Annotated in this window: 65 protein-coding genes (2 of these 65 running past the window's edge); 64 read left to right on the forward strand and 1 reads right to left on the reverse strand. The window is 46.5% G+C overall.

Features of this window, described 5'->3' with window-relative positions:
• The 11 genes from rpsP to AC6ESP_RS04265 all read left to right on the forward strand — a co-directional run.
• Positions 1-57, forward strand: the 3' end of a protein-coding gene (gene rpsP, locus AC6ESP_RS04215; protein WP_387751333.1) for a 30S ribosomal protein S16. The gene continues 216 nt to the left of window position 1, outside the view; the window shows 57 of its 273 coding nt (coding positions 217-273); its start codon lies beyond the left edge, outside the window; its stop codon occupies positions 55-57.
• A gap of 25 nt (positions 58-82) precedes the next feature.
• Positions 83-313, forward strand: coding sequence for a KH domain-containing protein (locus AC6ESP_RS04220; protein ID WP_497095436.1), 231 nt, complete (start codon positions 83-85; stop codon positions 311-313).
• Positions 314-389: 76 nt separating this feature from the next.
• Positions 390-914 (forward strand): ribosome maturation factor RimM, encoded by a 525-nt coding sequence (rimM, locus tag AC6ESP_RS04225; RefSeq protein WP_497095437.1) that lies wholly within the window; start codon positions 390-392, stop codon positions 912-914.
• Between the two features lie 4 nt (positions 915-918).
• Positions 919-1,659 carry a tRNA (guanosine(37)-N1)-methyltransferase TrmD gene (trmD, locus tag AC6ESP_RS04230; RefSeq protein WP_497095438.1) on the forward strand — a complete coding sequence of 247 codons (741 nt, stop codon included), beginning with the start codon at positions 919-921 and terminating at the stop codon, positions 1,657-1,659.
• A 289-nt stretch (positions 1,660-1,948) separates the two neighbouring features.
• A complete protein-coding gene (rplS, locus tag AC6ESP_RS04235; protein WP_497095439.1) occupies positions 1,949-2,290 on the forward strand; it encodes a 50S ribosomal protein L19 in 342 nt (113 codons plus the stop codon).
• Positions 2,291-2,390: 100 nt separating this feature from the next.
• Positions 2,391-3,065, forward strand: a complete 675-nt coding sequence (gene lepB / locus AC6ESP_RS04240; protein WP_497095440.1) for a signal peptidase I — start codon at positions 2,391-2,393, stop codon at positions 3,063-3,065.
• A gap of 24 nt (positions 3,066-3,089) precedes the next feature.
• A complete protein-coding gene (ylqF, locus tag AC6ESP_RS04245) occupies positions 3,090-3,986 on the forward strand; it encodes a ribosome biogenesis GTPase YlqF (RefSeq protein WP_497095441.1) in 897 nt (298 codons plus the stop codon).
• Positions 3,987-3,991: 5 nt separating this feature from the next.
• Positions 3,992-4,609: a ribonuclease HII gene (gene rnhB / locus AC6ESP_RS04250; RefSeq protein ID WP_497095442.1), complete on the forward strand. Its 618-nt coding sequence runs from the start codon at positions 3,992-3,994 to the stop codon at positions 4,607-4,609.
• 191 nt (positions 4,610-4,800) lie between these two features.
• Positions 4,801-6,702, forward strand: coding sequence for a TP0910 N-terminal domain-containing protein (locus AC6ESP_RS04255; protein ID WP_497095443.1), 1,902 nt, complete (start codon positions 4,801-4,803; stop codon positions 6,700-6,702).
• Positions 6,699-7,001 (forward strand): EscU/YscU/HrcU family type III secretion system export apparatus switch protein, encoded by a 303-nt coding sequence (locus AC6ESP_RS04260; RefSeq protein WP_497095444.1) that lies wholly within the window; start codon positions 6,699-6,701, stop codon positions 6,999-7,001. Before AC6ESP_RS04255 ends, AC6ESP_RS04260 begins: the two co-directional genes overlap by 4 nt.
• Positions 6,991-7,401 (forward strand): YraN family protein, encoded by a 411-nt coding sequence (locus AC6ESP_RS04265; RefSeq protein ID WP_497095445.1) that lies wholly within the window; start codon positions 6,991-6,993, stop codon positions 7,399-7,401. The genes AC6ESP_RS04260 and AC6ESP_RS04265 overlap by 11 nt, the downstream gene beginning before the upstream one ends.
• 123 nt (positions 7,402-7,524) lie before the next feature.
• On the opposite strand, the gene AC6ESP_RS04270 is transcribed toward AC6ESP_RS04265, so the two are convergent.
• Positions 7,525-9,102 (reverse strand): YifB family Mg chelatase-like AAA ATPase, encoded by a 1,578-nt coding sequence (locus AC6ESP_RS04270; RefSeq protein ID WP_497095446.1) that lies wholly within the window; start codon positions 9,100-9,102, stop codon positions 7,525-7,527.
• Positions 9,103-9,412: 310 nt separating this feature from the next.
• Here AC6ESP_RS04270 and sucC point away from each other — a divergent pair, with 310 nt between their 5' ends.
• From sucC to rseP, 53 genes are all read left to right on the forward strand, one after another.
• Positions 9,413-10,573: an ADP-forming succinate--CoA ligase subunit beta gene (gene sucC / locus AC6ESP_RS04275; RefSeq protein ID WP_497095447.1), complete on the forward strand. Its 1,161-nt coding sequence runs from the start codon at positions 9,413-9,415 to the stop codon at positions 10,571-10,573.
• Between the two features lie 38 nt (positions 10,574-10,611).
• Positions 10,612-11,550: a succinate--CoA ligase subunit alpha gene (gene sucD / locus AC6ESP_RS04280; RefSeq protein ID WP_497095448.1), complete on the forward strand. Its 939-nt coding sequence runs from the start codon at positions 10,612-10,614 to the stop codon at positions 11,548-11,550.
• A 159-nt stretch (positions 11,551-11,709) separates the two neighbouring features.
• Positions 11,710-12,840 (forward strand): DNA-processing protein DprA, encoded by a 1,131-nt coding sequence (gene dprA, locus AC6ESP_RS04285; protein WP_497095449.1) that lies wholly within the window; start codon positions 11,710-11,712, stop codon positions 12,838-12,840.
• A gap of 28 nt (positions 12,841-12,868) precedes the next feature.
• Positions 12,869-14,965, forward strand: a complete 2,097-nt coding sequence (gene topA, locus AC6ESP_RS04290) for a type I DNA topoisomerase (protein ID WP_497095450.1) — start codon at positions 12,869-12,871, stop codon at positions 14,963-14,965.
• 93 nt (positions 14,966-15,058) lie between these two features.
• The gene (gene trmFO, locus AC6ESP_RS04295; protein ID WP_497095451.1) at positions 15,059-16,402 is read left to right on the forward strand and encodes an FADH(2)-oxidizing methylenetetrahydrofolate--tRNA-(uracil(54)-C(5))-methyltransferase TrmFO; all 1,344 of its coding nucleotides are present in this window, start codon (positions 15,059-15,061) and stop codon (positions 16,400-16,402) included.
• A 44-nt stretch (positions 16,403-16,446) separates the two neighbouring features.
• Positions 16,447-16,995 carry an ATP-dependent protease subunit HslV gene (gene hslV / locus AC6ESP_RS04300; RefSeq protein ID WP_497095452.1) on the forward strand — a complete coding sequence of 183 codons (549 nt, stop codon included), beginning with the start codon at positions 16,447-16,449 and terminating at the stop codon, positions 16,993-16,995.
• Positions 16,996-17,013: 18 nt separating this feature from the next.
• A complete protein-coding gene (hslU, locus tag AC6ESP_RS04305; RefSeq protein WP_497095453.1) occupies positions 17,014-18,417 on the forward strand; it encodes an ATP-dependent protease ATPase subunit HslU in 1,404 nt (467 codons plus the stop codon).
• Positions 18,418-18,444: 27 nt separating this feature from the next.
• Positions 18,445-19,215, forward strand: coding sequence for a GTP-sensing pleiotropic transcriptional regulator CodY (gene codY, locus AC6ESP_RS04310; RefSeq protein ID WP_497095454.1), 771 nt, complete (start codon positions 18,445-18,447; stop codon positions 19,213-19,215).
• Positions 19,216-19,430: 215 nt separating this feature from the next.
• Entirely contained in the window at positions 19,431-19,844 is a 414-nt protein-coding gene (flgB, locus tag AC6ESP_RS04315; RefSeq protein ID WP_497095619.1) for a flagellar basal body rod protein FlgB, read from the forward strand.
• A 2-nt stretch (positions 19,845-19,846) separates the two neighbouring features.
• Positions 19,847-20,296 carry a flagellar basal body rod protein FlgC gene (gene flgC / locus AC6ESP_RS04320; RefSeq protein WP_497095455.1) on the forward strand — a complete coding sequence of 150 codons (450 nt, stop codon included), beginning with the start codon at positions 19,847-19,849 and terminating at the stop codon, positions 20,294-20,296.
• 22 nt (positions 20,297-20,318) lie between these two features.
• Entirely contained in the window at positions 20,319-20,627 is a 309-nt protein-coding gene (fliE, locus tag AC6ESP_RS04325) for a flagellar hook-basal body complex protein FliE (RefSeq protein ID WP_497095456.1), read from the forward strand.
• A 42-nt stretch (positions 20,628-20,669) separates the two neighbouring features.
• On the forward strand, positions 20,670-22,241 hold the full coding sequence (gene fliF, locus AC6ESP_RS04330) for a flagellar basal-body MS-ring/collar protein FliF (protein ID WP_497095457.1): 1,572 nt from the start codon (positions 20,670-20,672) through the stop codon (positions 22,239-22,241).
• A gap of 11 nt (positions 22,242-22,252) precedes the next feature.
• Positions 22,253-23,266, forward strand: a complete 1,014-nt coding sequence (gene fliG, locus AC6ESP_RS04335) for a flagellar motor switch protein FliG (protein WP_497095458.1) — start codon at positions 22,253-22,255, stop codon at positions 23,264-23,266.
• Positions 23,250-24,098 (forward strand): FliH/SctL family protein, encoded by an 849-nt coding sequence (locus tag AC6ESP_RS04340; protein WP_497095459.1) that lies wholly within the window; start codon positions 23,250-23,252, stop codon positions 24,096-24,098. The genes fliG and AC6ESP_RS04340 overlap by 17 nt, the downstream gene beginning before the upstream one ends.
• Positions 24,085-25,410, forward strand: coding sequence for a flagellar protein export ATPase FliI (gene fliI, locus AC6ESP_RS04345; protein ID WP_497095460.1), 1,326 nt, complete (start codon positions 24,085-24,087; stop codon positions 25,408-25,410). The genes AC6ESP_RS04340 and fliI overlap by 14 nt, the downstream gene beginning before the upstream one ends.
• A gap of 8 nt (positions 25,411-25,418) precedes the next feature.
• Positions 25,419-25,865 carry a flagellar export protein FliJ gene (fliJ, locus tag AC6ESP_RS04350; RefSeq protein WP_497095461.1) on the forward strand — a complete coding sequence of 149 codons (447 nt, stop codon included), beginning with the start codon at positions 25,419-25,421 and terminating at the stop codon, positions 25,863-25,865.
• Positions 25,866-25,892: 27 nt separating this feature from the next.
• Entirely contained in the window at positions 25,893-26,807 is a 915-nt protein-coding gene (locus tag AC6ESP_RS04355; protein ID WP_497095462.1) for a MotE family protein, read from the forward strand.
• A gap of 58 nt (positions 26,808-26,865) precedes the next feature.
• A complete protein-coding gene (locus AC6ESP_RS04360; RefSeq protein ID WP_497095463.1) occupies positions 26,866-28,245 on the forward strand; it encodes a flagellar hook-length control protein FliK in 1,380 nt (459 codons plus the stop codon).
• A gap of 46 nt (positions 28,246-28,291) precedes the next feature.
• On the forward strand, positions 28,292-28,804 hold the full coding sequence (locus AC6ESP_RS04365; protein ID WP_497095464.1) for a flagellar hook capping FlgD N-terminal domain-containing protein: 513 nt from the start codon (positions 28,292-28,294) through the stop codon (positions 28,802-28,804).
• An 8-nt stretch (positions 28,805-28,812) separates the two neighbouring features.
• Positions 28,813-29,178, forward strand: coding sequence for a TIGR02530 family flagellar biosynthesis protein (locus AC6ESP_RS04370; RefSeq protein WP_497095465.1), 366 nt, complete (start codon positions 28,813-28,815; stop codon positions 29,176-29,178).
• Between the two features lie 81 nt (positions 29,179-29,259).
• A complete protein-coding gene (locus AC6ESP_RS04375; RefSeq protein ID WP_497095466.1) occupies positions 29,260-30,075 on the forward strand; it encodes a flagellar hook-basal body complex protein in 816 nt (271 codons plus the stop codon).
• Between the two features lie 59 nt (positions 30,076-30,134).
• Positions 30,135-30,356, forward strand: coding sequence for a flagellar FlbD family protein (locus AC6ESP_RS04380; RefSeq protein ID WP_497095467.1), 222 nt, complete (start codon positions 30,135-30,137; stop codon positions 30,354-30,356).
• Position 30,357: 1 nt separating this feature from the next.
• A complete protein-coding gene (locus tag AC6ESP_RS04385; protein ID WP_497095468.1) occupies positions 30,358-30,822 on the forward strand; it encodes a flagellar basal body-associated FliL family protein in 465 nt (154 codons plus the stop codon).
• A 36-nt stretch (positions 30,823-30,858) separates the two neighbouring features.
• Positions 30,859-31,857, forward strand: coding sequence for a flagellar motor switch protein FliM (gene fliM, locus AC6ESP_RS04390; protein WP_497095469.1), 999 nt, complete (start codon positions 30,859-30,861; stop codon positions 31,855-31,857).
• Positions 31,847-33,100 carry a flagellar motor switch phosphatase FliY gene (gene fliY / locus AC6ESP_RS04395; RefSeq protein WP_497095470.1) on the forward strand — a complete coding sequence of 418 codons (1,254 nt, stop codon included), beginning with the start codon at positions 31,847-31,849 and terminating at the stop codon, positions 33,098-33,100. The genes fliM and fliY overlap by 11 nt, the downstream gene beginning before the upstream one ends.
• Positions 33,101-33,121: 21 nt before the next feature.
• Positions 33,122-33,484, forward strand: a complete 363-nt coding sequence (locus AC6ESP_RS04400; protein WP_497095471.1) for a response regulator — start codon at positions 33,122-33,124, stop codon at positions 33,482-33,484.
• 11 nt (positions 33,485-33,495) lie between these two features.
• Positions 33,496-34,125 carry a flagellar biosynthetic protein FliO gene (locus AC6ESP_RS04405; protein ID WP_497095620.1) on the forward strand — a complete coding sequence of 210 codons (630 nt, stop codon included), beginning with the start codon at positions 33,496-33,498 and terminating at the stop codon, positions 34,123-34,125.
• 37 nt (positions 34,126-34,162) lie between these two features.
• Positions 34,163-34,867, forward strand: coding sequence for a flagellar type III secretion system pore protein FliP (gene fliP / locus AC6ESP_RS04410; protein ID WP_497095621.1), 705 nt, complete (start codon positions 34,163-34,165; stop codon positions 34,865-34,867).
• Positions 34,868-34,889: 22 nt separating this feature from the next.
• Entirely contained in the window at positions 34,890-35,159 is a 270-nt protein-coding gene (gene fliQ / locus AC6ESP_RS04415; protein ID WP_497095472.1) for a flagellar biosynthesis protein FliQ, read from the forward strand.
• A gap of 17 nt (positions 35,160-35,176) precedes the next feature.
• Entirely contained in the window at positions 35,177-35,968 is a 792-nt protein-coding gene (fliR, locus tag AC6ESP_RS04420) for a flagellar biosynthetic protein FliR (RefSeq protein ID WP_497095473.1), read from the forward strand.
• A gap of 13 nt (positions 35,969-35,981) precedes the next feature.
• Positions 35,982-37,079: a flagellar biosynthesis protein FlhB gene (gene flhB, locus AC6ESP_RS04425; protein WP_497095474.1), complete on the forward strand. Its 1,098-nt coding sequence runs from the start codon at positions 35,982-35,984 to the stop codon at positions 37,077-37,079.
• 22 nt (positions 37,080-37,101) lie between these two features.
• Complete coding sequence (gene flhA, locus AC6ESP_RS04430; protein ID WP_497095475.1) at positions 37,102-39,135, forward strand: flagellar biosynthesis protein FlhA; 2,034 nt, start codon at positions 37,102-37,104, stop codon at positions 39,133-39,135.
• Positions 39,132-40,316 carry a flagellar biosynthesis GTPase FlhF gene (gene flhF / locus AC6ESP_RS04435; RefSeq protein WP_497095476.1) on the forward strand — a complete coding sequence of 395 codons (1,185 nt, stop codon included), beginning with the start codon at positions 39,132-39,134 and terminating at the stop codon, positions 40,314-40,316. Before flhA ends, flhF begins: the two co-directional genes overlap by 4 nt.
• The gene (locus tag AC6ESP_RS04440) at positions 40,309-41,184 is read left to right on the forward strand and encodes a MinD/ParA family protein (protein ID WP_497095477.1); all 876 of its coding nucleotides are present in this window, start codon (positions 40,309-40,311) and stop codon (positions 41,182-41,184) included. The genes flhF and AC6ESP_RS04440 overlap by 8 nt, the downstream gene beginning before the upstream one ends.
• A gap of 25 nt (positions 41,185-41,209) precedes the next feature.
• Positions 41,210-42,520, forward strand: a complete 1,311-nt coding sequence (locus AC6ESP_RS04445; RefSeq protein WP_497095478.1) for a protein-glutamate methylesterase/protein-glutamine glutaminase — start codon at positions 41,210-41,212, stop codon at positions 42,518-42,520.
• Positions 42,521-42,560: 40 nt separating this feature from the next.
• Positions 42,561-44,648: a chemotaxis protein CheW gene (locus tag AC6ESP_RS04450; RefSeq protein ID WP_497095479.1), complete on the forward strand. Its 2,088-nt coding sequence runs from the start codon at positions 42,561-42,563 to the stop codon at positions 44,646-44,648.
• Between the two features lie 13 nt (positions 44,649-44,661).
• Positions 44,662-45,123, forward strand: a complete 462-nt coding sequence (locus tag AC6ESP_RS04455; protein WP_497095480.1) for a chemotaxis protein CheW — start codon at positions 44,662-44,664, stop codon at positions 45,121-45,123.
• Between the two features lie 2 nt (positions 45,124-45,125).
• Positions 45,126-45,770, forward strand: a complete 645-nt coding sequence (locus AC6ESP_RS04460; RefSeq protein ID WP_497095481.1) for a chemotaxis protein CheC — start codon at positions 45,126-45,128, stop codon at positions 45,768-45,770.
• Positions 45,748-46,242: a chemotaxis protein CheD gene (locus tag AC6ESP_RS04465; protein ID WP_497095482.1), complete on the forward strand. Its 495-nt coding sequence runs from the start codon at positions 45,748-45,750 to the stop codon at positions 46,240-46,242. Before AC6ESP_RS04460 ends, AC6ESP_RS04465 begins: the two co-directional genes overlap by 23 nt.
• A 4-nt stretch (positions 46,243-46,246) precedes the next feature.
• The gene (locus AC6ESP_RS04470) at positions 46,247-46,681 is read left to right on the forward strand and encodes a hypothetical protein (RefSeq protein ID WP_497095483.1); all 435 of its coding nucleotides are present in this window, start codon (positions 46,247-46,249) and stop codon (positions 46,679-46,681) included.
• A 4-nt stretch (positions 46,682-46,685) separates the two neighbouring features.
• Entirely contained in the window at positions 46,686-47,456 is a 771-nt protein-coding gene (locus tag AC6ESP_RS04475; RefSeq protein ID WP_497095484.1) for a FliA/WhiG family RNA polymerase sigma factor, read from the forward strand.
• A 15-nt stretch (positions 47,457-47,471) separates the two neighbouring features.
• A complete protein-coding gene (locus AC6ESP_RS04480) occupies positions 47,472-48,878 on the forward strand; it encodes a flagellar assembly protein A (RefSeq protein WP_497095485.1) in 1,407 nt (468 codons plus the stop codon).
• A 40-nt stretch (positions 48,879-48,918) separates the two neighbouring features.
• Positions 48,919-49,239, forward strand: a complete 321-nt coding sequence (locus AC6ESP_RS04485) for a hypothetical protein (protein WP_497095486.1) — start codon at positions 48,919-48,921, stop codon at positions 49,237-49,239.
• A gap of 48 nt (positions 49,240-49,287) precedes the next feature.
• Positions 49,288-49,830: a hypothetical protein gene (locus AC6ESP_RS04490; protein WP_497095487.1), complete on the forward strand. Its 543-nt coding sequence runs from the start codon at positions 49,288-49,290 to the stop codon at positions 49,828-49,830.
• A complete protein-coding gene (locus AC6ESP_RS04495; RefSeq protein ID WP_497095488.1) occupies positions 49,823-50,392 on the forward strand; it encodes a hypothetical protein in 570 nt (189 codons plus the stop codon). The genes AC6ESP_RS04490 and AC6ESP_RS04495 overlap by 8 nt, the downstream gene beginning before the upstream one ends.
• Positions 50,393-50,583: 191 nt before the next feature.
• On the forward strand, positions 50,584-51,282 hold the full coding sequence (gene rpsB / locus AC6ESP_RS04500) for a 30S ribosomal protein S2 (protein WP_497095489.1): 699 nt from the start codon (positions 50,584-50,586) through the stop codon (positions 51,280-51,282).
• Positions 51,283-51,397: 115 nt separating this feature from the next.
• Positions 51,398-52,048, forward strand: coding sequence for a translation elongation factor Ts (gene tsf / locus AC6ESP_RS04505; protein WP_497095490.1), 651 nt, complete (start codon positions 51,398-51,400; stop codon positions 52,046-52,048).
• A 120-nt stretch (positions 52,049-52,168) separates the two neighbouring features.
• On the forward strand, positions 52,169-52,897 hold the full coding sequence (gene pyrH, locus AC6ESP_RS04510; RefSeq protein ID WP_497095622.1) for a UMP kinase: 729 nt from the start codon (positions 52,169-52,171) through the stop codon (positions 52,895-52,897).
• Positions 52,897-53,451, forward strand: a complete 555-nt coding sequence (gene frr, locus AC6ESP_RS04515; RefSeq protein ID WP_497095491.1) for a ribosome recycling factor — start codon at positions 52,897-52,899, stop codon at positions 53,449-53,451. The genes pyrH and frr overlap by 1 nt, the downstream gene beginning before the upstream one ends.
• Positions 53,452-53,514: 63 nt before the next feature.
• Positions 53,515-54,279, forward strand: a complete 765-nt coding sequence (gene uppS / locus AC6ESP_RS04520; protein ID WP_497095492.1) for an undecaprenyl pyrophosphate synthase — start codon at positions 53,515-53,517, stop codon at positions 54,277-54,279.
• A gap of 28 nt (positions 54,280-54,307) precedes the next feature.
• On the forward strand, positions 54,308-55,102 hold the full coding sequence (locus tag AC6ESP_RS04525; RefSeq protein WP_497095493.1) for a phosphatidate cytidylyltransferase: 795 nt from the start codon (positions 54,308-54,310) through the stop codon (positions 55,100-55,102).
• A gap of 33 nt (positions 55,103-55,135) precedes the next feature.
• A complete protein-coding gene (locus AC6ESP_RS04530; RefSeq protein ID WP_497095494.1) occupies positions 55,136-56,275 on the forward strand; it encodes a 1-deoxy-D-xylulose-5-phosphate reductoisomerase in 1,140 nt (379 codons plus the stop codon).
• Positions 56,276-56,361: 86 nt separating this feature from the next.
• Positions 56,362-57,311, forward strand: the 5' portion of a protein-coding gene (rseP, locus tag AC6ESP_RS04535; RefSeq protein WP_497095495.1) for an RIP metalloprotease RseP. Its footprint extends 328 nt past the window's final position; only the first 950 of its 1,278 coding nucleotides appear in the window; it begins with the start codon at positions 56,362-56,364; the stop codon falls past the right edge of the window.

Genomic DNA, 57,311 nt, shown 5'->3' on the forward strand with positions numbered 1-57,311 from the left:
TTGCTTTCCAAAGCAGGTGTCCTGAAAAAGTTCCATGAGCTTAAGCAACAGAAATAACTGTTGAACAGCGGAGGGCCTTGAAATGAAAGATTTAATTCTTGTCATCGCAAAGGCGTTAGTGGATCATCCAGAGGATGTGCACGTGAATGTGAAGACAGACGATCGCGGCACGGTTTACGAGCTTTCGGTTCATACTGATGATATCGGTAAAATAATCGGCAAGCAGGGACGCATCGCGAAAGCGATGCGGACAGTCGTAACATCCGCTTCCGTCAAGTCGCAAGAGCGTGTCATCGTAGACATCATATCTTAAAAAATGCATACGAAGTAGGGTTAGGATGAATGTCCTAGCCCTTTTTCGTACATATAAGCAAAGGGTTGATACATAAATGAGCAACAAATGGTTCACTGTCGGCAAGGTTGTGAATACGCACGGTTTGCGCGGAGACTTGAAAATATTGCCCCAGACAGACTTCTCTGATGTGAGATTTGCTGTAGGTAATACCCTCTCCTTGCAGAGTGAGGATGGCAAACAGCAATTATCGGTTGTAATTGTCGCCACCCGCGAGCAAAAGGGGCTATTTTATGTGAAATTCAAAGGCTTCAATGATATTAATGAGGTTGAGAAGTATAAAGGGTGGCTGCTGAAGGTATCCGAAGCTGATCTGGCTGATCTGGATGAAGGTGAATACTACTATCATGAGATTATCGGCTGCTTGGCTGTTACCGAGGATGGTGAAGAGCTTGGGACGATATCAGAAATATTGAGCCCAGGAGCGAATCATGTATGGGTAGTAGAACGTGTGAAGCCGAAGGGCAAGCAAATTCTGCTGCCTGTCATTGATGATGTCATCCTTAATGTGGATGTTGAGAGCAAGAAGGTAACGGTACGGTTAATGGAAGGGCTGATCTAGCACGATGAGAATCGACGTATTGACGTTATTCCCCGAGATGTTCGATGGCGTATTCGGAGCGAGCATACTGGGAAAAGCGAAGGATAAAGGCATTGTATCGTTAGAAGCGATTAACTTCCGCGCTTACTCGAACAATAAGCACAACACAGTTGATGATTACCCCTATGGCGGCGGTGGCGGCATGGTATTGAAGGCCGAGCCGGTATTCTCTGCTGTGGAGGATCTCATGGCAAAGACTTCTGAAGGAAGCCGACCACGCATCGTTCTCATGTGTCCACAAGGGGAATCGTTCACTCAGCGTAAAGCTGAGGAGCTATCCAAAGAGGAGCATTTGATTCTGATCTGCGGCCATTACGAAGGCTATGATGAGCGTATCCGCGAGCATCTAGTGACGGATGAGCTGTCGATCGGGGATTATGTACTGACTGGCGGAGAGATTCCAGCTATGACGGTTATTGATAGTGTTGTGCGGCTGCTGCCGGGCGTACTTGGCAATGAAACCTCTGCCGTAACGGATTCTTATAGTACGGGCTTGCTCGAATATCCACACTATACTAGGCCTCAAGTGTTTCGGGATTGGGAAGTGCCAGAGGTGCTTATGTCAGGCCATCACAGCAACATTGAAGCATGGCGTCGTGAGCAATCTCTGCTGCGTACGCTGCAGCGCCGCCCAGATATGCTGGAGAAGGCTGAGCTTACCGATAAAGAGCGCAAATGGCTGGCAGCGAGGCGTAAGCAGACATAAAGAAAGGGACTCCTATACGCCGACTGTGTGGCCGGTGAGAGGAGATCCCTTTTTTGTTAGGGATATAAGAGGTAAGTTTATTCGTATAAAGGGTTATACTATGTGGTATATGGGTATAGAATGCAAATCCAGTGAGAGATTGATAAAAATAGGTTGTATTATACGGTGTGATATGTTAAAATTTCTAATGTTGTACGTATTAGTCGGATGGTCCGCTAATAGCAATGACCCGGCTCAGAGGAGCATGGAGAGCTATTAAGAACATCTATGTGGAAGGAGTGATACCCAGATGAATCTTTTACAAACGATTGCTCAAGAACAACTTCGTCAAGACCTTCCTAACTTCCGTCCAGGTGACACGTTGAAAGTCTACGTTAAAGTTATCGAGGGAACACGTGAGCGGATCCAGCTTTTCGAAGGCGTTGTAATCAAACGTCGCGGCGGCGGCATCAGCGAAACGTTTACGGTACGTAAAATTTCTTACGGTGTTGGTGTGGAAAGAACTTTCCCGCTTAACTCGCCTAAAATCGACAAAATCGATGTGGCTCGCCGTGGTAAAGTACGTCGCGCGAAACTGTACTACCTTCGCGAACTACGCGGTAAAGCTGCAAGAATTAAAGAAATTCGTTAAGATCAAACGACAAGAGGGGCTTGCGCAAACAAGCTCCTTTTCGTTATTTTCGCAAGTAAGCTAACGAACATGCACAACAGATAGAAAGTAGGCGTAATGGATGGACGCTCAACAGCGAAATGATGAATTGGCAAGCGAGCTTCATTCGGAGGAGTCCGAGAAGTCTCTGCCTACGCCACCGAGTAAGAACAACAATGGCGGACGAGCATATAAGGAAATAGTAGAATGGATCAAGGCGCTTGCAATAGCGGTGCTTCTCGTATTCGTTATCCGAACGTTCCTGTTCTCTCCATTTATTGTAGAAGGACCCTCCATGGAGCCGAATTTCGAAACCGCTGAGCGGCTTATCGTGAATAAAATTTTGTACAAAATCCGTGAACCAGAGCGTGGAGAGGTTGTTGTGTTCCACGTACCAGATCAAGGCAGAGATTTCATTAAACGAGTGATTGGCCTTCCTGGGGACACAATAAAGGTTGATGGCGATGATGTCTATGTGAACGGTGAGAAGATCGACGAGCCTTATATTAAGGAAGCAGTCGAAGCGGCTCATGCCGAAGGCATCCTGTACAATGCTAATAATACGCCAACGTCCAATTTCCCTAACGACAAGGTGACGGAAACGACGGTGCCAGAAGGTAAAATATTCGCAATGGGCGATCATCGGGACAACAGCCAAGACAGCCGTGATATCGGGTACGTATCTGAGGATGAGCTGATCGGACGGGCTGACGTTATTTTTTGGCCGCTGAACAAATTGAGTTTTATTAAGCATTAGCTTGGTAATGAATGAGGTGAGGAAATGACCATTCAATGGTTTCCCGGTCATATGACCCGGGCAAGACGGCAAATACAAGACAAGCTGAAACTAATCGATATTGCCATTGAGCTGTTGGATGCGCGTATTCCGCTATCGAGTCGTAATCCTATGGTGGATGAAGTATTAGGCGGTAAGCCAAGGCTAATCGTATTGAATAAATCAGATTTGGCAGATCCGCGTGTAACAGAGCAGTGGATGGAGTTTTTCAAGTACGAGGGTCATGAATGCGTTGCAGTTGATTCCTACACGGGAACGAAGATTAATGAAATTCCTATGAAAGCAAAAGAGCTGCTGCATGAGAAGATCAATCGTCAAATTTCCAAAGGTATTAACCCTCGCGCGGTTCGTGGACTCATTGTGGGCATCCCGAACGTCGGCAAGTCAACCCTTATTAATCGGCTAGCAGGTCGAAGTATTGCTATTACTGGTGATCGCCCGGGTGTGACGAAGGGTCAACAGTGGATCAAGATCGGTACAGAAATGGATCTGCTTGATACTCCTGGTATTCTCTGGCCGAAGTTCGATGATGAGCTTGTCGGTTATCGTCTGGCTATGACGGGTGCGATTAAGGAGCAGGTTCTGAACATTGAAGATATTGCATTCTTCGCTGTACGTGAGCTTGCTGAGCGCTATTGGCCTTCTGTGAAGGAGCGCTTCGAGCTGGATTTTGATCCGAAGGATATATCAGATTCAGATGAAATCGTTCGAATTATGGAAGAAATCGGGCGTAAAAGAGGCTGTCTCGTAAGTGGAGGTCATGTTAATCTAGAGAAGGCATCCGGCATTATTCTTAGAGAAATGCGTGCAGGTAAGCTTGGGCGGATTTCTTTGGAAGCTCCTTTTCCAGCAGCGGCTGGCAGCCATAAGCCGAAGGAGTAGCAGACATGCTTGCATATGAGGAAAGCTTGTGGGGCGAAGGCTATAAGTCGATCGCTGGTGTTGATGAGGTAGGAAGAGGCTGTCTGTTCGGGGATGTCGTTGCAGGAGCGGTAATTCTGCCTCCGCAGCTCATTCTCGAAGGGGTTAATGATTCCAAGAAGCTATCTGAGAAAAAGCGGAATGAGCTCTATGATGTCATTGCCGAGCAAAGTGTTGCTTGGGCAGTAGCAAGGGTTGATGCGGAGACAATTGATCGAATCAATATTAAGCAGGCTTCTAGGCTGGCGATGAAGCTGGCGATTGCTGCTCTTGATGTGCCTCCGGATTATTTGCTCGTGGACGCGGAGAAGGTAGATCTACCGCTTCCGCAGGCAGCCATCATTAAAGGGGATGCGACAAGCCAATCGATTGCTGCTGCCTCCATCATGGCGAAGGTTACGCGAGACAGGCTCTGCGCGAACGAATGGGAGCTGCTGTATCCTGCTTACGGCATTGCAATACATAAGGGCTATGCAACGAAGCTGCACCGGGAAAGGCTGCTAGAATATGGGCCTAGCCCGCTGCATCGTCGTTCTTTTCTCGGTAAGCTGTTTGCAGAACAACAGGAACTTTTACTATTTTAAATAGGATAGATGAGAAAGAAGGTCCACGCTCTGTAGGTGGATCTTTTTTTGATGCTTCAATTGATGCTGAACGCGACTGAGATTCAATGGTTATCCTAGCAGCAGATTAAAAAACTGCAAAGCGTTCTTAAATGCCGGGAACTTGCAACCGATAAATAGGATAACGATTAACGTGGGAATTTATCGGATGTATGAGGGAAGCGGGTGATCAGGTGAATATTGGACAAATGGTAAGAAGCCTGCTTGGCGAATCCACGAGCAGTGATACGCGCGTCATGGAGCTGAAGGCTGGACAGGTTGTCCGTGGCGTCATCCTGCAGATGATGGATAATAATGAAGCAGTTGTTCAAATAAATGGTGTTCAGGTAAGGGCTCAGCTGGAATTGCCATTGCAAGTAGGACAATCTGCTATACTGCAGGTGCAGCCGCAATCGAACGGGAGTCTTATTATTTTGAAGCAAATGGATCCTAATGCAGCTGGCGCTCTGCCAGATGATATGGTGAAGGAATGGATGAAGCTGCTTGGTTTGCCGGATCAGAAATGGGCAGGAGAGCTCGTTAAGGATTTGCGCAAGGAGGGCTTCAGCTTCACTCGTGAAGCTGCGCAGAGCTTCAAGCAGGCAGCGAGCGTAATGCCTCAGGGCGCGGATGCTGAGCAATGGATGCAGGCGGCCGCCGCTGGTGTTAAGCGGGGGCTGCCGATGACTGGCGCTACGGTAGGCGCGCTGCAGCAGGTTATGTTTGGGCGCGCTGCGCACGAACTGCTTGATACGCTGCAGCAGCAGCTTGCGGCTGTTAGCGCCAGCGGCGCCGATGCGCCTGAAGCGGGCGACAGCGCTGCGAAGGCGCTGCCACAGCTGGCAGCAAGGCTGCAGGTGCTGCTTGCCGAAGGCGCGGCGCTGCTGCGCTCGGCAGCCGAGGGCGGCGAGCCTGGGGCGCGAGCGGCTGGCGGAGCCGCCAGCGCGGCGGCGGCTCCACAGGCAGCTGCGCAAGCGCAGGCTCTGCCCGCAGGCGCTAGCGGTGAGGCGGCTGCCGCGGGCAAGGCAGCTGCAATGCCAGCAGCAGCGACTGTTGCCGCAGCAGCGGACGCATCGGAGCAGACGGCAGCAGCTGGCGCCCGTCCACCAGCTGCTGCGGGAGGTTCACCGAACTGGCTAGGCCAGTTCATGAAATGGCTCGGTGTCGACTATGAGAATCAATTGTCGAAGCAGTTCACGGCAGCGAACGCGGCTAAGCCTGTTCCGCCAACCGTACAGCCTCAACAGCCTCAACCGCTGCAGGACTTGTCATTAGTAAAAGATGGCGAAGCGCGTGTGGAGGGCTCGGTAGGACGTGCTCCTAATCAAGGAGAGAATCGCGTAGGCAATCAGCCCGTTCTGCCTGCTCACACTGCGGCTGCTCCAACAACGAATGGTCTGGGTGATGTGAGGCAATCGTTAGAGCGGGTTCAACAGGATTCGCAAGCTGTCATGCAGCATGCGCTTGAGCACTCCCCCATTCTGGATGACGGTAAGCCAGTCGTTCAGGAATCGCTCAAAAGTCTGTTACTAAGTCTTACAACATCTAATGATGCATCCCCAGCGCTGCGAGAGACTGCACAGCAGCTTATTCAACAAATTACAGGACAACAGCTATTGCTGACACCCGAACGGAACGGGGCTATGTTCACGCATCTGACGATGTATGTTCCGCTTAATGGACCTGATGGCAATCAGACGGCTTCTATTCACATTCAGACAAGAAGAGGCCGCCGAGGAGAGCTAGATGCTGACAACTGCAGGCTATTATTTAATTTATCGATGAAAACCTTAGGCGAGACGATCGTTGATGTGAATGTGATGGACAAAATCGTTAGTCTGACTTTATGGAATAATCATCCTGCAATAGGGACACTTACGGATTCCTCAAGAGTTGAGATTGCCGAGAGCTTGAATCAAGCCGGTTATCAGCTATTGTCGCTTCGGTCAACACCGATTATGAAAGGGGAGGAGAGCGTACAAGCAAGTGAATCTCAAGGTGAAGACAAGCCCAAGCTTCCGAGTCCTGTGCCATTCTCATCGACCCGTTACAAAGGAGTCGATTATCGGATATGAATCAGAACAATGGAAAGCAGCCCTCAGTGGTTCGCAAAGCAGTGGCTCTCAAATATGAACCCGGTGAGAACACCTCCCCGGTCGTTGTTGCCAAGGGCAAAGGGCATGTTGCTGATCTAATATTGGAGAAAGCCTCGGAGCATGACATCCCAGTCCAAGAGGACTCATCATTAGTTGAGGTGCTGTCTAAGCTCGATATTGATCAATCTATTCCTCCTGAGCTGTATACACTAGTAGCCGAAATATTAAGCTTCGTCTATCGTTCTGATCGTAAAGCGAGGGACTGGGATGAAGAATGAAGAAGAGAATAAGTCAGCCTCTATACAGCAGTTGAGAGTAGATGGAAGGCGGCAGACAGGGCAGCTCGGGGAGTCAGCAGCTTTCAGCTATTTGGAACAGGCAGGCTATATCATTGTCGAGCGCAATTGGCGCTGCCGAACGGGCGAACTTGATATTATTGCTGAATACGATGGCTTGTTAGTATTTGTAGAGGTAAGGGCTAGACGTGCTGGTGGAAGGTTCGGGACGGCAGTTGAATCGGTTGACCGTCGCAAGCAGCAGCAGGTGGCGGCTACGGCACAAGTGTATTTGCGTATGCGTCAATCGTCTGAACGGCCATTGAGATTCGATGTGATTGCGATAACAATAGACCGCAAGGGAACCATCGAAGAGCTGAAGCATATAGAAGCGGCATTCTAGTATGAGGTTGCTGCGGGGCAGTAAGCCCGAAGTATTTTTTGGCAACAAAAAAGAAGTCAATCCAATTGCGGATTGGCTTCTTTCTCTATAGGCGATCGGTGCAACAGATCTGACTTTGGACATCTATAAATCCAACCTGCGATATTGAATAGCTTCTGCAACATGCTCGGCTTCCACGGTTTCGCTGCCTTCTACATCGGCGATGGTGCGTGATAGTCTTAGAATCCGGTCATAGGCTCGCATGCTGATGTTGAACACTTGGAGAGCATTCTCGAGCAGCAAAAGGGCATCCTGCTTCAGTAGAATAGATTGACGTAGTGGAGCACCGGACAATCGGGCATTCGTGCGCAGGCCAAGGTCCAAGTGTCGTTGCTGCTGCTGAGCTCTAGCTGCCAGCACCTGCTGACGCATTTCAAATGAGCTCATGGCTGATAATTTATCTTCTTCGATACCATTATGGACTGGACGAGGAATTTCAAGCTGGATATCGATCCGATCAAGGAGCGGTCCTGATAATCGTGACCGGTATCTTGCGATAACAGAATCGCTGCAGACGCATCTTTTCTCAGTCGTCTCATGCCCAGCATAGCCACAAGGGCAAGGATTGAAGGAGGCAGCGAGCATAAGATTCGCAGGGAAATGGAATACCGCTTTCGAGCGGGCTATGGTCACTATGCCATCCTCAAGAGGCTGCCGCAGCACTTCAAGAACTTGTCTGGAGAACTCAGGCAGCTCGTCCAAATACAGCAGGCCACGGTGGGCAAGAGTAACTTCTCCTGGCTTAGGAACTGACCCGCCTCCGATGAGGCCTCCTGCGGAAATCGTATGGTGCGGCGCACGGAAGGGAGGGCTTTGGATCAGTCCCTTAGCCTCCGTAGAAAGTTTTCCAGCAGCGCTGTAAATTTTCGTTACTTCTAGAGCTTCCTCTTCCGTAAGTGGAGGAAGAATGCCAGGCAGACGGCGAATCATCATCGTCTTCCCAGTTCCTGGAGGACCCGAGAATAGGAGGTTATGATTGCCAGCAGCAGCGATTAATAAAGCTCGTTTGGCCTGGAACTGCCCAATTACATCACTGTAGTCACCGATACTATCATCTGCATCCAGCATTCTGTTCATGCTGCTGCTTATGTCCCCATTTAGGCCATGCAGGCTTCGATCCGGGTGGAAGCGAATATGCTCCCAATCCCCGCGATATTCCCTGTCATTGGGCAGCAGGTCTCTCAGATCTGTAATCGCGAACAGCTCCATATGATTAATCCAAGCAGCTTCCTTCGCATTAGCTAGAGGCAAGAGTACCTTCTGAATTCCGCTCCTTTTCGCTTCCTCCATCATAGAGAGAACACCAGGTACAGGCTTGACCTGTCCATTTAGTGAAAGCTCGCCGATAAGCATCACATGTTCGAATGGTTTGCCGTCCAACTGCCCGCTGGCAGTTAATATCCCGGCAGCTATCGCCAGATCAAAGGCTGTGCCTTCCTTGCGAAGATCGGCTGGAGCGAGATTGACTGTAATTCGGTCCATAGGAAACTTGAATCCGCTATTTTTAATTGCAGCGCGTACCCGCTCTACCGATTCGCGAACGGCTGGATCTGGCAGACCAACTACGGTTATTTGAGGAAGCCCGCTCGCAATGTCCACCTCGACGGATATGCTTTTGCCCTCGACACCATACACTGTGCTGCTGCGCATTAAACTGAACATAACAAAGAGCACCTCCAATAATGGGATGAAGGTGCTTCCTCTCGTCCTGATTCATCTATGTATTTTTTTCGTTAACGCAATGATAGATGATGCTTAGTATAATTGTCAATTTATATAATAATCAGCATGTATTGTACCGTTTTTTGGGCATAATAGGTCGCGTAGTATGTCGTTTAATCTCAATTTGAGATCAAATCCATATCAAAAAACCGAAACCGAGAGGGTCGAAATATCGGGGGAAAGATGCTACAATAATTAAGGTTTGTGTACATATGACTGTATTCAGTCTATGAAATGGAGGATTTCAACAATGAATATCCATGAGTATCAAGGTAAAGAGGTCCTAAGACAGTACGGAGTAGCAGTTCCAGAAGGTAAAGTAGCTTTTTCCGTTGAGGAAGCTGTAGAAGCTGCACAATCACTGGGCACACCAGTAGTAGTGGTTAAAGCTCAAATCCATGCAGGTGGACGCGGTAAAGCCGGCGGCGTTAAAGTTGCGAAAAACCTGGATGAGGTTCGTGCATACGCTTCCGAAATTCTCGGTAAAGTGCTTGTCACTCACCAGACTGGTCCTGAAGGCAAAGAAGTTAAGCGCTTGCTTATCGAACAAGGCTGCGACATTAAGAAAGAATATTATGTTGGTGTTGTTGTAGACCGTGATACAGGCCGTGTTGTCATGATGGCTTCGGAAGAAGGCGGCACTGAGATTGAAGAAGTTGCTGAGCATTCACCGGAAAAGATCTTCAAAGAAGTTATCGATCCTGCGATTGGACTTCAAGTGTTCCAAGCCCGCAAACTTGCTTACGCTATCAATATTCCTAATGAACTGATTAACAAAACGGTTAAATTCATGATTGCTCTGTACACAGCTTTCGTGGAGAAAGACTGCTCGATCGCAGAGATCAATCCGCTTGTCGTTACAGGCGACGGCAATGTTATGGCGCTTGATGCGAAGCTGAATTTCGATTCGAACGCATTGTACCGCCGCAAAGACATCGTTGCTCTTCGTGACCTTGAAGAAGAAGATGCCAAAGAAATCGAAGCATCGAAATATGACCTGAGCTATATTGCCCTTGGCGGCAACATCGGTTGTATGGTTAATGGTGCTGGCCTTGCAATGGCGACTATGGATATTATCAAATATTACGGCGGAGACCCTGCCAACTTCCTTGACGTAGGGGGCGGTGCTACGAAAGAGAAAGTTACTGAAGCATTCAAAATCATCTTGTCCGATGAGAATGTAAAAGGAATCTTCGTTAACATTTTCGGTGGCATCATGCGTTGTGATGTTATTGCTGATGGTGTTATTGCAGCAGCTAGAGAGCTTGGTCTGGACCGTCCGCTTGTTGTAAGACTTGAAGGAACAAACGTCGATCTTGGCAAAAAAATGTTGAACGAATCGGGACTGAACATTGTAGCGGCGGACTCTATGTCAGACGGCGCACAAAAAATTGTCGCTCTCGTGAAATAAATACGCGTACGAATTCATTAACGGGGATGTGAGATTCGATGAGCATTTTGGTCAATAAAGATACAAAAGTCATCACGCAAGGGATTACAGGCGCAACTGGTCTGTTCCACACGAAAGGCGCATTGGAATACGGCACGCAGATGGTTGGCGGCGTAACTCCAGGCAAAGGCGGCACGAATGTTGACATTACCCTGGAGAACGGCTCTGTCGTTTCCCTGCCGGTATTCAATACAGTAGGACAAGCAGTAGCTGCTACAGGCGCAACAGCATCGGTTATTTATGTACCGCCGGCATTCGCGGCTGACTCCATTCTGGAAGCAGTAGACGCAGGTCTTGAGCTTGTTATCTGTATCACAGAAGGAATTCCAGTACTTGATATGGTTAAAGTGAAACGCTATATGGAAGGCAGCAAAACGACTCTAATCGGTCCTAACTGCCCAGGCGTTATTACACCTGATGAATGTAAAATCGGCATTATGCCAGGATACATTCATACAAAAGGCCATGTAGGTGTAGTATCCCGTTCCGGAACACTCACTTATGAGGCAGTTCACCAGCTCACGACTCGCGGCATTGGCCAATCTTCGGCAGTAGGCATCGGCGGCGACCCGGTTAAAGGCTCTGAGTTCATCGACATTCTGAATCTGTTCAATGAAGATCCAGAAACCTATGCGGTCATTATGATCGGTGAAATCGGCGGAACAGCGGAAGAAGAAGCTGCTGAGTGGATCAAAGCGAACATGAAGAAGCCGGTTGTTGGCTTCATTGGCGGCGCAACAGCGCCTCCAGGCAAACGTATGGGTCATGCGGGCGCAATTATCTCCGGCGGTAAAGGTACAGCAGCTGAGAAAATTGCAACGCTTGAAGCATGTGGGATAAAAGTTGCTCCAACGCCATCAGACATGGGATCGACACTGGTCTCAGTTCTAGAAGAGCAAGGCTTGCTGGAGAAATGTACGACTGTAGCTGTTAAATAGATTGGAACGATAAGGTAAGCAACCTTTCAAAGGCCCTCAGGGTCATTGGGAGGTTGCTTTTTTTTATGAATATGTCAGGTCGACTTGCATTCTTTTGCCATGTAACGCACAATAGGAAGGAATGCAGGCCGAACCCATCTATGGAAGAGGGTAGGTCTTATGAATCTTAATCATATACAATGTAGGCAAATGATTATTGTATTGCACGAGCTGCCAGGTATCGGGTGGCATACGATACAGAAGGCGGTTTCATTCGAGGCTTGGAAGCTGATGGGCAGCATTAGCGAGGCGGACTTGCTAGCAATAGGCTTCCAGCGTGCACAAGCTCAATCCGCCGCAAGGCGATTGAATGAACCCTTTGATCAAGCGGATTCGTCTTACCAGCGTGCTAAGGACCTTGGAGCATCCGTCATTACGCGCTTCGATCCGGAGTATCCGGAATACCTGTCCGAGATTCCACAGCCTCCTTGGGTGCTTTATGCGCTTGGTAGAGTGGAATTGCTGTATCGTCCTTCAATAGCTATAGTAGGAACGAGGAATCCGACTGCATATGGCCGACATACGGCGACACAATTTGCGGAGCAGCTGGCGATGAATGGAATGACTATTGTCAGTGGACTTGCTAGAGGAATAGACAGCAAAGCCCATGAAGCTGCGCTGCGTGGTGCGGGAGGCACGATCGCTGTGCTTGCAAGCCCGGTTGATACCTGTTATCCTCCAGAGAATCGATCCCTTTACCAAGAGATTTCTAGCACAGGCTTGCTGCTGTCAGAGACACCGATTGGTTATTCCCTGCATCCGGGAATGTTCCCGCTTAGGAATCGGATCATCGCAGGGCTTACGTTAGGAACACTCGTTATTGAAGCAGCCAAAGGAAGCGGTTCTCTCATTACAGCAGGGCAAGCACTAGAGATGTCACGTAATTTATATGCAATTCCAGGACCAATATCGTCTCCCAAAAGCGAAGGGCCTAATGATCTGATTGGCCAAGGCGCTAAGCTGGTAAGCCGGGTAGAGCATATTATAGAAGATTATGGGCGGCTTCAAGATAAGCTTATTGCTATTATGTCACAGAGGAATAAGCAACCTTTAGGCGAGAGTGCTGTGGAGATGAGCTTGACTGCCGAAGAGCATAAATTAGTCGAGCTTTTGCGTGATCGCCCGCATACCATTAATGAATTGCATCAACGGACCTCGATTCCGTTTGGACTTTTGAGTGCACTTCTGATAAATTTATGTATAAAACGGAAAATCGAGCAGCAGCCAGGATCACTATATATAACATTGTAAATAGCAAGGTAGAGAGGGGGCGCCTGAAATGGCAGATTCACTAGTAATCGTCGAATCACCGGCCAAAGCCAAGACTATCGGGAAGTATTTGGGCAGCAAATATATTGTCAAAGCCTCGATGGGTCATATTCGCGATTTGCCAAAAAGTCAGATTGGCGTCGAAGTAGAAAATGATTTTCAACCAAAATATATTACCATTCGTGGTAAAGGCTCCATATTGAAAGAGCTTAAGGACGCCAGTAAAAAAGTGAAAAACGTCTATCTCGCAGCCGATCCGGATCGCGAAGGGGAAGCAATTGCTTGGCATCTGGCGCATTATTTGGAGCTGGATGAGACAGACACTTGCCGCGTCGTATTCAATGAAATTACGAAGCAAGCGGTCAAAGATGCATTCAAGACGCCTCGTAAAATCAATATGGATCTAGTCAATGCACAGCAAGCCAGACGGATACTTGATCGTTTAGTTGGCTACAAAATTAGTCCATTATTGTGGAAAAAGGTGAAGAAGGGCTTGTCCGCAGGCCGCGTTCAATCTGTCTGTGTGAAGCTCATTATCGATAGAGATAACGAGATAGACGCTTTTAACCCTGAGGAGTATTGGTCCATCACGGCTCGCTTGACACAAAATGGAGTGCCATTCGAAGCGAAATATCACTCTATTAGCGGAGAGAAGCGGGAGCTTGGGAATGAACAGGAGATGCAGGCTATTCTGGATGCATTGTCCGGTGACAAGTTCACCGTCTCTCAAGTGAAAGAGAAGGAACGTCTTCGCAATCCAGCGCCTCCGTTCATCACGAGCTCCTTGCAGCAAGAGGCAGCCCGTAAGCTGGGCTTTCGCGCATCGAAGACCATGTCTGTCGCGCAGCAGCTCTATGAGGGTGTTGAGCTTGGCAAGGAAGGTACCGTCGGTCTAATCACCTATATGAGAACAGATTCGACTCGTATATCTCCCGTCGCCCAGGAAGAAGTGAAGGCTTACATCGAGGAGAAATACGGTGCGCCATTCAATCCGGAGCAGCCTCGTGTCTATACGAAGAAGAACAGCAATGCACAGGATGCCCATGAAGCGATTCGTCCGACTTCTATCCTTCGTGATCCGGAATCGATGAAGCCCTTCGTCAGCCGTGATCAGCTGCGCCTCTACAAATTAATTTGGGAGCGGTTCATATCCAGTCAAATGTCCTCAGCGGTACTCGATACGATGACCGTTGATTTAGTGTCTGGAGATGCGACCTTCCGTGCTAATGGTTCCAAAATTAAATTTGCCGGCTTCATGAAGGTATATGTCGAGGGCAATGATGACGGAACGGAAGAAGAGCATAAATTCCTCCCGCCGTTTACCATTGGTGATGTCGTTCAATCAGAGACAATTGATCCGAAGCAGCACTTCACACAGCCGCCGCCACGTTATACGGAGGCGAGACTTGTTAAGACGCTGGAGGAGCTTGGCATAGGTAGACCTAGTACGTATGCGCCAACTCTGGAAACCATTCAGAAACGCGGATATGTAGCCATAGAAGAGAAGAAATTTATGCCGACTGAGCTGGGCGATCTAGTCATCCAGCTGATGGAGGAATTTTTCCCGGAAATTCTCAATGCAGAGTTCACCGCCAACATGGAGGGAGATCTCGACCATGTAGAGGATGGCAAGGAGGATTGGGTCAAGGTTCTGGCCAAGTTCTACGAATCCTTCGAGAAACGCCTTGAGGTTGCTGAGGAAGAAATGAAGGAAGTGGAAATCCAAGACGAGGTATCCGATGAGATTTGCGAGAAATGCGGACGTCATCTGGTATACAAAATGGGCCGCTTCGGCAAATTCCTCGCATGCTCCGGATTCCCTGAGTGCCGGAACACGAAGCCAATTGTCAAAGACATCGGTGTTCCGTGTCCGAAATGCGCTGAAGGTAAAATTATTGAGCGTCGCAGTAAAAAGGGAAGAATCTTCTACGGATGTGACACTTATCCGGCATGTGATTACGTATCATGGGACAAACCGACCGCTAAGCCGTGTTCGAAATGCGACAGTATGCTGGTGGAGAAACGTAATCGTAGTGGCGGCAAGCTTCAATGTCCAACTTGTGACTATTCCGAGGAATTACCGGAAGATGAGCAAGAGCACGCTTAAGAAAGCCGTACGTTCTTCAACTTAGTCCTCCCTGCACAGGGAGGACAAATGTGTTTTGTCTGCTGTGGCAGTATATTATTGGAGGTCATAACATTGTCAGAATATCAAAAAGTAACCGTCATCGGCGCAGGTTTGGCCGGGAGCGAAGCCGCTTGGCAGATCGCATCCCAAGGCGTGCCTGTCGTTCTCTATGAAATGCGTCCGGAGACCAAAACACCGGCACATCATACCAATCAATTCGCAGAGCTCGTCTGCAGCAACAGTCTCCGTGCCAATGGACTAACCAATGCTGTCGGTGTACTAAAAGAAGAGATGAGACAGCTTAACTCTCTTATATTAGATTGTGCTGACCGCCATGCGGTTCCCGCTGGGGGCGCGCTGGCAGTTGACCGTGATGGATTCTCCGGAGATGTGACCCGCCTGCTGCGGGAGCATCCGCTCGTTGAAGTGCGCAACGAGGAAGTAACCGAGATTCCAACTGACGGAATTGTCATTATCGCGACAGGACCACTTACAGCACCGTCCTTGTCCGCGCAGGTTCGCGACTTGCTGGGCGAAGAGTACTTTTACTTCTACGATGCAGCAGCACCGATCGTAGAGAAGGATTCCATCGATATGAGCAAGGTGTATCTCGCCTCTCGCTACGACAAAGGGGAAGCAGCGTACCTCAACTGTCCAATGACTGAAGAGGAATTTGAGATATTCCATGAGGCATTAACGACTGCTGAGACTGCTGAGCTCAAAGAGTTCGAGAAGGAAGTATATTTCGAGGGCTGTATGCCAATAGAAGTAATGGCTAGCCGTGGCAAACAGACCGTATTGTTCGGGCCTATGAAGCCGGTAGGGCTTGTTAATCCGCATACAGGCAAGTTGCCGCATGCTGTTATTCAGCTTCGTCAGGACAACGCTGCCGGAACGCTGTTTAACTTGGTTGGCTTCCAGACCCACCTGAAGTGGGGCGAGCAAAAGCGTGTGTTCCAGCTCATACCAGGACTTGAGAATGCCGAGTTCGTACGCTATGGCGTCATGCATCGCAACACCTTCATTAACTCACCTCGTGTCATGCAGCCTACTTATCAGTTGAAAAACAATGATAAGCTCTTTTTCGCTGGTCAAATGACAGGGGTAGAGGGCTATGTGGAATCAGCAGCGTCTGGGCTTATTGCTGGCTTCAATGCGGGAAGGCTTGCACGTGGATTAGAGCCGCTTGTGCTCCCTGTTGATACTACGCTAGGTAGTATGGCTAACTATATTACAACTGCGGATTTCAAACATTTCCAACCGATGAACGCGAACTTTGGTCTTTTCCCACCTCTTGAGAAACGCATTCGCAGTAAGAAGGAAAAGAATGAAATGATCGCGAATCGCGCATTGGCGGGGATCGAACAGTTCAAGCAAGAGCATTTTGATCATCTTGCGGTTGAGAAACAAGAGTAGTAATTCAATTATTATTTTCGTAAATATGCAAGGAGGGCGAAGAGATGGATATGGAATTTCACGCCACCACGATTTGCGCGGTGCGACACGAGGGTAAAGGTGCTATAGCCGGAGACGGTCAAGTTACATTCGGGAACAGCGTCGTTATGAAAAATAAAGCGAAAAAGGTACGCAGACTTTATCGTGGTCAGGTTATTGCCGGTTTTGCTGGATCTGTAGCGGATGCGATTACATTATTCGAGAAATTTGAAGCAAAGCTTGAAGAGCATCATGGCAATCTGCAGCGTGCGGCAGTAGAGCTCGCCAAAGACTGGCGTTCTGATCGCATCCTTCGTAAGCTGGAAGCACTTATGCTTGTTATGGATAACACGGGATTACTGCTCATTTCGGGTAACGGAGAAATTATTGAGCCGGACGACGGTATTCTGGCGATCGGCTCAGGCGGGAATTACGCATTGGCAGCGGCAAGAGCTTTGCAGAAGCACGCACCACAGCTGGATGCGAAGGATATTGCCCGTTCTGCCCTTGAAGTTGCTGCTGATATTTGTGTGTATACGAACCATAACATTATCGTTGAAGAAATAGGTTCATGAGCGAAGGGAGAATAGAAAATGGTGAATGATGCATTAACACCCCGTCAAATCGTAGCAGAGCTGGATAAGTATATTGTTGGTCAAAAGCAAGCTAAGCGATCTGTTGCCATTGCACTTCGTAATCGATACCGCAGAAGCAAGCTGGACGAAACATTGCGTGATGAAATTGTCCCGAAGAACATTCTAATGATCGGTCCTACTGGTGTCGGCAAGACGGAGATTGCTCGTCGCCTCGCTAAGCTTGTGAAAGCACCCTTCGTGAAATTAGAAGCAACTAAATTTACAGAGGTCGGATATGTTGGACGTGACGTAGAATCGATGGTCCGTGACCTGGTGGAAACAGCTATTCGTATGGTGAAAGCAGAGAAAACGGAAGAGGTTCAGGATAAGGCTGAGAAGCTGGCTAATGAACGACTCATGAATCTCCTTGTGCCGTCGAAGGTGAAGGAGAAATCCAATAAGAATCCATTCGAAATGCTGTTTGGGAATAATCAGCAGAATGAGACTGCAGAGACTGAGCAGCCAGAGCAGGATCAGACGATTGTCCAGAAACGCGCTAAAGTAAAAGAGGAGCTGGCAGCAGGTAAGCTCGAGAATGAAGTCATTGAGGTGGAAGTAGAGGATAATACGCCAAGCATGCTCGACATGCTATCTGGACAAGGGCCAGAAGGCATGGGGATGAATATGCAGGAAATGCTGGGACAGCTCCTTCCGAAGAAAACGAAGAAACGCAAGCTGCCTGTAAAAGAAGCTAGAAAAGTGTTGATACAAGAAGAGGCTAACAAGCTCATCAATATGGATGAGGTCATTGCGGAATCAGTGGCACGTGCGGAGCAATCCGGCATTATATTTATTGATGAAATTGATAAAATAGCAAGCCCTTCCCGCGGCAACGGCCCTGATGTATCTAGAGAAGGCGTACAGCGTGATATATTGCCTATCGTAGAGGGCTCGACTGTTATGACCAAATATGGTCCAGTGAAAACGGATTACGTTCTCTTTATAGCAGCTGGAGCGTTTCATATGGCGAAGCCTTCGGACCTGATTCCTGAGCTCCAAGGAAGATTTCCGATTCGGGTAGAGCTGACTTCTCTTAGTCTTGAGGATTTCGTTAGTATTCTGAAGGAGCCGAAGAATGCATTGACGAAGCAATACGCTGCCCTTCTCCAGACTGAAGGAATTACGATCGAGTTCTCTGATGATGCGATTAAGGAGCTTGCTTCTATCGCTGCGGATGTGAATCGCAACACCGAGAATATCGGTGCGCGCAGACTTCATACGATTCTAGAGAAGCTCCTTGAAGATCTGTCCTTCGAGGCACCAGATATTACACTAGATCAAATGACAATCACGCCGGAATATGTTAGAGAAAAAGTCGGAGGCATTGCGCAAAACCGCGATCTAAGTCAATATATATTGTAGTTGTGATGAGTTTTGGGAGGATTAGGCATGACTTTACTTACAAAAACAAGAACACTTAACCGACTGCTCCAAAGAGCGGCTGGAAAAGCGTTGAATTTCAGAGAAATGGCAGAAGTACTATGCAGCACGATCCAGACGAATGTGTTCGTAGTGAGCCGAAAAGGTAAAATTCTCGGATCAGCAGCAGTAGACCCGTATGACCATGATTCGCTAAGGTCGCTATCTGCAGAAGAGCTCCGTTTTCCTACTGAAAGCAACAATCTATTCCTGGATATGCAGGAGCCAATGACGAATGTATCGCCAGATCCTGGCCTATATGAGAAGATCCCTGCACTCGGTCAGCAGGAGATCATGACGGTGGTGCCTATTACAGGCGGCGGCGATCGCTTAGGCACACTTGTACTGACTCGTCAGAGCGGTCCGTTCGATGATGATGATCTTATTCTTGCTGAATATGGATCAACAATTGTTGGTATGGAAATATTGCGTGAGCGAGCTGATGAAATCGAGCAGGAGGTTCGCAGCAGGGCAGTCGTATCGGTTGCGATAGGGTCTTTGTCCTTCAGCGAGCTTGAAGCGGTAGAGCATATATTTGAAGAGCTTGAAGGCAAGGAAGGTTTGCTAGTGGCATCCAAAATTGCGGATCGGGTCGGTATAACACGCTCTGTAATTGTTAATGCCCTTCGTAAATTAGAAAGCGCTGGTGTCATTGAGACTAGATCGTTAGGTATGAAAGGCACATACATCAAAATCCTAAATCACCAGCTTCTTCAAGAATTGGAAAAAAACAAATCCTAAGCTATATCTATGTATGACTTTCGCCCTATCTTCTAACAAAGATAGGGCTTTTTTCTTATTGTAATATATTAGGTAATTGTTGAATATTAACATGTCAGCAAATATCGACAGCAGGTCTCATAATTTTCATAATTAAGTGTCGAAGAAAGAAGGATTGCTCCTTATTCTGTTGAATAAGAAAGTTAGATCTCTAATTGAAAGCGGTGAATGATCAAGTGAAATTGTTAAGCGGCGCTTCATTTCAACGTTTGGAAGGTGCTGTACAGGCTGCGGAAATGCGCCAAAGTGTTGTTTCTAACAACATCGCTAACGCGGACACACCTAACTTCAAACGTTCAGAGCTTGTATTCGAGCAGCTGCTGCAGCAAGAGATGGGAAGCAATAGTTCCAGCGGACTCAAAGGAAAGCGCACGAATGAGAAACATATCCCAATCGGGGGTACAGGTTCAAGTCCTTCTGCACAGTTGATTACGGATGAGACATCGACCGTGAACAACAATGGGAACAATGTCGATATTGATCGAGAAATGTCGCTGCTTGCGAAAAACCAATTAAGCTATAACTTGTATATTCAACAAGTTAGTCATGAAGTCAAAATGATTCGTACAGGAATCGAAGGGAGAGCCTAATAGTGAAAATTTCTAGCGGTTTTGATGCCAGTGCCTCGGCACTCACCGCCCAACGGTTGAGAATGGATACCATATCTTCTAACATAGCTAATGCTGAAACGACTCGAGCTAGCTACGTAAATGGGCAATTTGTACCTTACAAAAGAAAAATGGTCGTACTTGAGCCTACTCAGCAGAGCTTCTCGGACCTACTGAACAATCAAATGCAGGGTAATTCTAGTGCTATGGGCGTAAAAGCTACTAAGATAGTAGAAGATCAGACACCAACCAAGCTTGTATATAATCCGACACACCCAGATGCAGACGCTAATGGATATGTAAATATGCCCAATGTCGACGTTGCAAAAGAAATGGTGGATATGATTTCTGCAACGCGGTCCTACGAAGCGAACGTGACGGCATTGAATGCGTCAAAAGCAATGTTCGTTAAAGCACTGGAAATCGGAAAATAATTAAAAACTTGGAGGAGCATCTATGATTCAACCATTGCAGCTTAATCAGGTATTACCCACGAACAGAATGTTTGAAACAGCCCAATCGCAAAAAACAACGCCAGCTGAGTTTACTTCATCATTCAGCTCTTTTCTGGAAACGGCGCTGAATAGTGTTGCGGAGCAAGAACAAAACGTACATAAAATGAATGATAAGTTTCTAATCGGAGAAGTCGATGTTTCACAAGTACTAATCGCTTCTGAGCAAGCGCAGCTTAGTCTACAGCTTACCTCACAGGTCCGTAACAAAATGGTAGAGGCATACCAAGAAATCATGCGGATGCAAGTGTAATTCTACTTTAGAGCTAGCATAGAATTTGGGTGAGGTGACAACGTGAACGAGAGAATCGCCCAATATCGACAGAGACTTTCGCAGTTCTGGAGTCAAATGGGCAAAAAACAAAAAATAGGGCTGGGGGCATCCATTGGTGTATTATTGTTGTCAATTATTCTTTTGACTTACATATTTACGCGCACAGATTATGAACTTGCTTTTCAGAATCTAGACACAACGGATGCAGCGGCAATAATGACTTACTTAGATGGTAACAGCATTCCTTATGAGCTCAGCGGTAATGGTTCAAGCATTTCCGTACCAACAGCAGTTGCTTCCCGCGTTAAAGTAGATGTTGGTTCTCAGGGGCTGGTACAGAATGGATCTCTTGGATTCGGTGCTTTTAGTGAAGGGTCATCTACATTCGGAACGACGGAGAATGAATTCAATGTCAAGTACCTGAACGCATTGAATGGTGAAGTTCAACAGCTATTGAACGGGATGCAGGGAGTGCAAAGCTCAAAAGTCCTGATCAATCTTCCGGAGGAGTCGGTGTTCTTAACTTCAGAAGAGACAGAACAAGCATCGGCCTCCATTATGATGAACTTCACTGCGGGTTATCGTCCGACCCAAAAAGAAATTGATGGCTATTACAATCTGGTCAAAACAGCGGTTCCTAAGCTTGCAGTCCAGAATATTACAATTTCAAGTCCGCAGGGAGAAATGTTGTCCTCTGAAGCTGGCGGAGCACTTACAGGTGCAACAGACGCAGCGGAGAATCAGTTCCAGATCCAACGTAAGTACGAGACGGAATTGAGAAAGAATATTCAACAGTTCCTAGGGCCGATGGTTGGAGAGAATCTTGTTATCAGCGTTGCGAGCAGCTTTAACTTCGATAAGAAGGTTACACAGGAGCAGCTTGTTAGGCCGCTTGAGAACAACAATAATAACGGAGTTATTATAAGTGAGCAGCGTGAGTCTAGTACTTCTACAACAGGAGGTGCTGCTGCTGGTGGAGTTGCAGGTACTGGAGAAACAGATGTGCCCGGATACACAGCGACTGACAGCACAACAGGCGAATCTGAGGATACCTCTAGCATTATCAACTATGAGCCAAGCCGTATTAACAACTCCATTGAATCTGCACCTTATCTGCTTAAGGATTTGTCCATCAGCATAGGGGTTGCGGATACACAGATGGATGAGGCGACTACGACAGCTATCACAACCTATTTGACAGCTCTAGTTCGAGCACAGCTAGCTGACTCCGGTCAAGATGTTAATGATGACGTTCTCATCGGTAAGAAAGTTTCAGTTATTGCACAGCCATTCGTTACAGCGAGTACGAATGCAGCATCCAGCTTCTTATCGACTCCATGGGCAATTGGTATTGGGGTTGCGGCTCTGGCGTTAATTGCAGGATTGATCGTCATGCTGGTACGCAGACGTAAACAGCAAGTAATTGAAGAAGAGATTCAAATTGATAACACGCCGGTAAAAGTGGAATATCCAACGCTTGATTTCGATAGTGCAAATAATGAAAGCCAAGCTCGGAAAAATCTTGAAACACTGGCCAAACGCAAACCGGACGAATTCGTTAATCTCCTTCGTACCTGGCTCGCGGATGAATAGAGGTGGTTTAAATGGCAAAGTCAATGCAGGGATTAACAGGCCGTCAAAAGGCAGCTATCCTACTCATCACTTTAGGACCAGAGGTTTCTGCTCAAATCTTTAAACATTTGAGAGAAGAGGAAATTGAACAATTGACTCTTGAGATCGCAAATGTGCGCAAAGTTGACAGTGGAGAGAGAGAGTCCATTCTTAGCGACTTTCATCAAATCTGTATGGCGCAAGAGTATATCTCACAAGGCGGCATTAACTATGCCAAAGAAATACTCGAGAAAGCACTGGGTGAGCAAAAGGCAGTCGAAGTTATTAACCGGCTTACAGCAACGCTTCAAGTTAGGCCTTTCGACTTCGCTCGCAAAGCTGAGCCTATGCAAATTCTAAACTTTATACAAAATGAGAATTCGCAGACGATCGCACTCGTGCTATCGTATCTGCAATCGGATCAATCCTCTCATATCCTATCGTCGCTGCCGCAAGAGAAACAAGCCGATGTTGCGCGCAGAATTGCCTTGATGGACAGCACTTCTCCTGAAGTAATTGGTCAGGTTGAGCGGGTACTCGAGCAGAAGCTCTCGGCAACGGTTACACAGGATTATACGAATGCAGGCGGTATTGATTCCATCGTTCAAATTCTGAACGGCGTTGACCGTGGAACAGAACGGACGATTCTCGACGCTCTCGAGATTCAAGATCCAGAGCTGGCAGAAGAAATCAAGAAGCGTATGTTCGTGTTCGAGGATATTGTCAACATCGACAACCGTTCAATCCAGCGTATTATTCGCGATATCGAGAACGCCGATCTACAGCTTGCGCTCAAGGTGGCAAGCGAAGAGGTTCGCGAAGCGATTTTCCGCAATATGTCCAAACGAATGGCAGAATCGTTCAAAGAAGAAATGGAATTCATGGGTCCTGTCCGGCTGCGTGATGTCGAGGAAGCTCAAACCCGTATCGTGGCTACGATCCGCAGGTTAGAAGAGTCCGGTGAAATCATAATTGCTCGTGGCGGAGGAGATGACATCATTGTCTAATTTGATTAAATCTTCCAGTGTTATCGCTCTTGATCAATTAAAGCAATTGTATTGGATGGATAAATATAAAGCTGCTGAAGCTGAGAGTGAGAATGCTGAGGAATCTTCAGAATTACTCCCAGATCAAGAAACAATATCACTTAAAGACCAGATTATTACCGACGCGCAGACATTCGCTGAGGAACGCATACAAGAGGCTGGTCAGCAATGTGAACAAATGCTTGCAGATGCGGAAGCTCAGATTGAAGCATGGTGGCTCGAGAAGCGATTGCAGGATGAAGCAGCTTCTGAAGCATCACGTGAAGCCGGGTACGCTCTTGGATTCTCCGAAGGCGGAATTGCAGCAGCTGCTAAGGCTGAGCAAGATTGGGAGCAGCGATTAGCTGAAGCGAATGCCATATTGAAGACTGCCTATGAAATGCGGGAGCAAATTATTCAAGAGGCCGAACCATTTCTAGTCGAGCTAAGTTGCGCAATTGCAGAGAAAGTAATCGGTGAGCAGATGGAGGCCGCACCAGAGCTATCACTTGAGCTCATTCGCAAGTCTTTGTCAAGAAGACGAGAGCAAGGTGTTATAACTCTCTGCGTCTCGCCAGGACAGCTATCCTTCGTACAAGCAGCTAGAGAAGAGTTGAATCTAGTCATCGATTCCCAAGCTGAGCTGCAGATTCTACCAGATTCAACGGTGAAGGATTACGGCTGTGTTATTCGTTCTTCATTCGGCAGTATCGATGCTCGGATCGACACACAGCTGTCTGAAATTAAGCGTGAGCTCATTCAAATAGCGCTTCAGAACAGCGAAGAGCGAGGTCAGTCAGATGAGCGGTATTAAACTCGACGCAAGCAAATATGTTGAGCATCTGGGACCCATTGACCCCGTACGAGTGAATGGCAAGGTTACACAGGTTATTGGACTTACTGTTGAATCGGAAGGACCGGATGCAAGTATTGGTGATTTATGCTATATCTACTCTGCAAAAGGAGCCAAGCCGATCAAAGCGGAAGTCGTGGGCTTTCGAGATAACAAAGTTATTCTAATGCCGCTGGGCGATCTTCATTCTATTAGTCCTGGTTGTGATGTTGTTGGGACTGGCAAGCCATTAACGGTACAAGTAGGATCAGAGCTGTTAGGGAAAGTTCTTGATGGTCTCGGGCAGCCGCTTGACGGATCGTTTCTTCCGAGCCGAATGCAGCATTATTCTACGCATAATGAGCCGAGCAATCCGCTTAACCGTCCAAGGGTCGTTGAACCACTAGGGATTGGAGTTCGTGCAATAGATGGTCTGATTACAGTCGGCCAAGGTCAGCGTGTTGGTATATTTGCTGGTTCAGGTGTCGGCAAGAGTACATTGCTGGGCATGATCGCACGTAACACTTCTGCTGATGTGAATGTCATTGCCTTAATCGGCGAGCGCGGACGTGAGGTTCTGGAGTTCATCGAGAAGGATCTAGGTCCAGAAGGTCTTGCACGTTCGGTAGTTATTGTCGCTACTTCCGATCAACCTGCGCTTATTCGGATTAAAGGTGCGTTAATCGCCACTTCAATTGCTGAATATTTCAGGGACCGTGGATTAAATGTCATGCTTATGATGGACTCTGTAACACGTTATGCAATGGCTCAACGTGAAGTAGGACTAGCCATTGGCGAGCCTCCTGCAACACGAGGCTATACACCTTCCGTGTTTGCTAATCTACCGAAGCTGCTTGAACGAGCAGGTACCGGCCCAACAGGCTCAATTACAGCGTTCTACACGGTACTCGTAGATGGCGATGATATGAATGAACCGATCGCTGATGCTGTTCGTGGAATATTAGACGGACATATCGTATTAAGCCGACATTTGGCGCACAAAGGACATTTTCCAGCTATTGATGTTCTGGCTTCTATAAGCCGGGTTATGAAGGAAATTGTGTCTGAGGATCAACAGGATGCTGCCAATCAATTGAAGCGCCTACTGTCTATATATAAAGATTCGGAAGACCTTATCAATATTGGGGCGTACCAACGAGGTTCTAATGAAGAAATTGATTTGGCGATGGAATATATCGATCTTATTAATCAGTTTACGAGACAGAAGACGAATGAGAAGGTTAGCTTGCTAGAAGCACAAGAGCAATTAATGAATGATTTTCACAGGAGATGAACCGATAGATGGTAGCCTTTCGTTACTCATACCAAAAAATTGTCGATCTGAAGACGAGTGAAAAGACCCAAGCAGAGTGGCTGCTCTCATCGGCGATAGGTGCTCTACAGACTGAAGAGCTTAATCTGGAGCAGCTGCGCGAAAGGAGATCACAGTGGGAGGTTAAGCTGCAAGAGGCTTACCAAACCACGGTTGCACTATCGGAAATACAGCAAGTTCAAAGCTATCTGAACTATCTGGATGATTGTATTGGGAATAAACTCGTAGATGTCAAGAAGGCACAGGTGGTTGTCGATCATAACCGGACCAGACTGGCAGATAAGATGAAAGACGAGAAGGTATGGATGAAAGCGAAGGATCATGCAGGAGAACGGTTCCGGTATGCGATGCAGCTAAAAGAGCAGAACGAGCTGGATGAGATGGCTACAGTCCGTTTCAAGCAAACAGCGACGTAACTGTGCGGCAGCGCTAGGCTAGAAGGAGTGAATGAATTGGCGGATACAGATATGGAGAAGCAGGGCTACAGCGGCTTAGAAAGACTAATGTTTGTGATGACACCGATCTTGTTTACAATCGTGTTGCTGGGAGCTTTATACATATTGCTGGATACTGATATGCGCAACAAAGCGCTTGAGATCGGGAATAAGATACCGGTGCTAAATAATATTTTGCCGGATGCTAAGCCTGTGACTGGCGAATCTAACGATGAAGCTATCAAATCAGCCAACATGACTCGTAAAATTGAGGATCTACAAACTCAGCTGTCCGATAAGGAAAGAGAATTGGCAGAAACGGTTCAATTGAAAACAGCGCAGGAGCAAGAGATTGAAGGGCTGGAGGCTGAAATTGAGCAGTTGAATGTCTCTACCAGCGAAAAAGCGTTGGAAGATGAGGCATATCAGGCCAAAATACAAGATCTGGCTAGCATGTATGGGAAAATTACGCCAAGTAAGGCAGCACCAATTCTAGAGAGTATGTCGCTTGAAGAAATGGTTCTAGTATTGGACGCAATGCGTACAGATGATCGGGTTCGAGTGCTTGAGAAGATGAACCCACAGACGGCGGCTGATGCTACGATGATGCTGAAAGATACGGTATCGGTTAAAGACAGACAGATTGCCGCACTGCAAGCACAATTGAAAAAAGCACAGCCTGCTCAAGTGCAACAGCCTTCCTCTTCGCTGGATACAGATCAGCTTAGCGCGACTTTCGCGGCGATGGATGCTAAGAGTGCTGGGGAGCTTCTTATTACGATGGCAGATATCAGCCCAAGTAAAGTGCTTCGAATATTGAATGCAGTTAATGATCAGACAAGATCAAGCATCGTTGCAGAGATGTCTGCTATTAACGACAAGATTACTGCACAGCTGGTGTCGAAGCTGATGACCGGAAGTTAAGAGGTAGACGCATCTTTATAGAGCATCCTGTAGCTTCAATTAGGGAGGAGGTGAAAATATGGATATGTCAATTCCGGTAGCATCAGCAAGTCCCAAAGCTTCCATTCCGACGGGCAATGTACAACCCGCTGCGGGTGGTGGAACAGGCTTCCAACAAACACTTGTCTATCAAATACAAGGGCAAGGTGCCGCTGTTACTTCTACAACTAATCAGAGCAGTGCGTCTGCAGCTACGCTAAGTCAAGTCATTCCTACTGATGCGGCAGCTATCTTGGATACGGAAGCAGCAGCTGATCTAATCAGTATCATCGATGAGTTAATCGGCCAGCTTCAAGAAATGAATGAAAATTCAGATGGCAGTGAAGATGAATCAAAGCTATCTGAGCTAGAGGCAATGTTGGATCAGATTAACGCGTTACTAGCCCTTCTGGGTGCACCAGCTGTTCCTTCGCAGTCCGTCGTTAACAACATGATGAATGTGCAAGGAGAGGCAACTGCTGAACTCGCTGAACAAGCTGAACAACCATTGACTGTGGTAAACAATAGCTTGCAGGATTCCTTGTTCCAATTAATGACGCTGGTACAGGAAGGCTCTCTGAAGCGTGTACAACAGCAAGACCCTACTCGTCTTATCAATCAGCAATTGATTGCACTGCAGCAGGTGCTTCAACAGCAGCAGGAAGAGACTAACGTTACAAAAGCTAGTGAGCAGACCAAGCAGTCGGTTGAATTTATTCCTGCTCCGAACGGAGGACAGCAGACAGCTTCAGTTGCGGCTCTATTGCAGCGACTGACTCAAGCATCCGTGCATCCTTCATTGCTGGTAGCAGCGGTTGAAGATTCAGAGGCTGAGATTTCGGGAGACAATGCTTCGGCTGATGGAGTTGAGGTTGCGCATCCGCAGCAAGCAGGAACTGTCTTTAATGAATTGATTCGCACAGCTTCTCAGAATGCAACATCCAAGGCTGTCCTTCAGCCCTACGTTCTTGCAGATCAATTCGCAGAATCAATGACTGGGCTATTTGTTCAGAAGTTTGAGCTAGGCTCACTAAATGGTGTGTCTGAGGCTAAGATTCAATTGTTCCCTGAGCAGCTTGGACAAGTCGATGTTCGCATTATGATGCAGAATGGACAATTGACAGCGGTATTCAATACCGAGACGCCAGGCGCCAAAGAAATGCTGGATAGTCAGATGGCACAGCTTCGCGCAGCGCTGCAGGCTCAAGGATTATCTGTCGATAAGCTAGAGGTTACTTATGGACAGACTGCTGCACAGCTTTCGGGCGGACAGCCAGGTGCTGGACAACAGACATTCTCTAATCAGAATAAATCCAAGGGTGAGCGACTGAACGATGACGGAAGCTTCCAATCCGACGTTGTGGAACAGATTGCAGCTCAAGAGCTTGGTTATGGCCGAGCAGTTAATGTCACTGCTTAGCTCATGTATAGTCATACGGTACTGAAGTAGAACGGAGGTGAGTGAAATGGCAACAGTCACATCTAAAGTTACTTGGCCCAACTACAGCGCGACGAACGTACAATCTGCAGTTACCAAAACGGATAATACTTCGCTTAGTAAAGATGCATTCCTACAACTACTAGTTACACAACTGAAGAATCAGGATCCCTTGCAGCCTCAGGACAATGCAGAATTCATTAGTCAGATGGCTCAGTTCACATCTGTTGAGCAGTTGATGAATATGTCGGAGCAGTTGTCCGTGTTGAACCAGAATCTGGGTACTGCATCGGGTATGATTGGTAAAACTGTGGCTTGGTATGAGCTGGATGATCAAGGAAATACGAATCTGATCTCAGACGTTGTAGATTCGATCGTGTCCAGCGAGGGTGCGTTATATGCCAAGTTCAGCGACAATACACTAGTAGCACTGAAAGATATTGTTACCATTTCGGATACTAATGGCGCTGAAGAGGATTCCGATACAGCTGAAGAAGGTACAACGGAGGAGACGGTAGCAGAAGGGACTGATACTCCTTGAACGAAGGCGTGAAAATCAGTCATTTATTTCCTATTACTACCGCACCTATTGGTGCTTCTAAGACGGTATCGCCGAAATCACAGCCATCATCAGAATTCCGAGATATGTTGGATGCCAAAGTTCTGAAGTTCAGCCAGCATGCAGAGGTTCGTATGAAGCAGCGTGGAATACAGCTCCAACCGGAATCTATTACTAAGATTATTAATGCGGTTGATGAAGCAGAATCGAAAGGCGCTGTGGATTCGTTAATCGTACTTAAGGATATCGCAATGATTGTCAATGTGCCTAGTCGGACAGTTGTTACGGCCATGGATGGTAAGCAAATGCAGAGCAATGTTTTCACACAGATAGACAGTGCAGTAATTATTAGCTAGAGCTGGACCGTTAAGGAGGCTCTCAAGCTGCCGACCGACTGAAGCAGCTAATCGATCATAATCTAGGAGGAGTTAAGTAACATGATAAGATCCATGTACTCAGGGGTATCAGGTATGCGCGGGTTTCAGACGAAGCTGGACGTTATCGGCAATAACATTGCGAACGTCAATACCGTTGGTTTCAAGGGCGGACGAGTTATGTTCAGCGATATATTGAGCCAGACAACCGCTGGTGTAACAGCTTCTGTAGATGGTGAGCAAGCTGGTGTGAATGCGAAGCAAATCGGTCTTGGCGTATCTATTGCTTCAATAGATACGATTCATACAGCAGGCAGTGCCATGACGACGAATACAGCAACTGACCTTCGTATTGATGGAGATGGATTCTTCGCTGTATCACCAACAGCAGATGGTGCGCCAACCTATTTGACACGTGCAGGTAATTTCACTCTTGATGCAAACAGACAGCTGGTAACCTCTGAAGGATTGTTCGTTCTTGATAATGGCGGCGCACCAATCGTGTTAGATGAAGCGGTGACCTCGTTCTCTATCGGTCAAGACGGATCAATATTAGGAGTAACGGCTGATGGTACGGAGGCAGTCGCTCAACTAGGTGTAGTTAAGGTTGTCAATCCTAGTGGTCTTGAAAAAATGGGTGGGAATTTATATGCAGTTACGGCAAATGCTAACCCGGACGGTGAGTTTGAGATCGTTACTGCTAATGATGCTGATCTTGGTACTGGAGCAATCATCTCCGGTCAACTCGAAATGTCCAACGTCGATCTGACTGCTGAATTTACAGAGATGATCGTTGCACAGCGCGGATTCCAAGCGAATTCTCGTATCATTACGACTTCCGATGAGATTCTGCAAGAAGTCGTTAACTTGAAACGATAATAAGTAATTCATAACCGGTGGGAGGGTAATCCCTCCCCTGATGTGTGAGGGGGTAGCTTATGATTACCGTAACTCGATTGAATGGTAGCAAAGTCATGATTAATGCTCTACTAATCGAATTGATAGAAGAGACGCCTGATACCATCATTACATTAACTACAGGCAAAAAAATCATCGTGACAGAAGATGCCTCAGTGCTATTGCTAAGCATACAAAGCTATCTTCGGACAATCGGGGTTTACGCGGCGACCCAGAAGATTGAACAGACGGAGGGTCCTTAAGATGAAAAAGATGTTGCCATGGTTGGTTACAACCTTGCTTGCAATTACCTTAATTGCAATTGTGTCTATCATTTTGTTCAAATCATTCTTGAGCGATACAGGGAATGAGGCCGCTAATAAGCCAGTTGAAGTTAAGCAGCTAACCGCTGATGAACGTGTTGAAGTGACATCTGTGCTTGATGGATTTAAACGTAATTTGAAGGATCCAGACAAAGTAGTTGTTGTGAGCTTCGCTTTTCAACTAGATAGCAAGAAGACCAAAGAAGAATTCGACAAGCTGCTGGAGATTGAAGTTAAGCCAGTAATTAACCGTGTTGTAGCAGATATGACATCGGAGGAGTTGAATGGCTCCAAGGGTGAGGATTTGCTGGAATCCAATCTACTCAATTTGATTAACCCCATTCTGCCGGAAGGCAAGAAGCTGATCAAGGTAGAGATTACAAATATCGTTATCGCGAGGATATAGTCATAAAACCGACATTCCTTGAAGGGGGTGAGAGAATTGGTTGATGTTTTATCGCAGAATGAGATAGACGCGCTGTTAGCCGCCTTGTCATCTGGTGAGATGGATGCAGATGATTTGAAAAAAGAAGAAGTAACAAAAAAAGTAAGAATATATGATTTCAAGCGCGCTGTACGTTTTTCGAAGGATCATATTAGAAGCTTGACTCGCATTCACGAAAACTTCGCGCGATATTTGACAACCTATTTCTCAGCACAGCTTCGCACATTTGTTCAGATCAATGTCGTCCAGGTAGAACAGCTCCCCTATGATGAGTTTATTCGTTCGATTCCTAAGATGACGATTCTAAATGTATTCGAAGCAGAGCCGCTTGAAGGGCGCATGGTACTGGAGGTACATCCGAACGTTGCCTATGCGATGCTGGATAGATTGCTTGGCGGTCCAGGAACAGCACCTTCAAAAATCAATAATTTGACAGAAATTGAAACGATCGTAATGGAGCGTATTTTCAGCAGAACCTTCGAAAGTCTGCAAGAAGCCTGGAAAACAATTATTGATATTTCGCCGCGGATGGAGACGCTTGAGACGAATCCGCAATTTATGCAAATCGTATCGCCGAATGAAACCATCGCTCTTATATCACTGAGCACCAAAATCGGGGATACGACGGGTATGATTAATCTATGTATTCCTCATGTTGTCATTGAGCCTATCATGCCAAGGCTATCCGCCCATCACTGGTTCGTATCCCAGAAGAAGGAACGGATACCAGCAGAGGTTGAGATGCTTGAACAGCGGGTTAACAAAGCGAAGCTGTCCATTGTTGCTGAGCTTGGAGAATCGAATATTACGATTAATGAATTTCTCGGGCTGTCGGTTGGTGATGTCATTTCGTTGAACAAGCCAATCGGTGAAGGATTACGGATCAAGGTAGGAGAGAAATTGAAATTCATCGGCAGTCCAGGCTCAATCAAAGATCGTATAGCTATACAAGTCGATGAAGTTGTCAATGAAGGAGCGGAAGAATATGACGAGTAAAGACTATTTATCGCAAGAGGAGATCGATGCGTTATTAAGTCAGTCCTCAAGCGATGTGACTGTGGAAGAGCCGTCAACAACTGAGATTCAGCTATCGGACTTCTTATCCTCAATTGAACAAGATGCGCTGGGCGAGATTGGTAACATTACGTTCGGTAGTGCTGCAACAGCGCTGTCTACTCTGCTAGGTAAGAAAGTTGATATTACGACTCCGGAAGTTACATTCATTAAACGTGAGGATCTTGCGAATGAATTTCCTAAACCTCATGTAGCAGTAAGCGTTCAGTATGTAGACGGCTTTGAAGGCATCAATTCGCTAGTTATCCGTACGAAGGATGCACAAATCATTGCAGACCTTATGCTGGGCGGAGAAGGCGAAGTGACGCTTCAGGAGCTGAATGAAATTCATATCAGTGCCGTGCAGGAAGCTATGAACCAAATGATGGGCTCATCTGCGACGTCAATGTCGACCATTTTCAACAGATTCGTGAATATTTCTCCTCCAGGTATCGACATTCTTGATGTAGATAGCGGAGAGGGTATGGGTCAGCTGCCGCCTGTCGATGTGTTTATCAAAATTTCATTCCGTTTGATGATCGGCGATCTGATTGATTCTACGATTATGCAGTTGCTGCCAGTAGCATTCGCTAAACAAATGGTAGCCACTCTAATGGGCGAATCATTCGAAGAAGAGGCAAGCGCACCGGCTGCAGTCAACGCTCCGAGCGCTCCAGTCGTGCAAGAGCAAGCAGCGCCTGCTATGCAGCAGCCGGTAAACCAAGAGGCCGCACAAGCGCATTCAGCAGCACCGGGGCAGTACCAGCAGCATCAGCAGTATCAACAACAACCACCAGCAGGATATTACGAAGCACCTATGCAACCACCTGGTCCGAATACATATGGTCATGCTGCTAACCGCAATATTAATGTGCAGCCGGTACAATTTGCTAATTTCAGTAATGCGCCTTTTATCCAACCAGAGGAAACAAACCTCAATTTACTGCTCGACATACCACTTAAGGTTACCGTAGAATTAGGAAGGACCCAGAAGCAAATTAAGGACATATTGGAATTGTCACAAGGTTCGATTATTGAACTGGACAAGCTGGCAGGCGAACCGGTGGACATTCTAGTGAACAACAAGCTGATTGCCAAAGGCGAGGTTGTCGTCATTGATGAGAACTTCGGAGTACGTGTCACTGATATCGTAAGCCAATGGGACCGAATTCAAAAATTACAATAGCATCCTAGGAGGAAAAAAAAGATGGCAAACCGCATTCTAATCGTAGACGACGCAGCTTTCATGCGCATGATGATCCGCGACATTTTATCCAAGAACGGCTACGAAGTCGTTGGTGAAGCGCAAGATGGTGCGCAAGCGGTGGAGAAGTACAAGGAACTGAAACCTGATCTTATTACAATGGATATTACGATGCCTGAGATGGATGGAATATCTGCATTGAAAGAAATTAAGAAGCTTGATGCTAATGCAAAAGTAATTATGTGCTCAGCTATGGGTCAGCAAGCGATGGTCATTGATGCGATTCAAGCCGGAGCAAAAGACTTCATCGTTAAGCCTTTCCAAGCTGACCGTGTTATCGAAGCAATTAAGAAAACGCTCGGATAACGGTTTCTGTGATGCTTAAACGACATTCGCGATTCGCGATTCTATCTATTATTGGACTTAGCTTATGTCCAGCCTTGGCCGCAGCGAATGATCTGGGCTCGGACAGCGGACAGCCAACCATATCCGGATCGGATAATTTGGCTGGCAGTCTAGTATGGGTGGTCGTGTCTCTTGCTATAGTTATCGGGTTAATTGTCTTAGTCATTAAATTTTTGTCCCAGCGTAGCCGTTCCTGGGGAACGAATCGTTCGCTTCGCTCGCTCGGAGGCATTGCACTGGGACAAAGCAAATCTTTGCAGGTTGTAGAGCTTGCAGGACGCGTATATATCGTAGGAGTGGGCGAGAACGTTACGCTCCTCGATAAAATCGAGAATGCTGAAGAAGCGCAGGAGATTATAGCTGCGATTGAAAGGCAGACAAGCGGTGGGTTTTCTCCAAGCACACTGACGGATCTTATCAAGAAGTTCCAGCAGCGGGGTAAGGAGACTGAGCCGACCAACGAGCAGTGGAATGGATCTTCCTCTTTCCAAAGCATGTTGAACAACAATTTGAATCGGCAAGCGGATCGGAAGCAACAGATCGAATCGCTGCTAAAAGACTCAAAACCTAATGAACGGTTGATGGATGACAATGAAAAATAAATGGTGGATAGCAATTATCGCTGTTCAGCTAACAGCGATGCTCTTTCAGTCACAGGCATTCGCTGAGCCGTTGCCCAATGTAGAAATTAGCATAGGAGATGGCAGTGAGGAACCGGCAACGAGTGCCTTGTCGCTCCTGCTATTAATAACGGTAATAAGCATAGCACCAGCTATTCTAGTGTTAATGACAAGCTTCACTCGCATCGTCATTGTGCTCGGATTTGTTCGGACTTCACTTGGAACGGCACAAATGCCTCCCAATCAGGTGCTAATTGGACTTGCACTGTTTCTAACCTTTTTCGTCATGGCACCAACCTTCTCACAGGTGAATGAAGTAGCCCTTCAGCCTTATTTGAAAGGTGAGATTACGCAGACGGAAGCATTCGAGCAAGCAGCGATTCCAATGAAGAAGTTCATGTCGAGTCATACGAGAGAAAAAGATCTAATGTTGTTCATGAATTATACCAAGACGGAAAAGCCTGCATCATTCGAGGACATTCCGCTGACTGTACTGGTACCTGCCTATGCGATTAGTGAATTGAAGACAGCGTTTCAGATGGGCTTTATGATATTCATTCCGTTTCTCGTTATTGATATGATCGTAGCCAGCACATTGATGGCTATGGGGATGATGATGCTTCCTCCTGTTATGATATCACTGCCGTTCAAGCTGCTATTGTTCGTTCTCGTAGATGGCTGGTATCTAATCGTCAAATCATTATTATTGAGCTTCAACACGTGAGTCAGATAGGGAGGAACGTTCAGTGAGTGCTGATTTCATAATCGGATTGGCTGGAGAAGCCTTATTTACGGTATTGAAAGCCAGCGCGCCGATGCTCGTTATCGCTCTAGTTGTAGGATTAATCGTCAGTATTTTTCAAGCGACTACACAAATTCAAGAGCAGACGTTAGCTTTTGTGCCCAAAATCGTAGCGGTTTTCGTATCCATCATTGTATTTGGACCATGGATTCTTAATACAATTATCGATTTCACTTACAATCTGCTGAATAATTTGTATAAATACATCGGATAGGGCTGTGAGTTGAAGTCATGGATCAGATCGTTGAAAGTTTCCCTATTTTTTTGTTGATCTTTTGTCGAATAACATCATTTTTCGTCGTAGCGCCGCTATTTTCCATGAAAGGCGTGCCAAGTACCTTTAAGATTGGCTTGGGTTTTTTTATATCTTTCATTGTTTTTCTTACGTACGGTATTAATGAAACAGTTGCGCTCAACGCCGATTACATTCTGTTAATTTTCCGGGAAGTATTAATGGGTCTTCTCATCGGTTTTATCGTGTATCTCGGATTCACTGTCGTTCAGACGGCGGGGGCATTAATGGACTTGCAGATTGGTTTCGCCATGGCGAATATCATCGATCCATTAACAGGAGCATCATCGCCATTGCTAGGTAACTTCAAATACATGCTGATGATCATGATCTTTCTGTCGATGAACGGTCATCACTATTTGTTGTCAGGACTCATGGACAGCTACAATTGGATGCCTCTATCGAATGAATTGTTCAGCCGTTTGTATGATGGAAGCGTTACGGACTTTCTAACGCGAATCGTCGCCCATACATTCGTTCTGGCTCTGCAAGTTGCAGCGCCGCTCACCATCGCCATGTTTCTAACGGATGTCGGCTTGGGCTTTCTGGCAAAAACAGCTCCCCAGTATAACGTGTTCGTCATCGGGATACCGCTTAAGCTTATTATCGGAATGTTCGTGCTTCTCTTGTTAATGCCTAGCCTCTCCGCTTTGTTTGAACGGCTGTTTGCAGTCATGTTCGACAACTTAGAGCAGTTGTTCGGCATTGTCCAGCAAGCGGATAGTCAATAAGGAGGCTGCATCTATGCGAACGTACCGCTTAGAGCTGGATTTGCAGCTGTTCAGTCAAGAAAAAACAGAAAAAGCAACTCCCAAAAAACAAGGTGAATCGAGACAGAAAGGCCAAGTGTCCAAGTCAGCAGATTTGCCAAGTGCATTTATCCTTTTATTCACCTTTGCAGGATTTGCCATGCTGGGCGGCTATTATAAGCAAAAAATAATGGACATATTCGGTCAATTATTCGAGAGCTGGCTTAACATGGAGGTTACGGCGGACAATTTTAAAGTGCTTTTTTATGAAATCACGATACATATGTTGCTTTTATTGGCTCCGATATTTGCAGTGTCCGTCATTGTAGCGATATTAGGGAATGTTATGCAATTTGGGTTTTTACTTACTGGCGAACCGCTGAAGATGAAATTCAGTAAATTGAATCCTATAAATGGCTTCAAGCAAATTTTCTCAATGCGTTCGTTAGTTGAGTTTTTCAAAAGTATATTCAAGCTTATGGTAATAGCAATACTAGTCTATCGCGCTATTGTGGGTGAATGGGATCGCATAATGGTGCTCTCGAGCTTATCGCTTGAGCAAATATTCAGCTTCGCAGCTAGTATAACCGTCAAGCTAGGCATTGAGATTGGAGCTGTTCTCGTTGTCCTTGCTTTTGCCGATTACATGTACCAGCGGTATGAGCATGCCAAGAGCCTTCGAATGTCGAAGCAAGATATTAAAGATGAACATAAGAAATCAGATGGCGATCCATTAACCAAAGGGCGGATTCGTCAGAAGCAGCGCAGTATGGCCATGCAGCGTATGATGCAGGAAATACCGAAGGCTGATGTCATTATTACGAACCCGACTCACTTTGCGATCGCGCTCCAATATGATGCCTCTAAGATGGAAGCTCCGCTGATTATAGGCAAAGGTATGGATCATGTGGCGCTGCGCATAAGAGAAGTCGCCAAAGAACACGGCATTATAATGATGGAAAATAAGCCGTTGGCTAGAGCTTTGTATGAACGGGCTGAGATTGGAGATTCGATTCCAGCTGACCTGTTCCAAGCAGTGGCTGAGGTTCTGGCCTATGTGTATAAAATAAAAGGTAAAGTCAAATCATCATAATTCAATGGGAGGAGGAAGCATCATGAAACTTAAAGATCTTGTTGTTCTTATCGGGATCATCGGCATCGTACTCATGATGGTAATCCCAATCCCTACCTTATTGTTGGACATTCTGCTCATTCTCAACATTTCTATCGCTTTGATGATTATGCTGATTGCCATGAACACGAAGGAAGCGCTCGACTTCTCGATTTTCCCTGCGGTTCTGCTCATAACGACACTATTCCGACTTGCATTGAATGTATCGACTACACGGAACATTCTCGCTCATGCACATGCTGGACAAGTGGTTGAAACGTTCGGTAGATGGGTAGGCGGTGGTCAAATGGCCATTGGATTTATCGTCTTCCTGATTCTAATCGTTGTTCAATTCATCGTTATCACGAAGGGCTCTGAGCGGGTTGCTGAGGTTGGTGCGAGGTTCACACTCGACGCTATGCCTGGTAAACAGATGAGTATCGACGCGGACTTGAATGCAGGCTTGATCAATGAACAGCAAGCGCGTGAACGACGCTCGAAAATTGAGCGTGAGGCGGATTTCTACGGCTCGATGGATGGTGCGAGTAAATTTGTAAAAGGCGACGCTATCGCCTCTATTATTATATTGTTAATCAACTTGATTGGCGGATTCATTATTGGGATGGCCATTCATGGCTTACCCTTTATGGAATCACTTGAAACCTACTCGATTCTTACCATCGGGGACGGTCTAGTCAGCCAAATTCCTGCCTTGCTTATCTCTACGGCTGCAGGACTTATTGTTACGAGAGCGGCATCAGATGGTAATCTGGCAGATGATGTAACCTCACAATTTTTCAAATATCCTAAGTTGTTATACATAGTTGCAGGAACGATCGCTTTGCTCGGAGTGTTTACACCTATTGGTTTAATAAGAACTTTACCATTCTCCTTATTGCTCGCTTACGGTGGTTGGCGGATGCAGAAATCGCTGGAGAAGAAGCACGAGCAAGAAGTGATGTTGGTGGAGGAGCAGCAGATCGAGGAGGTGCGAAGTCCAGAGAGCGTTATTGGGCTCCTGCAGGTAGACCCTATCGAATTCGAATTCGGTTATGGCTTGATTCCGCTGGCGGATACGTCGCAGGGAGGGGACTTATTAGACCGGATTATTATGATTAGGCGGCAATGTGCGCTTGAGCTAGGACTAATCGTTCCTGTTATTCGTATACGAGACAATATTCAACTCAAACCGAATGAATATGTGATCAAAATTAAAGGGAATACCGTGGCAAGAGGCGAGCTGCTGCTTAATCATTATTTAGCAATGAGCCCTGGCTTCGAGGATGACTCCGTTATCGGTATAGAAACGATGGAGCCAGCCTTCGGATTGCCTGCTATCTGGATTGATGAGCAGATGAAGGAGAGGGCAGAGCTTTCTGGCTATACCGTTGTAGATCCTCCTTCAGTAGTAGCGACTCATTTAACAGAAATTATTAAACGTCATGCACATGAATTGATTGGACGTCAGGAAACGAAGGCACTTGTTGAGAATGTGAAAGAATCCTATCCAGCACTTATTGATGAGCTAATTCCTTCTATATTAACGATCGGTGATTTGCAGAAGGTGCTTGCTAAGCTGCTTCGTGAGAAGGTATCCATTCGAGATCTAGTCACGATATTCGAGTCGTTGGCTGATCAAGGCCATTATACGAAGGACCCGGATATTTTGACAGAATATGTGCGTCAAGCCTTGTCAAGGCAAATAACGCAGCAATTCTCTTCTTCGGGAGATTCGCTTAAGGTTATTACAGTTGGTCCTTCACTTGAGAAGAAGATTGCCGAATCTGTGCAGCAATCAGATCAAGGCAGCTACATCGCTCTTGACCCTGTTGCTACCCAGCAAATTTATCAGAAGCTCAATGAGCAGGTTACTCGCCAGATTCAATCCGGGCAACAGCCAATAGTTCTCACTTCTCCGACTATTCGCATGTACCTGAGACAAATTGTTGAACGTACGATGCAGGATGTGCCGGTGCTGTCATACAGTGAGCTTGAGCCTAACATTGAAGTTCAAAGTGTAGGAGTGGTGAACTTATGAGAGTGAAGCGATATGTCGTTAATGCACTTCCAGAGGCTCTGCCCATGATTAGAAGTGAGCTAGGCAAGGATGCCGTCATTCTAAATACGAAAGAAATTAAAATCGGCGGATTTATGGGTATGTTTAAGAAGAAAAGAATGGAGGTTATCGCTGCAATAGAGTCAGGCCAAGCGCCGGCACAGCCGGCTAAGCCAGAAGTAGACATCCAAGCAGTGATGACGGCGATTAATGAATCGGTGCAGCGCTCCTCAACAGCAGTAAAGGAACCACCGCCTGTCGTTGAGAAGCAACCGATTCAACAAATTAACGATGATTTGCTAGATGAGATTAGAGTTATTAAGCAATCTATTCAGCAGCTTTCATCATATAGGGCTGATAAGGAGCTTTCACCTGCTGTGAGGGCATTGCAGGACAGATTGGCCCAGCAGGAAGTGGATTCAGAGCTGATACAGCAGCTTCTTGCCGCAATCGAGGAACGTCAGGCTCAGCAGGCTGAACCTTTCAGTAAACGCGATATGTGGTCCATTGCTCATGATCTGCTTCTTGATTGGCTGGAGCCATATTCGAATGAAACCATTAGCGAGCATGCTCGAATTGTACATTTTGTTGGACCAACAGGGGTAGGTAAAACAACGACCATCGCGAAGCTAGCTGCCGAGCAGACGATCAAGTACTCCAAGCAGGTTGGTTTTATTACATCGGATACGTATCGGATAGCTGCGGTGGATCAATTAAGAACATACGCCAATATCTTGAACATTCCGATGGAGGTTGTATTCTCTCCAATGGATTTGCCGAAGGCTCTCAAGCAGTTGGAGGACCGAGAGCTGATCTACATGGATACAGCTGGCCGGAATTTCCGCAATGAGCTTAACGTATCGGAAGTAAACAGCTTGCTTCAATCGAATGATACAAGCGAGACAGTGCTTGTCCTCAGCTTGACAGGTAAAACCATAGATATGATGGCTGTAGCCAACCATTTTGTGAAATATGGTGTCGCAAAGGTATTGTTCACCAAAATGGATGAAACGGCAGTGTATGGCGCCATATTGAATCTTGCAATGATCTATAAGCTTAAGCCAACCTTCGTCGCTAGAGGCCAGACTGTACCAGATGATATCGAAAGGTTCCGTGTCGAAGAATATGTGATCTACTTATTAGGAGCAGCAGGCGATGAATGATCAAGCTGAAGCGCTGCGCAACCTGGTGAAGCAGAAGCAAGGAGTAGAGCAGTCACGCACAACACGGATCGTAACGGTAACTAGCGGTAAGGGCGGAGTAGGTAAATCGAATTTCAGTCTGAACTTCGCGATAGCACTTCAAAGACTAGGTAAAAAGGTATTGGTGTTCGACGTAGATATTGGAATGGCAAATATTGATGTTCTATTAGGTATAAGATCCTCCTATCATCTCTATCATTTGTTCAATCAGGACAAGACAATATGGGATATCGTACAGGAAGGGCCGGCCGGTCTTCATTTTATCGCTGGAGGCTCGGGGTTCAAGGATTTGCTTGAATTGTCTGAGGAGCAGCTTGAATGGTTCTCTGAGCAGGTAGGCAAGCTTCACGGTATGTATGATGTCATATTGTTCGATACCGGAGCAGGCCTGTCCAAGGAAACCGTGAAATTCATAAGCGCAGCAGAGGAAACCATCGTAGTTACGACGCCTGAGCCTACCTCCATTACAGATGCATATGCACTGATCAAAATGGTGAAGTCAATGGACGTCGATGCACGGTTCAAGCTGATCGTGAATCGAGCTACTGATCGTCGAGAGGGGAAGCAAACCGCTGACAAAATCAGCTTGGTTGCTGAACGCTTCCTGCAAGCGGAGCTTCCGACACTGGGCTTCGTGCCCGAAGATCCCAATGTAGTCAAAGCTGTGAAGCGTCAGGTGCCGTTCTCGGTCGCTTTTCCTGGCAGTGATGCCAGCAAAGCAGTAGAGGACATAGCTAGGCGATTCATGGATATGCAGCAGCCGGATCTGGTTTCTAAAAGCGATGGTGTCAAAGGATTTTTACATAAAATGTTCAGACTATCCAGATAACCCTTTGAATATGAGGAGGAATAAAATGGCTCCTTATCGCGTGCTAGTTGTTGACGATTCACCTTTTATGCGGAAAATATTCAGTGATCTGATTGTGAAAGATCCGCAATTTACGATAGTAGCAACTGCAAGCAACGGTGTAGAGGCAATCGAGGCAGTAAACAAATATAAGCCTGATGCGATAACACTAGATTTGGAAATGCCCCAGATGAATGGTATTGAAGCGCTTCAGCACATTATGAAGCACAACCCTACTCCAATCATCATGTTATCAGGGATTAGTGAAGATAACACGAGAGAGACGATTAAGGCTCTGCAGCATGGTGCTTTTGACTTCATTAGAAAGCCATCGAGCGCAGTCTCTAATGATATCATCCAAGTAGGTGAGCTTCTCCTTGAGAAGTTGAAAATCGCAGTTCTAATGAAACGTTATACTCCGGTTACAGAGCTAATAGAGTCGGTTAAACCTATTAAGCCTTTACCTAGCACCACATCGAACAAGTCAGTAGAGCAACAGCCTAGCAATACGAAGACTCGCTCGACGGAGCTTAAGCACTCACAGCAGGGAGAACGTACTACTGGACTCCATAAGGGATCTAACGCTGAGGAGCCAAGTAGTCAAGCAAAGAATCTGTTGCGTGAGACTGCGCAGCGGTATGAAGCTCCATTACCTACTAAGCGCAAGTCAGATCATACAGCTTACGACTCCACTGAACCGAAAGAAAAGATACCTGACAAAACGGCTGTTAAATCGGGAGCTTTCCGTCATGTTATCGCAATAGGCACTTCAACAGGTGGGCCTAGAGCTCTGCATGAGGTTATCTGTTCTTTACCAGAGGGATTCACGGCCCCTGTACTCGTAGTACAGCATATGCCACCTAAATTCACGAAATCGCTAGCCCAGCGTTTGGACAGTTTTAGCTCGTTGAATGTAATAGAAGCCTCACAGGGAGAGCGAATGCAAGCCGGTTATGTCTACATCGCCCCAGGAGGATTCCACATGGAGATGGCTAAAGACCATACTGGTTATTACATTCACTTAACACAGCAGCCTCCCCGGAACGGACATCGTCCTTCAGTAGACGTGTTGTTCGAATCTTTAATTCCTTTCAAAGAGCTTAAACGCCATGCAGTCGTTATGACTGGAATGGGGAGCGATGGGGCGAAGGGGTTAAAGCTATTAGTACAGAGCGGCGCAGAAACAGCAATCGCCGAAGCAGAAGAAACATGCGTTGTCTATGGCATGCCGCGTACAGCGGTGGAAGGTGGTTCGGTAACAGCAGTGCTGCCACTACACAGCATTGCAGCCAAGCTGCAAACCGTGATAATGAGTTAATACTATACAAGCCAAAAGTCCTAACAGGAGGTGCAACAAAATGGATATGAACGCCTATCTGTCGATGTTTATCGACGAGTCCAATGATCACCTGCAATCGTTAAATGAAAATTTATTGCTTCTGGAAAGTGCTCCGGAAGACCTATCAATCGTCCAATCTATCTTTCGTTCCGCGCATACGCTCAAAGGGATGTCAGCTACGATGGGCTATGAGGACCTTGCTTCACTAACCCATGAGATGGAAAATGTGCTCGATCTGGTACGCAACAGTAAGCTTCAAATGGACAGTTTTATATTCGATACGCTGTTCAAAGGACTGGATGCTCTGGAAGCGATGGTTCAAGACATTATTAATGGCGGAACTGGTAAGGCTGATGTGACAACTATCGTTGCTTCCCTACAAGCTATTTTCAAAGGGGACTATAAAAAGGAAACCTCTGACTCGCAGTCTGCTGGCACTTCTTCAACCACGAGCCAAGCAGCTGTCCCTAGCTCTGGCAGCTTGCTATTGGACGAGTTCCAAACCTCCATTTTGATGCAATCGATAGAGAGCGGGCATAGAGCCTACCACATTCAGGTAACAGTTAATGAGGATTGTGTATTAAAAGCAGCTCGTGCTTACATGGTCTTCAATCTACTGGAAGCTGCAGGAGAAATCGTTAAATCTGAGCCTTCCGTTCAAGATCTGGAGCAGGAGAAATTCGACCGTTCCTTTATCGTATTTACAATTTCCAGATTATCGGAGGATGAGCTTAGAGAGCAGATAACTGCAATCTCTGAGATCGAATCTGCCTCTGTTACCCTTTTGGATGAAGAATCACTAACTCTGCTGAATACCGCTCAACAGGAAGTGGCTGCTTCAGTAGTTGCGGAAGAGCCGGTACAAGCAGAGAAGGCAAAAGGAGTAGAAGAGGTAAAAGCAGGAAGCTCTGCCCCTAGAACGGCTGCCCCTGCTGCACAATCAGCTCCTGCTGCTATGAATAAAACGATACGCGTCGATATTGAACGTCTGGATACACTGATGAATTTATTCAGTGAGCTGCTTATTGACAGAGTCAGACTAGAACAGCTGTCTTCGGAAATTAAGCGGAGTGATCTAACAGAAACCATCGAGCATATGACACGTGTTAGCTCTGATTTGCAGAGCATCGTACTGAAGCTGAGAATGGTCCCGGTAGATTCCGTATTTAACCGTTTCCCAAGGATGATTCGAGATCTTGCGAAATCTCTTGATAAAAAGATTGATCTAGTTATTACTGGAGCAGAGACTGAACTTGATCGTACAGTCATTGACGAGATTGGCGATCCTCTCGTTCACTTGCTGCGGAACTCGGTTGACCATGGCATCGAAACAATTAGTGAACGTGTAGCTGCTGGGAAGTCAGAGACAGGAACTATTAACCTGCGTGCTTATCACAGTGGGAACCATGTGTTTATCGAAGTGGAAGAAGATGGTAAAGGCATCAACCGTGAGAAAGTGCTGAAGACAGCAATCAAGAATGGTGTTGTCAGCGAGGACCAGGCGAAGAACCTATCCGATGATGAGATTAATATGCTGATCTTCGCAGCAGGCTTCAGTACAGCAGACAAGATTTCTGATATCTCCGGCAGGGGAGTTGGACTTGATGTGGTGAAGACGAAGATTACATCACTCGGTGGTAATGTAACGGTTGAGTCGGTTGAAGGAAAAGGAACGAAATTCTCTGTCCAGCTTCCGTTAACACTCTCTATTATTTCAGCGATGTTAATTAAGCTAGGCTCAGAGAAATATGCCATTCCATTGTCTTCCATTGTGGAGACAGGCATTATCCGTAGAGACAAAATACTGAATGTTCATGGCAATCAGATGATTGAATTCCGTAATTCGATTATTCCTCTAGTATCGCTTAGCCGTGTGCTTGACTCTCCTGATTTCAATGATAGCGAAGAGACGGAAACTGAGATTGTTGTCGTTCGCAAGGGAGATAAGTGGGCCGCAGTTACGGTAGAAGAGTTTATCGGACAAAGCGAGATCGTTCTGAAGACATTAGGTAAGTATTTAACGAATATACAGGCGGTATCGGGAGCTACTATTCTGGGTGATGGTCAAGTTGCTTTGATTATTGATCCGAACGCATTAATTAAATAGGGAGGTTTTCACGATGGGAGAAGAATTAAAAGTTATAGTATTTGCGCTTGCAAACGAAGAGTACGGGATTGAAGTAGACAAAGTACGTACGATAGAACGTTTGTCACCGATAACACGGGTGCCTAAGACGCCTTCCTTCATTAAAGGTGTCATTAACCTGCGCGGCATTGTCGTACCTGTTATTGACCTTCGTGGAAGATTTGGCCTTAGCGAAACAGCCGCTACCGAGAACTCTCGTATTATTGTTGTAGCTGCTGGTGATATGGAAGTAGGCTTCATCGTAGATTCTGCTAATGATGTTATTGATATCGATACAGACACGATTGACTCACCTCCTGAAATCGTTGGCGGTGTCAAAGCCAAATACTTACGCGGAATTGCACGTCTGGGCGAAGAGAGACTGCTAATCATGCTGAATTTATCTGAGGTTCTGAACAAGAATGAGCTCATTCAGCTAGAGCAGTTAGAGGTCTAAGCGTGAGTTCATTCAATCGATTCAAAGCATTCGAGCTGGATGTACTAAGAGAGGTCGGCAACATCGGTGCGGGTAATGCTGCAACAGCGTTATCAAGACTGTTGGACAAGCCCGTCGATATGGCAGTGCCTAAGGTGAGTCTGCTGCCGTTCGACGAGATAGCTGATCGCGTAGGTGGCTCAGAGCAGGTTGTCATTGCGATATTCCTTCGTTTCGAAGGGGAAGCACCTGGCAATATGTTTTTCATTATTCAACAGCAATCGGCCAAGCGGCTGCTAGGCCAATTGCTCTCTCTATCTAATGAAGATGAGGAAGACTGCGAATATTCCGAGATGGAAATGTCCGCGCTTTGCGAGATTGGCAATATATTAGCTGGCTCTTATATATCGTCACTGGCAGATTTCACACACTTGCCAATGGAACCATCTGTACCTTATGTAGCTATTGATATGGCTGGTGCGGTTCTCAGCTACGGCCTCGCGCAATACGGAGAGATGGGGGATTCGGCTCTGCTCATTGAAACAATGTTTCTAGAGGACCGAGAAGATTTGGAAGGCCATTTCTTCCTTATACCTGACCCTGAATCCTTCGATAAAATCTTCAAGGCATTAGGAGTACTTACAGATGATTCAAGACCACATAATTAAAGTTGGTATGGCAGATCTGAATATAGCAATGGACGGCAAGGTTCTGAAGACAACAGGACTCGGGTCATGTGTAGGTATAACGTTGTTCGATCCGGTTACCAAAATTGCCGGAATGGCACATGTGATGCTGCCTACCTCTGAAATAGCTCGTGAGGCTACGATCAATGTAGCGAAGTATGCGGATACGGCTATACCGGAGCTGATGAGCCGCATGACTGCCGCTGGTGCAGTTATGCGGCGAGCGGTTGCCAAAATGGCTGGTGGGGCTCAAATGTTCGCCTTTGCAGGACAATCCGATTCGATGAGAATTGGTCCGCGTAATGTTGAATCATGTCTAGAGATGATGGATCGGTATTCCATACCTGTGTTCGGTCAGGATACGGGCGGAAATTACGGCAGAACGATTGAGTTTGACAGCACGAACGGCATTTTGACGATAAGAAGTGTACAGCTTGGCATAAAGGAGATTTGACCGCATGATAGGAACTTGGCGATGGAATGTTGGTTTAGGCCTTACTGGAGCGGCATTGACCGTCCTTTTCTCACTCGGAAAAAATCCGCTGACCGTCATGCTTCTGCGCAGTGTATATGCTTTTATCGCATTCGTTATCATTGCTCTCGTACTGCGGGCGGTTCTTACGATTATATTAAGACCGCCTGCCATCCCAAGTGATGGTGAGGAGCAGGAAGCAGGCAAGGGCGGGCAGCTTGATCTGCGTACACCAGATGAAAGCGAAGATTTGAACCAACTGCTGAAAGATCAGTTGGAGGAGGGTACTCGTTCAAGTACGAACCTTACCAAGCAAGAAAATATGGATTTCCGGCCTTTAAACCCACCACAGCTAGTATCTGCTCAGAATAAAGATCCTGAAGAGCTAGCTAAAGCTGTACGTCATCTGACAGGAGGTTGAGTCGATGATCGCGACTGTTAACATCGAGATGTGGCAAGCATGGAAAGATGATGGCGACCTGGAAGCAAAGAAACGATTAATCGAGCAATACCTGCCTTTAGTTGATTATGTAACGAATCGTATGGCGATTGGATTGCCTAAAAACGTATCCAAGGACGATCTGGCGAGCAATGGTGTTATGGGTCTTATTGATGCAATTGAGAAATTCGATTATGCAAGAGGGCTGCAGTTCGAAACATACGCATCTTGGAGAATTCGCGGAGCTATTATTGATGGCTTGCGACAAGGGGATTGGGTGCCTAGGTCCGTACGTGAAAAGGCCAAAAAGGTTGAAGAGGCTTATCAGAAGCTGGAACAGCAATATTTGCGTTCGGTTACTGATGCAGAGATTAGTGATTACTTGAATGTTAGTGAAAAAGAATTTACGACAATGCTGCATGACATTGCGATTACTACGGTTTGCTCATTAGAAGATCCGATCAGGGAAGAAGATTCGGAGACCAGATTGTCTCTTTTAGTAGATGAAAGAGCCAAAAATCCGGATCATAAGGTCCATGAATTCTATTTAAAGGATTCTTTAGTAAGCGGCATAGAGAAGCTAACTGAGAAGGAACGGACAGTTGTGTCTCTATTCTATTATGAAGAGCTTTCGTTAAGTGAAATTGCGGAAGTCATGTCGCTCTCACCATCGCGAATTTCCCAGCTCCATTCCAAAGCCATTCTAAGGTTAAGAGGAGCTCTGGCTAAGCATAAAGATCAACTAATGCAGCATTAGAAGGGAGGGAGTAAGGTGGACGACAAACAATTAGAATCTTACCTGCAAATACAGACATCAGCTGATAAGCTGTCTGCCTTCCTAACGTTTATTCACATCACGGATGAGTTTGAATGCAATCCTGCTCAATTAGAACGTTTCATTAGAAGTAAAGGTATTAACCAGGGGTTACGCGAAGATGTCATTCATGAGATCTGCAATAACCCTCTTGCTTATTGTAGAGAGCAAACCTTAATAGCTGTAGGCCTTTCTGCTACTGTAGGCAAAGATGGAGCTATTAAGCTGATCTACGATCTGAAAGATAAAGATCAGCGTCCTGCTGAGCTTGAAGATGGCAAAATTGATTTCAAAGAAGTATCCAAGCTCAAAAATGTGAAGCGCGGCCAATTAATTGCTGAGCGTATTGAAGCTCAATATGGCATAGCGGGCAAAATGGTTACTGGAGAAGAGATTGCAGCTAAATTAGGCAAGCAAGCCAGATTCAAAGTGGGTAAGAATGTTGTGGTGAACGGCGAACAGACGGCGATGTATTCTGCTATCGACGGTCTAATTACGCTGACGGATAAAGAGAAGATTAACGTGTTCCCCGTATATGAAGTAAATGGCGATGTAGATTATAAGATCGGCAATATTGATTTTGTAGGGACAGTGGTAATTCGGGGCAATGTGTTGAACGGTTTCCGAGTGAAGGCAGCTGGAGATATCCGCATTATTGGCGGTGTAGAAGGTGCTGAACTGGAGTCCGCCGGTTCTATCGAAATCACTGGAGGCATTATGGCAGGCAATAAGGGATTCGTTAAGGCGAATAAAACGGTTAAAAGCTCGTTTATCCAGGAAGGCAACGTTATTGCTGGTGAGGATATATTGGTATCTCAGAGCATCATGCATTCCAATGTTCGTGCTGGCCGGAATGTTATCTGTTCTGGTGCAAAGGGACTTATTGTCGGAGGCGTCATTCAAGCATCGGAGATGGTCTCAGCGCGTGTCATTGGCAATACCATGTCAACTTCAACCTCTATTGAAGTAGGTGTGACGCCAGAGATTCGTACAGAGCTGCAGGAGCTCCGCATCAAGCTCAGACAGTATAACGATAGTCAGGATAAATCGGATAAGGCGCTTACTATTCTTGATCAGCTAGCAGCAGCTGGACAGCTATCTGAGGAGAAGATGTCCCTTCGACTGAAGCTGGGGGCAACGAAGCGATTGACCGTTGTTCAGATCGATGAGGCCAAAGAGCGTATATTTGAAATTGAAAAGATGCTGGAGGACACCGAGCGTGCCAAGGTTGACATCAGTCATACCGTTTATGGCGGGATTAAAATTGTGATCGGAAGATATACGAGATTTGTCAAAGATCCAATTCAGCGTGTCAGCTTCCGTTATTCGGAAGGCGACATTATGCAGAGTCCTTACAGTTCGTAAGCTTTTTCCTATATGTAAAAGGTGAAAGGGGAGACGGGCAATGCCGTTTAAACCGATCGATCTGCAAATATCCATTCCTCGTACGCCTGAGAATAGCTCCTTACAAGGACAAATGAACCATAGGACCGCGATGGAGCAAACGAAGCTTGGCGAGCAGGAAGCGAAGCAAATGGAGCTGCAGCGTGGGAAGAATGCCGAGATTGAGCAATCGAACGGGCTGCATGTGCGTAGCGAGCAGGAGCGGCAAGAGGGATCTTCTCAGTCCAAAAAACGCAAGGAACAAGAACAAACAGCGAATGATGATGATGATGGGCAGCCTGCCCATCCTTATAAAGGACATCATTTCGATGTAAAGTTATAAGGCTTACGAAGTCAGTTTTGCTTCGCAAAACTTTAGGTAGGTGCATTCATGTCTAACTGGGTATACATAGTTTTGGTAGGAGCGGTTGTACTCGTATTTGCTTTGCTGGTACCACGTAAGAAAGAGGCCGCTGCGGACTCGAATCAAGCTGTACGTAATATGGAAGTCGCACTAGAGCAGTTCATGGAAAATATGGAGCAGGATAATCAGGAGCTTGTCAAGCTTGTTGCTGCGACGAAGGATGATGAGCGCTATAAGGCAGACAAGAAGGAACAGCGTATTAATGAGCTGGAGTCCAAGCTTGTGAAGCTGGAGCAGCTGCTTGGAGAGAAGCAAGAGCAAGCACCTGTGGCAGCTATTCATCAGCCAGTAATCCATGCTGTACCTGAGCTGCCCGCCCAAGAAGAGCAAGCTCCCGCTGAAGAGCTAGTTGTCCCTCCACATACGATACAAGGGCGCTATGCCAGCTTGCTGGAGCTATACAGTCAAGGCAAGTCGATTGAAGCCATCGCCAAAAAGATGGGTATGAACAAAGGGGAAGTTCAGCTTATCCTCCAGCTGGCCAAGCAAGAGGAGGGACTCCGTGCTTAAAAATCGCACATTTCTTAGCGGGCTGGGTATCGGAATTATCATTGGTGCTTTGTTGCTGCAGCTTATGTCCGTTGGGGAGGACAATCAACAGAAGCTGAGCAGCAGCTTGAACAGCGAACAGGATAAGGTCTATACACAAGCTGAGGTGGATATACTTCTTGCTGCGGAGCGGGCTTCTGCAGAGCTGACCTCCAAGACCGAGGCGGATGCAGAGCAAGAGGAAGCATCGCCTACACCAACCGCAGAATCTATACAAGAGCCTTCGATGGAGCCTACTGAGGAAGCTAGTGCTCCTGATGTTGAAGATAAGCCTGCGCAGCTAGTCCTGCGTATTGAAGGCGGTATGAATTTGACGCAGACATCAGAGCTTTTGAAAGAAAATGATTTAATTACGGATAAATCCGCTTTTATTACGAAAATGAAAAAAATCAAGAAACCGGTTCGTGCCGGTTATTTTCTGTTTATCGGTGTACCTACCGTTGATGAAGTGATCACCAAGATTACGAGTCAGCCACTCACAAAAGATGAGCTTGCGCAGCTGCAGAATGAGGAAGCTCGTTAAAAATTATTGTTTATAGTCAATGGATTGTTGCGCTTGCGCGTTGACTATAGTATATGGTATAGTAATTGACGGTGTTAAAAACACACGCCGATTAATTTTGCTAACGGTGCTTCCGGTTGCCGGAAGTTTTAGCGAAAGATGAGATAGGCGGAGGAGCACTACCAAAAACCATTACAGGAGGTGTGTAAGAAATGGCGGTTATTTCCATGAAACAGCTTCTAGAAGCTGGGGTACACTTCGGTCACCAGACTCGTCGCTGGAACCCTAAGATGGATCGTTATATCTTCACAGAAAGAAACGGAATTTACATTATTGATTTGCAAAAAACAGTTAAAAAAGTAGAAGAAGCTTACAACTTTGTACGCTCTATCGCTGCTGACGGCGGCACTATGCTGTTCGTTGGTACGAAAAAACAAGCTCAAGACTCTGTTAAAGAGGAAGCTGAGCGTTGCGGTAACTTCTACATCAACCAACGTTGGCTTGGTGGTACACTGACTAACTTCCAAACGATTCAAAAACGTATCGAACGTTTGCGTACGCTTGAGAAATGGTCAGAGGACGGTACTTTCGAAGTGCTTCCTAAGAAAGAAGTTATTATCCTTAACAAAGAAAAAGACCGTTTGGAGAAATTCCTTGGCGGTATCAAAGGCATGAAAAAATTGCCTAGCGCTTTGTTCATCATCGATCCTCGTAAAGAGCGTATCGCTGTTGCTGAAGCTCGCAAACTTGGTATCCCAATCGTTGGTATCGTTGATACAAACTGCGATCCGGATGAAATCGATTATGTTATCCCAGGTAATGATGATGCGATTCGTGCAGTTAAATTGCTCACTTCCAAAATGGCTGATGCAATTGTTGAAGCTCACCAAGCTGAACAAACAACTGCTTAATCGATTGAAACCTTGCTAGTCAACAAAGGGTGGTCAGAAGGTGAAAGCCTCTCACCGCCCTTTTTTTGAACGTAAATGTAAAAACATAACAAATGATTCTCAGGAGGGCTAAATTATGGCAGTTAGTGCGAGTGCAGTTAAAGAGCTACGTGAAAGAACAGGAGCAGGAATGCTCGATTGTAAGAAAGCTTTGGATGAAACGAATGGTGACATCACGAAAGCGATCGAATTCCTTCGTGAAAAAGGTCTTTCTGCTGCAGCTAACAAAGCTGGACGTATCGCTACTGAAGGTGTTGTAGAATCTTACATCCACGCAGGCGGCCGTATCGGCGTACTTGTTGAAATTAACTGTGAGACTGACTTCGTTGCAAAAACGGATCAATTCCGTGCATTTGCAAAAGACATCGCTATGCATATCGCAGCTTCGAATCCTAAATTCGTACGTCGTGAAGAAGTTCCTGGCGACGAGCTTGAGAAAGAAAAAGAAATTCTGAGAGCACAAGCTCTTAACGAAGGCAAGCCTGAGAAAATCGTTGATAAAATGGTTGAAGGCCGTATCTCCAAATACTACGAAGAGTATTGCTTGCTTGAGCAATCTTTCGTTAAAGATCCAGACAAAACGATCTCTGCTTTGCTTAACGAAAAAGTAAACGCAATTGGTGAGAATATCTCCATTCGTCGTTTCGTTCGTTATGAGCTTGGTGAAGGTCTTGAGAAAAAAGTGGATAACTTCGTTGAAGAAGTTATGGCACAAGCAAAACTGTAAACCGAACGCACAGGCGGGGCGGGGCGTCCGCCCCGCCTGCTTTTATAACTAGAGGTCAATTATTTGTAATGAAAAGTGGATGTAACCTTGCTTGCAAGGTTCAAGATGGAGGTAGGGACGTTGGTACAGCCTGTATTTAAACGGATTGTGTTGAAGGTAAGCGGTGAGTCATTATCCGGAGAGCTCGGATATGGTATTGAGGCTTCGGTAATTTCGGAAATTGCAGATCAAGTCAAGGAAGTCATCGAGCTTGGCGTGGAAGTAGCTATCGTCGTAGGCGGCGGTAACATCTGGCGTGGAATTGCAGGTACGGAAAAAGGAATCGATCGTGCAACAGCGGATTACATGGGTATGCTCGCTACGGTAATGAATTCTCTGGCTCTGCAAGATGCTCTGGAGCAAATTGAAGTGCCTAGTCGTGTACAAACCTCAATTGCAATGCAGCAAATCGCTGAACCATACATTAGACGTCGTGCGATTCGCCATTTGGAGAAAGGCCGCGTCGTCATTTTCGCAGCAGGAACAGGCAACCCATTCTTCTCCACGGATACAACTGCGGCACTTCGCGCAGCCGAGATTGAAGCTGAGGTCATTCTGATGGCCAAAAACAAAGTAGATGGCGTATATTCAGCTGATCCATTCAAGGATCCAACAGCTGTGAAATACGAAGAGCTTACTTATATGGAAGTACTTAATAAGAACCTTGGTGTTATGGATTCGACGGCTTCGTCGTTATGCATGGACAATGATATTCCTCTTGTCGTGTTCGCGATAACAGAGAAAGGGAATATTAAACGTGTAGTGCTTGGCGAGAAGATCGGTACCATTGTGAGAGGAAGTGCAAAATAATGCCACAAGCGGTTAAGAAAAACGCAGAAGAGCGTATGGAAAAAGCAATCGGTGCTTTGAAACGTGATTTATCTTCATTGCGCGCAGGTCGTGCTACACCTGCATTGCTCGATCGCATTCAAGTTGAATATTATGGAGCTTTGACGCCGGTAACGCAGCTAGCGAACGTCAATACGCCTGATTCCCGTACATTGTTCATTCAGCCTTGGGACAAATCATCGATCGCTGCGATTGAGAAGGCGATAATGAAATCAGATCTTGGTCTTACTCCACAGAATGACGGAGCATCTATTCGGATTACAATCCCGCCGCTTACTGAAGAGCGTCGTGCGGATCTCGTGAAGATGACGAAGAAATTCGGAGAAGAAGCGAAGGTAGCTGTCCGCAACATTCGCCGTGACGCGAATGACGATGTGAAAAAGATGGAGAAAACGACGATTTCTGAAGATGAATCGCGTCGCCATCAAGAAGACATTCAAAAAGCAACAGACCGCTTTATTGCTGAAGTAGATAAAGTTCTGGTTGCTAAAGAGAAAGAGATCATGGAAGTATAATTGCGCCTCGAGCCCCTCCGTCAGGTGGGGTTTGGTTTTGAATTTCGGGTGGGAGGAACGAAGATGATCAGTCGACTTTGGTCCAAACTTGGCAAATCGTCTTCAAGAACGGCTGAACCATTAGCATCGGACAATGTGCCAGAGCATGTCGCAATTATTATGGATGGCAATGGTCGTTGGGCCAAGGATCGCGGCTTGCCGCGTATCGCAGGTCATCATACCGGCATGAAAGCAGTGAAACGGATCGTCATGGAGGCGGACAGACTTGGTGTCAAATATTTGACACTATACGCTTTTTCAACGGAGAATTGGAAGCGTCCGAAGGCCGAGGTTGACTTTCTGATGAAGCTGCCGCAGCAATTTCTAGAAATTGAGCTGGATGAGCTGATTACCAAAAACGTTCAAGTCCGCATGATGGGGTATAAAGAAGATTTGCCTTCCTATACGCTGAGTGCACTTGAGGAAGCGATAACGAAGACGGCGAATAATACAGGGCTTGTTCTGAATTTTGCTCTGAACTATGGCAGTCGTAAGGAAATGCTTGAAGCGATCAAGGATATAGCAATTGATGTTCAAGAAGGACGAATGTCCTCTGAACAGATTGATGAACAGCTAATGTCAGAACGTCTGCTTAGCAGTGGTATTCCGGACCCAGATCTGTTGATTCGTACTAGTGGTGAAATTCGGCTTAGTAACTTTATGTTATGGCAGCTGGCATATAGCGAAATGTGGTTTACAGATGTATACTGGCCGGAATTTAACGAAACTCATTTTCAAGAAGCAGTTCATGAATATCTACGCCGGACACGGCGATACGGCGGCTTGTGAGCTTCGATAACGGAGTGTGACTAATACTTTGAAACAACGAATCGTAACAGGTGTTTTGGCTGGCGCGTTTTTTATTGCTATGGCAATTGCCGGCGGCTGGCTGTATGCTGGCTTGCTTGTGCTGCTCGCGGTTATTGGATTTACCGAATATGTGAAAATGAACGGACAATCTTGGAATCATCCGGTTTCTCTACTCGGTTATGCGGGTATGCTGTTATTCGTGCTTCCATGGGATTTATGGGGCATGCATTCACCCTCCGCTATAACGATTCTATGGATACTCGCATTTTTACTGCTTACGATTACGGTTGTTACCAAAAATAAAATAACGATCGACAGCGCCGCGCTTATGTTGTTAGGCGCTTTATATGTAGGATATGGTTTTAGCGCAATGCACACAGTACGGCAAATAGATGAATATGGCATGTTCTGGACATTCTTGTTGCTGGGATGTATATGGTCATCCGATATAGGCGCTTATTTTGCTGGTCGTGCTATTGGTAAGCATAAGCTGTGGCCCTCTATCAGTCCCAATAAAACCATTGAAGGCTCGGTAGGCGGAATTGTTCTGTCTTTAGTCGTTGCTGTTCTTTTTGCGTTGATGGCTCCTGAGCTGGTTAGCTTGCCTAAGGCTTTGCTGATCGGATTGGTCGCAGCAATAGCTGGACAACTCGGGGATCTCATTCAATCGGCATACAAGCGCGTTAGAGACATTAAGGATACGGGTAGACTGCTGCCCGGACATGGCGGCGTACTTGACCGCTGTGACAGCTGGATTATTGTATTCCCTCTTCTCGTGCTATCCGGTCTGCTGCCCATTTAGAAGCAGAGTTACATAACTTCAAGGAGGAATAGCATGAAAAGAATCACGATTCTAGGCTCTACCGGTTCTATCGGCACCCAGACGCTCGATGTCATTGCTAACGATCCGGAGAGCTATCAAGTCGTCGGCTTATCGGCCGGCAGCAACGTTTCTTTACTTATTGAGCAAGCCAGCAAGTTCAGACCGTCTACCGTCTGTCTGGCTAACAAACAATTGGCAGATGAAGCAGCAGCTTCACTGCCTGCAGGCATACGCGTTCTATACGGTGAGGAGGGGCTCGTCGAGCTTGCAGGAGGCACGGAGGCCGATATCGTCATAACGGCGATTCTCGGTAGCAGAGGCTTGCCAGCAACGCTCGCGGCTATTGATGCAGGCAAGACAATAGGCTTGGCAAATAAAGAAACGTTAGTGACGGCCGGTCATATCGTTATGGAACGGGCTCGCCAAAAAGGCGTCTCGATTATTCCAGTTGATAGTGAGCATTCAGCTATCTATCAATGCTTGAACGGTGAGGAGCGCAAAGCTCTGAATGAAATTACACTGACTGCTTCAGGAGGTTCATTCCGAGATCGGACACGCAGTGAGCTTGCTGGAGTTACAGTAACGGAAGCTCTGAACCATCCTAATTGGTCCATGGGCGCTAAGATCACGATTGATTCAGCTACAATGGTGAATAAAGGTCTGGAAGTCATTGAAGCTAGATGGCTGTTCGACGTTCACTATGATCAGATCAAGGTATTAATTCATCCAGAGAGCATTATTCACTCCTTCGTGGAATTTGCGGATAATAGTGTCATTGCTCAGTTGGGAATGCCGGATATGCGCGTACCTATTCAGTATGCACTCACTTATCCGGATAGGAAACCGACGCCGACTGACCGTCTGGATTTGGCGGCAATCGGCAAGCTGCACTTCCGTGAAATGGATTATGAGCGTTATCCTTGCCTCAGATTAGCCTTTGAATGCGGCAGGGCAGGACAATCTGCGCCAACCGTATTCAATGCAGCGAATGAAGTGGCTGTTGCGCGCTTCTTGAATGGAGAAATTTCTTTCCTAACGATTGAGAATGTACTTGAACAAGTATTGGAGCGGCATAAGGTAACAAATGTGAACGATTTGGAAACAATAGCAGAAATCGACGCATGGGCACGTAGAGAAGCAGCAATCATCTAGCATGTGCTTCAATTAGCGGTTCTCTTGAATCGAACGGGAGAATAATGATAATCTATGTACAGGCCGTTACGAACAGGAGGCTCGTTATGGAAATGATTCAGGTTGTTTTTTTGACCGTGCTCGTATTTTTTGTTATTGTAACCATTCATGAATGGGGACATTACTATTTTGCAAAACGCGCCGGTATTTTAGTTCGAGAATTTGCAATTGGCTTCGGTCCGAAGCTGTTCTCTATTAAGCGTGGAGAAACTCGGTTTACACTGCGTCTAGTGCCTGCAGGTGGATTCGTCAGAATGGCCGGAGAAGACCCGGAGATTGTGGACGTGAACACGGGACAGACAATTGCACTGCGAGTGAAGGACGGCAAGGTCACGCGCATTTATCTCGATCGTCTTGATGAGCGCAGCGGCGTTGTACGAGGCGAAGTAGTGGGCATTGATCTGGAGAAAGAGCTATTCGTTTCTCTGGATATCGAAGGGGAGCTTGAACGTTACGATATTCACCCTCAAGCTCTAATGATTAGCAAAGGCAAAGAGACTCAAATTGCGCCTTATGATCGTCAGTTCGGCAGCAAGACTGTCAGAGCAAGAGCGCTAGCGATTTTTGCTGGGCCGTTTATGAACTTTGTTCTGGCTTTTGTACTCTTCGCAGCCTATATTCAAATGGTTGGCGTGCCGGTAGAATCGCCGGATAAGCTATTTGTTAATGAAGTTTCAGAAGGAATGCCGGCTGAGCAAGCACAGCTCCAAAAAGGCGATGTTATTGATTCCGTTAATGGAACGAAGATCGGTGCTGATTTCGATAAGATGATTGATATTATCGGGAAATCACCGAATGTGCCTGTCAAGATGGATATTATTCGCGACGGTGTGAAGCAGCAGGTCGAGCTAACTCCAGTGCCGAATGAAGAGGGCATAGGTAAAGTTGGACTTACAGCGTCACTGCCTACCCGCACAGCTAGCTTCACTGAGACCATTACGGGCTCCGCTAAATTAATGAAAGCGATGACGATCAGTATATTTGAAGGCTTCAAAAA

The organism is Paenibacillus xinjiangensis, from assembly GCF_059686975.1.

What these genes read in the sequence shown, in the direction of transcription:
- AC6ESP_RS04220 (WP_497095436.1), top strand. Translation starts at nt 83, where the DNA reads ATGAAAGATTTAATTCTTGTCATCGCAAAGGCGTTAGTGGATCATCCA.
- rimM (WP_497095437.1), top strand. Translation starts at nt 390, where the DNA reads ATGAGCAACAAATGGTTCACTGTCGGCAAGGTTGTGAATACGCACGGT.
- trmD (WP_497095438.1), top strand. Translation starts at nt 919, where the DNA reads ATGAGAATCGACGTATTGACGTTATTCCCCGAGATGTTCGATGGCGTA.
- rplS (WP_497095439.1), top strand. Translation starts at nt 1,949, where the DNA reads ATGAATCTTTTACAAACGATTGCTCAAGAACAACTTCGTCAAGACCTT.
- lepB (WP_497095440.1), top strand. Translation starts at nt 2,391, where the DNA reads ATGGACGCTCAACAGCGAAATGATGAATTGGCAAGCGAGCTTCATTCG.
- ylqF (WP_497095441.1), top strand. Translation starts at nt 3,090, where the DNA reads ATGACCATTCAATGGTTTCCCGGTCATATGACCCGGGCAAGACGGCAA.
- rnhB (WP_497095442.1), top strand. Translation starts at nt 3,992, where the DNA reads ATGCTTGCATATGAGGAAAGCTTGTGGGGCGAAGGCTATAAGTCGATC.
- AC6ESP_RS04255 (WP_497095443.1), top strand. Translation starts at nt 4,801, where the DNA reads ATGAGGGAAGCGGGTGATCAGGTGAATATTGGACAAATGGTAAGAAGC.
- AC6ESP_RS04260 (WP_497095444.1), top strand. Translation starts at nt 6,699, where the DNA reads ATGAATCAGAACAATGGAAAGCAGCCCTCAGTGGTTCGCAAAGCAGTG.
- AC6ESP_RS04265 (WP_497095445.1), top strand. Translation starts at nt 6,991, where the DNA reads ATGAAGAATGAAGAAGAGAATAAGTCAGCCTCTATACAGCAGTTGAGA.
- AC6ESP_RS04270 (WP_497095446.1), bottom strand. Translation starts at nt 9,102, where the DNA reads ATGTTCAGTTTAATGCGCAGCAGCACAGTGTATGGTGTCGAGGGCAAA.
- sucC (WP_497095447.1), top strand. Translation starts at nt 9,413, where the DNA reads ATGAATATCCATGAGTATCAAGGTAAAGAGGTCCTAAGACAGTACGGA.
- sucD (WP_497095448.1), top strand. Translation starts at nt 10,612, where the DNA reads ATGAGCATTTTGGTCAATAAAGATACAAAAGTCATCACGCAAGGGATT.
- dprA (WP_497095449.1), top strand. Translation starts at nt 11,710, where the DNA reads ATGAATCTTAATCATATACAATGTAGGCAAATGATTATTGTATTGCAC.
- topA (WP_497095450.1), top strand. Translation starts at nt 12,869, where the DNA reads ATGGCAGATTCACTAGTAATCGTCGAATCACCGGCCAAAGCCAAGACT.
- hslV (WP_497095452.1), top strand. Translation starts at nt 16,447, where the DNA reads ATGGATATGGAATTTCACGCCACCACGATTTGCGCGGTGCGACACGAG.
- hslU (WP_497095453.1), top strand. Translation starts at nt 17,014, where the DNA reads ATGGTGAATGATGCATTAACACCCCGTCAAATCGTAGCAGAGCTGGAT.
- codY (WP_497095454.1), top strand. Translation starts at nt 18,445, where the DNA reads ATGACTTTACTTACAAAAACAAGAACACTTAACCGACTGCTCCAAAGA.
- fliE (WP_497095456.1), top strand. Translation starts at nt 20,319, where the DNA reads ATGATTCAACCATTGCAGCTTAATCAGGTATTACCCACGAACAGAATG.
- fliG (WP_497095458.1), top strand. Translation starts at nt 22,253, where the DNA reads ATGGCAAAGTCAATGCAGGGATTAACAGGCCGTCAAAAGGCAGCTATC.
- AC6ESP_RS04340 (WP_497095459.1), top strand. Translation starts at nt 23,250, where the DNA reads ATGACATCATTGTCTAATTTGATTAAATCTTCCAGTGTTATCGCTCTT.
- fliI (WP_497095460.1), top strand. Translation starts at nt 24,085, where the DNA reads ATGAGCGGTATTAAACTCGACGCAAGCAAATATGTTGAGCATCTGGGA.
- fliJ (WP_497095461.1), top strand. Translation starts at nt 25,419, where the DNA reads ATGGTAGCCTTTCGTTACTCATACCAAAAAATTGTCGATCTGAAGACG.
- AC6ESP_RS04360 (WP_497095463.1), top strand. Translation starts at nt 26,866, where the DNA reads ATGGATATGTCAATTCCGGTAGCATCAGCAAGTCCCAAAGCTTCCATT.
- AC6ESP_RS04365 (WP_497095464.1), top strand. Translation starts at nt 28,292, where the DNA reads ATGGCAACAGTCACATCTAAAGTTACTTGGCCCAACTACAGCGCGACG.
- AC6ESP_RS04375 (WP_497095466.1), top strand. Translation starts at nt 29,260, where the DNA reads ATGATAAGATCCATGTACTCAGGGGTATCAGGTATGCGCGGGTTTCAG.
- AC6ESP_RS04380 (WP_497095467.1), top strand. Translation starts at nt 30,135, where the DNA reads ATGATTACCGTAACTCGATTGAATGGTAGCAAAGTCATGATTAATGCT.
- AC6ESP_RS04385 (WP_497095468.1), top strand. Translation starts at nt 30,358, where the DNA reads ATGAAAAAGATGTTGCCATGGTTGGTTACAACCTTGCTTGCAATTACC.
- fliY (WP_497095470.1), top strand. Translation starts at nt 31,847, where the DNA reads ATGACGAGTAAAGACTATTTATCGCAAGAGGAGATCGATGCGTTATTA.
- AC6ESP_RS04400 (WP_497095471.1), top strand. Translation starts at nt 33,122, where the DNA reads ATGGCAAACCGCATTCTAATCGTAGACGACGCAGCTTTCATGCGCATG.
- AC6ESP_RS04405 (WP_497095620.1), top strand. Translation starts at nt 33,496, where the DNA reads ATGCTTAAACGACATTCGCGATTCGCGATTCTATCTATTATTGGACTT.
- fliP (WP_497095621.1), top strand. Translation starts at nt 34,163, where the DNA reads ATGCTCTTTCAGTCACAGGCATTCGCTGAGCCGTTGCCCAATGTAGAA.
- fliR (WP_497095473.1), top strand. Translation starts at nt 35,177, where the DNA reads ATGGATCAGATCGTTGAAAGTTTCCCTATTTTTTTGTTGATCTTTTGT.
- flhB (WP_497095474.1), top strand. Translation starts at nt 35,982, where the DNA reads ATGCGAACGTACCGCTTAGAGCTGGATTTGCAGCTGTTCAGTCAAGAA.
- flhA (WP_497095475.1), top strand. Translation starts at nt 37,102, where the DNA reads ATGAAACTTAAAGATCTTGTTGTTCTTATCGGGATCATCGGCATCGTA.
- flhF (WP_497095476.1), top strand. Translation starts at nt 39,132, where the DNA reads ATGAGAGTGAAGCGATATGTCGTTAATGCACTTCCAGAGGCTCTGCCC.
- AC6ESP_RS04440 (WP_497095477.1), top strand. Translation starts at nt 40,309, where the DNA reads ATGAATGATCAAGCTGAAGCGCTGCGCAACCTGGTGAAGCAGAAGCAA.
- AC6ESP_RS04445 (WP_497095478.1), top strand. Translation starts at nt 41,210, where the DNA reads ATGGCTCCTTATCGCGTGCTAGTTGTTGACGATTCACCTTTTATGCGG.
- AC6ESP_RS04450 (WP_497095479.1), top strand. Translation starts at nt 42,561, where the DNA reads ATGGATATGAACGCCTATCTGTCGATGTTTATCGACGAGTCCAATGAT.
- AC6ESP_RS04455 (WP_497095480.1), top strand. Translation starts at nt 44,662, where the DNA reads ATGGGAGAAGAATTAAAAGTTATAGTATTTGCGCTTGCAAACGAAGAG.
- AC6ESP_RS04465 (WP_497095482.1), top strand. Translation starts at nt 45,748, where the DNA reads ATGATTCAAGACCACATAATTAAAGTTGGTATGGCAGATCTGAATATA.
- AC6ESP_RS04470 (WP_497095483.1), top strand. Translation starts at nt 46,247, where the DNA reads ATGATAGGAACTTGGCGATGGAATGTTGGTTTAGGCCTTACTGGAGCG.
- AC6ESP_RS04475 (WP_497095484.1), top strand. Translation starts at nt 46,686, where the DNA reads ATGATCGCGACTGTTAACATCGAGATGTGGCAAGCATGGAAAGATGAT.
- AC6ESP_RS04485 (WP_497095486.1), top strand. Translation starts at nt 48,919, where the DNA reads ATGCCGTTTAAACCGATCGATCTGCAAATATCCATTCCTCGTACGCCT.
- AC6ESP_RS04490 (WP_497095487.1), top strand. Translation starts at nt 49,288, where the DNA reads ATGTCTAACTGGGTATACATAGTTTTGGTAGGAGCGGTTGTACTCGTA.
- rpsB (WP_497095489.1), top strand. Translation starts at nt 50,584, where the DNA reads ATGGCGGTTATTTCCATGAAACAGCTTCTAGAAGCTGGGGTACACTTC.
- tsf (WP_497095490.1), top strand. Translation starts at nt 51,398, where the DNA reads ATGGCAGTTAGTGCGAGTGCAGTTAAAGAGCTACGTGAAAGAACAGGA.
- frr (WP_497095491.1), top strand. Translation starts at nt 52,897, where the DNA reads ATGCCACAAGCGGTTAAGAAAAACGCAGAAGAGCGTATGGAAAAAGCA.
- uppS (WP_497095492.1), top strand. Translation starts at nt 53,515, where the DNA reads ATGATCAGTCGACTTTGGTCCAAACTTGGCAAATCGTCTTCAAGAACG.
- AC6ESP_RS04530 (WP_497095494.1), top strand. Translation starts at nt 55,136, where the DNA reads ATGAAAAGAATCACGATTCTAGGCTCTACCGGTTCTATCGGCACCCAG.